The following is a 52,246-nucleotide window of genomic DNA, read 5'->3' on the forward strand; positions in this document are numbered from 1 at the left end:
AATTTTTAGTCAAGCAAGTTGAATACATCTATTATTTGGGCGATACCGTAAATTGTTCATTCTGAATTTATAATTCAACAGGTTAAAAATCTTCTCAGCAATTGACAATTAAATTTTTCGAGAGTGCCTTCAGGTACAAGCAACGTTTTTAGCTGTTTTTGTTCTCGTAAGACACACGCGAACAAATTATGATTTATTCCACTATCTATTTTCCCTTAACCGAGCAGTATTGGATCTAACGTCTCTTGCGCCCAGAATCCTTTGCGCTAAACCTTGCTTGCTACCAATAGGTCTAACCACGCAACCGGGGGGAATTATGACTGAAAGAACTCTCACGTCAGGACTTTTGGCAACACCTTCGCAGTATAAAATATTTACAGGCACAGCGACCCCCCAAGCAAACGGTAAGTATCGTCCTCACCGATTACGTCACTTACAGCCTCGGAATGGGTGGTAAAAATAAACTGACAAGTGGAACTCAGTTTGGGAAGTTGGCGCACCAATAACTGTGCAGCTGGGGGGTGAAGGTTGAGGTCTATTTCGTCAATCAGCACCACTGAGTAAGCAATCTGTTGTCGCACAAACTCGTAGAGAATGGGAAATACAGACTGTTCTCCTGCTGACATTTCTACAATGTCGTAGGTGCGGTGACTGTCGTTAATTAAAAAGTAGTAGTCTTCTGGTGTGGGCGAATCTACTCCGGGCATTGGTTCTACACCAGCAAAGGAGCGTCCGGGAAAGATTTTGGTGTAAAGGTTCTCCAGTTGCGTTAAGTAATCAACGGGATAGCTATGGGTAAGCTGGGCAAATTTCCAACCGTTTAAGTACTTACGCAGGCGAGCTACACCTACCTCAAAGGATACTCGACCGCTCTGTGACTGGACTGTACCCACTCGCCCAACAACAGCACCATTTTCTTCAGGAAGTGGGTTGGAACCCAGGTTGCGGAACTGGTCAAACCAGAAAATGCCAGGTAGCTTAGAGAACTCGGAACGAACGGATGGGTCTGTATCTAACAATTTTCTAGCATAGTAGCGCCCAGAAAACTGAAAGTATTCTGCATCAGTTCCAGCACGACAGCTTTCACCATCGAGAATTAGTCGGACGCGGTGGCGATCGCCAGGTTCGACAAATGGGCGCTCTGGCTGCGCCTGTGCCCATCTTCTTGCTACTGTACGGGTAGCTTCAATTTCCTCATCTGAAAATAATACTTCTAATTCGATGTGCGGTGAACCCCAACGTTGGTAGCGACCGGGGAGAAACCCCAACCAGTCAAAATCGGTGACTCTTTGAATTTGCCTGGTTGCCAGTGCTAGGGGGAGGGCGATGGCTTGCAGTAGAGTGGTCTTCCCTGTGCCGTTATCGCCCACCACCAAAAATCTATTGCTGACTGAGTTGAGGGTTTGATTTTTGAATGACACTTCAAGGTGGTCAAATCGCTTGAAGTTTTTTATGAGGATAGACTCGATTTTCATTTCTAGAGAATCCCCCGTGTAGGTGGAGCAATTTCAAATTTTAAATTAATGGGTTGTGGTTGGCTCTCCCTGGTATTTATGCCGAGGATTCAAACTAAATGGGGTAAAGGTCGTAAAAATAATTTATTTATCGCTCAATGCTTCACGAGTATAAGCTTGAGCATGTTGTCCCCAATAGCTTCGCAAGTCGCCGTACCTCTCGTCAGGGTCTAAATCCATATTTTCTGCCTTTGCATAAGCCATGAAGAGTATATCAAGTCCTATCTCTGCTTTTTTAGCAATTTCAATTGCTTCTTCAGCAGTGACAGTTGATGAGTCACGACTTGCTAGGTCTTTCAAAGGATCGTAAACTTGTTGAATAAAGGGGTGGCGATGATTAATACGAATAGTAGCCTTTCCATTAAGGTGAGTGATTTCAAATAATTCTTTTCCTGGCCACGCACCATCAACAATAGTAATAGGAAGCTCTTGAACTCTTTGTTTTACCTCCTCAGCTTGTTCTGGATTCTGTTTTGAGTCTATCCCCAAATCTAAAATTAAATCTTCAAGAATTTTTTCTTGTGTTTGTGTATCAATTTTCAAGCCTGCTTTACCAGCAGGAAGGGTTTTTTCGGCTCTTTTAACAGCTTCTTCAGCAAACTGATGTTGTCTGGCTTTATTCCGTTCGGCCGTTTCAGTATCCTTCCAAACTTTTCTAATCTCTTTACGTGCTACATTTATTGGTCGTTCTAGAAATTTTTTCAACTCCTCCCGTAATTTAGTAACAGGCTCGGCTCCTCTTTTTACATGACGCACTTGTAAGTATTCGTCCAAAGTCGCAGGAAAACTTACCTCGATACCAATAAAACGGTCTAGGTCTTGAACTCCATAAGGTAATAATTTTGGAACAATATCGTAGTATATTTCACGATTATTTCTAACAATACTTATCCGTCCCTCATTGTCTGGAATGTATAAACCTCTAAACCGAGGATCTTCTTCCTTAGTCACAGGATGTTTCTCTCTAGCACCCTTACCTTTTACCTGTCGAAACTCTTTTGGGGAAAGTGTGACTTTGACATGTACGTTGTGACCATCAATTTCGATATCTTTCTCATCGAGAATATCTGCTCGAAGGTCTTCTCCAAAGTTCTCTATAACTTTAGGATTTTCAAGTAAAAATAATGGGTCGTGCAGAGTTATATGCTTACCATTTAATTCAATGTAAAAACCATCATTAATAAAGATGCGATAAGCGCGAGCCAGAAACTTAGTAAGCTCCTGAAGACGTTCTTGAATAGCAGAACCATATCTGACACCATCAGTCAGGCGGTCTACCTTAGACCAAACAACCAGGGTTCCCGACTCGAATGGTTCACCTTTTTTAGGATGATTACTACCTTGAGGATATTGCATTAAATTCGAGTAATTTGAGGGGAAACCATCTACAACTTCAGCTTTGATAAGAGTTTGTGAACCTTTAGAAACCTCATCTAAATCAAGGTAAGCATGGTAGTAAACTTCACCACCGAGAGGTTTAGTATAAATGTCGATGCGTCTCGCTTGACTGATAGCAGCTAGTTTCATACCTACACCAAAACGTCCTAAACCGTTGCGTTGGTTATACCGAGTAGAAAATCCTAGCTTAAGCGCACTGGGTAGAATTTCGTAAGAAATCCCGTTGCCATTATCAGCAAATACAATAGATTCAATAGTTTTAGATTGTTTGGCTTTAGATTTTACCTTACTTTGAACAGGAGCAGTTTTTTCGACAGTATGAATCCGAACAACTGTTGCATTTGCTTCGTAAGAATTATCTACCACTTCGCCACTTGCAGTTGCAAGGTCAAAGCCAGAATCGCGCATACTTTCAAGCGTTTTATCGACCTCAATTAAATCAGAGCTAGGAGCAGAAGTTCTTTCTTCAATCTCAAGCATAATTTTCTACTTGTTTATTGTTGAATGTTGCGTTGTTTATATTGAAAAGCGGCATCTATTATTAAAAGGTGAGTGAAGCGAGTAATTATTTCAACTACTTATAAAATTTACCTTTTTTGAAATAGTGAGTCGATTATTTCTAATTCTGTCAAAAGTAGAACGGCAAAAAGGACACTTAATATCTAATCCCTTCGGTGGTGCTGGATGAATTAAGTTATCAGTTTTCCCTAACAATGCATGGTAAGCAGAACATTCAGCCATAAAACACTTTTCTAGTGTCCATTGGATGTCATAATCGAAATAATCTGCTCTTTTGGTATGTGCATGTCTTAAGAGGCGATTACGCAAACAAGTATCTGAACGACCTACATAAATTGGTTCTTTTTCCCTAAATTTGTATAGGCTATAAGTGCCTATGTAATCTACAGGAATAAGCACTCTTACTAGCCAAGGAGAAAGGCGATATAAACGTCTTTGAGGATGTTCAAACATTGATATCAGCCTCCCAACGAGCTTTAGCACGTTTCCGGGCGCGACTAATTTGAACGCGAGCTTGCTCAATTGTCATACCCAATTTCTCAGCAACTTCTTGGGCTTCACTTCCATGTAGAAGCAAATTGAGTATTATTTTGTCTTTATCACTTAAACAAGCTCGTTCTAACCAATCTTCATATTGAAAAACTGTTTCTAAATCCTCAAAACGAAAATCCGCGATTGTTTCAATGTCATGCCCAGAATCATCATCGCACGTCTTTATTTGTGTAAAAGAGCATATTTCATTGCGACGTTGAAGTATTTTCCTGGCATCACTTAACATATTCCTAACTAAGTGACGCGGGTTGCCAGACTTACTCGGATTACTAAGAATACTACTAATCGCTCTATCAGTCCGCTCAGTCCAGTAAGGACTTGAGTAAAAATGCTTACAAGAAAGTTGTTGCAGTTGTTGCACTGCTTGAAAAACATCTTCAGTCATTTAATCTCCTAGCTGTAGCCATTATCGGTTACGGCGTAAATGAACTAAGTCGATATTTGTTTAATTTGTTTGGTTTTTGGTGTAATCGCCAAGTGTCGATTACATCCTCGATCGATTATAAGCGACTAAGTAGTGTCCGCTAATAAACTAAGGGGTGTGTGTAATCAAAATATTTCACGGGAATGGTAAATTAAGCTTCACCGCTTCCCCTGGAGCGATGCTGATGTCTGCTTCCTTGAGAGCGAAGATTTTTTGAGGTGCTATCGCCATCGTTAGGTTGCCAATCCCCACCGACTTCATATTTGGTGGAGGAATTATTGCCCTTGGACAAATCCACCCCCTGTTTTTCGGTAGTATCCACCCCTCCCAATGGGGGTTCCCCTATACCATTATGGGGGGGGGTGGATACGGGGCTGTTTGGCGACGCAACACCATATCTAGCCTGCATTCCAGCCTGATATCGCTGTTGGTCAAGGGCTGCTTGTCTCGCCCGTTCTTCCTTTTGGGCACGTTTACTGGCACGGTGGGCAATTACCGCATGAGCAAAATCCAATTCCTCTTGAGATAGCGAGAAATGTTTAACCTGTTTACCCCGTGGCCCAACTTTACGGTCAACCAGTTTTAATCCCAGTTGTTCTAGCAAAACCCCCAACAGCCATATTGGTTGGCAGTTAGAGGGAACTGTGAAACCCAAAATCGCTTTAACATGAGGCGCACAATATTTGGCGATCTCGGTCATTCTCAATAAGTCGGGGTCATTAGCAGTAATCTCAACACCTGCTACTAAGCGTTTGAGAATATCATGCAGTCCCAAGTTAAACCTAGCCAACCACCGCGCCGAGTAATTGCCCCAGTCCATGCACAATGGGAGATGGAATCGCTCCTGGAGGTCTTTGTCTGCCACAATTCTTGGCGGAGAAGGGTATTGTCTTCCGGTACGTGCATCCAAAATTGTGCCCTCTGGCTCTTTAAGAATTGCTTCTAAATGGGCGATCGCCCTAGACAATCTGCCTGAGTTGTCTTTTTCCACCAGAAGAGGAGTTACGGGCATTCCATAAGCATCCAGTATGCGGAATTTCTCGCATTCAAACACTTCTGACGGTGTGAGGTAGTCTTTGCTAGTACGCTGGCGATATTCGCTCTTGGAGATATCTTTGGCTTTAGCAACAGCTGCGTAATAAGCAGTATCTAAAGCAGCAGCGGCATTTTTAAGACGCTCTTGGGCTAGTTTATCTTCCTCCGCACCCATAGGTATAATTTGATTGCCCATCTCGGTCAGCAGTTCCCGTAAATCAGCCCGCAGATTGTTGATTGATTGATGACGAGAAGCCATGATTTGGCAGTACGCATCTAATGCCCAATCTTTCTCAGCACCACGAGAGCCAGTTTCCCGGTCAATCCGCAGCAGGAAAGCTGTCATTTCATTAGTTTGCAGTAACCGTTCTTTGATTTTGGTGGCGTTGGTGTCAAGGTAGCCAAAGGGCGGTCGCGGTGCTACCCAGACGTGAATTGGTACTTTTGGGCGATAGCGGTACAGTTGTTGGGCGCATTCGGTAGCAGTTTGGGAAACCCCGTGAAAAACGCCAAAAACGGCATCAAAATGATAATTAGGTATATCCACCCCCGTACCAAGGCTAGGAGAGGTTAAAAGGGCATCTAGACCCTTTACAGCGTTAGTTATGTCTTTAATGAAGGCAACATTTTCTTCACTACCGGAGTTTTCGGAGTGAATCGCCCATACTTTTAGGGGTCTGGGGTTGCAAGTTTGGGGTGTAGTGCCATGAGTTGGTATGGGGGATAGGGACTCCCTCTGGGGTTGGGTTCTGTGGTTCGTGGAGTTATGTACTCTGGTTTCTCCCGTTATGGGTGAGACACTTTCCCCTAGACTGCCATCTGAAGTGTATGGGGTTTTTGGTGATGTTGTGCTTTCTTCCCCAACACCCAGCTCTTGCTCATCTGAGTCTTCCACTCGCACCGACATAGAAAGCGACTGTTCAAGTTTCTTAATAAAGCGCTTCGAGTCAGAAACCACCATGATTTTCTGTCCCATCATTAGCGCTGCCGAAATTTGGGCAACTAGGGCAGAAGAATCATCTCCCTCATACCAGTAGATTGGGCGAGCGCCATTTTTCCACTCGTTTTTGATAATAAAAGGCTTTTCGCCCACAGGACGCATTGCTCGGAAGAAATCCACTGTCACGTCGTCCATGTGCGCGTCGGCGATGACGACCAAGGGCGCATTATACACGATGTATTCCAGTACTTCTAAAATTTGTGCCCGATATTCTTTGCAGGTTTTGCTGTGCAGTAGGTGCGTGAGGTACTGGCAAGCTTCATCGATAAACACGCAGCCATAGGTGAGGGCTTGAGTGTTAAGTTTGTGCAAGCTGTCGATGGTGATGCTGAGGGCAGTAGCTTTGGCTAAACCTGTATAACCGAGGTCAGAATACATCTCGGTGTTGAGACGTTCTGCCAGGTTTTTGAGCAAATTAACCCGATGTCCGTTGTTGAGGAACCGCTTGTCAGGATGTGCAACGCGCCACTGTCGCATGAGTTCGGTTTTACCCGTGCCCATGTCACTCCACAAGACAACCAGTCCGGACTGGGGAAGTAGGAAACTCTGGGAGTGGTGGCTATGAGGCTTCGACTCACCTTTGGGAGTGATGGCTATGGGGCTTTCGGGGTTGGAACTCCCCTTTGGGTTTGGGGACTTTGCGACTGTGGGGGAATGGCTCATGAAGGAGAACCCCATATCCTCTTCCCCTACACCCTGGACTGAAAGGGCTTGAGTTAGATACTTGACATTTACTGTAATATGTGGTTTGTATTTGCTGCTTAGTCCCCGGTGTTTCTGGAAGTACGAGCGCTGGTAATCTTGAAGGCTTTTGGCATCATCGACGATCGCACTCAGTAACTCGTCGGCTTTTTCGCCACGGGCAACAACAAAATCATCTACGCCTTTTTCTGGCCCTGGTAGCAATGCTACCTCACAGTGACAACCAACGGCCTCAATTGTCTTGCCAGTACGCACGGTGGCTTGGAAGACTGACCAACGAGTTTTAAGTTTTGTTTCGTGGTCGAAGAGGATGATAAACTTGCGCCCCTTTTGTGCTAAAGGCATTAAATCGGGGTGCAGGCGTTCGTCAAAATCTTTTTTCCCAACCCGTCCGTTCCAGATACCGGGGAGGGCGATCGCCACAAACCCAAGACTTAACAAGCTAGCAGCTTTCTTTTCGCCTTCACACAAAATTATGGGGATTTCTGGGTGTCGCTGCACCCACTCCCAAAATAAGCGCGGATTAAGCCTGTCTTGCAAGCGCAGGGCTAGGGGGGAATGATACCGATTGATATTGTACCGTTGCGCTACTAAATCCCAAATGCAGTCGGGAATATCGAAGTAGGTGACACGGTTGGGCGTTTTGGGTGGCGATTCGTATTTGACGGGCTTGCCCTTTTCTTGGTCAATCCGGGGATTGGTGGGCTTAAAGCGCCCCCATTCCATCGATTGCCAATTATTAAGGGGGTCAAGTCCGCTAATCCATAATCCCCCTTTGAAGGCGTGCTGGTACTGCTTTAAGAAGCCATCTGTGACTCGACCGGCATTTTTACGGGGGATGGCGTTGGAGATGAACAGGTAGGAGAAAACTACTTCTCCTACGATGTGGATGAAATTGCGATCGATCAGCGCGGGGTGGATGGCGCTACCAAGGGCGAGTTCGTGGTACTCGGCAGGAGTTAGGTTATTTGGGTATTGAGAATGGGGATTGTCGTTCATCAGCCCTCACCCCCTGAAGCTGGCACACCGACTAGGTACGGCTATGGAACCCAAGAGAGGTCTTGGTAAAGGGGGGAACGATTCTAGTAATTGGCGAAATGTATATAGCATTGCCAGATAATGCCAGATCCGCAAAAACGGATTTGGCAAACTGATCTTATTGATCTTTTATCCGGGCTGTTCTAAACGCCTAAAACTCTTATGCAGTAAGAATTTTAAAAATGGATTATCGGGGGATGTGGAAGTTTTTATCGGGGGATGTGGAAGTTTTTATCGGGGGATGTGGATGCTTTTGTTCTAAAGCTCAAAGCTATACATAGTAAGCTTTTGAAGCCTATTTTTTGAATTATTTTTTTTAGAACAAGTCGAGAACAGAAAATCAGCCGACCATAGGTGAACATCGGCTGATAGTTGTGAAATCCTAAGTATTAATACTCAAGCTGATATATCCAGCTGCAAGGATTCAAAAAAAAAGGATTGTCGGGGGATGCGGATGCTTTTGTTCTAAAGCTCAAAGCTATACATGGCAAAGCTTTAAAGTCAATTTTTGAGGTGATTTGTTCTAAAACAAGACGAGATATTCTTCTGTTGAAGCCGCTAATTGTCAACAATTTGGTGAAAAATGCTCATTTTTGTCCATATTTGTTCATAATTACGGCAAAAATATTTAATACTCAATCTTGGATATCCATAAGTGTTCGGATTTGGGCGGCTATCTCTGGATTGACTGTGCGCTCACCCCGTTCAATCAGGGAAATGAGCTTTTGGGATACGCCAAGAAAACCAGCTAGTTTAGCCTGTGTCCACCCTTTGGCAATACGCGCTTCTCTGACTTGGCTGCTAGTTACACAGGTGTTTTGTGGCGGTGTAGCCTTGGCTTTAGACCGTAGTGGTTCTTTTTTGGCTTTTGGCTTTGCCTTGGATGCTATAAGTTCAGGTATAGGGGCTGGGGGTTTGATGGTTAACTTGGCAGAGAGCAGTTTCTCCAGGTAGCCTTTGGGCTTTTTATCCTTGCATTCTGGTCTTAGCCATTCCGGGTAGGTTTCTGGGTCAAACACAACCAGCCAGCCCAGTTCGAGCAACAAAATTATGGCATTATCCCAACGCTGCTTTAAGTCATAAGCTTTGCGGAAATCTAACCGGGCTTGATCTATTACCGTTTTTGAGAACGCAGTTTCTAATAGCTCAATGACCCTATACTTTCCATCAAGACGAACCCGACTATCCAATGTTAGATATATAGCCAGCCTTAGCGCAAGTTCATCATGATAGGGGTCAATTTTCAAAACTTGTTGGGCTAAATAGCCAAACTGATATAAAGCTTCCCTTGATTTGGCTCCAGCTCGATTTAAAAAATCTTGAGTCCACAATCCTGGCTGTATTGTGATGTAAACTTCATCAGGATTATCTATCTTTCCTTCCAAATTAAACTGACCGCTAACTTTAATTTGGATATTCCACATTCTCCCTATAGGAACACTACCTATAATTTCTCCTTTTTTGTTTCTTCCTTCCACCCAAACAGTTTTAACTAATAAACAATCAAGTGCAAAAGCTGTGCTAGCAATCTCTAGCAGCTTTTCTGATTTTAGTTTTTTGTGATTTTTATCCCAGCCAAATTCCTGAATGATATCGCTTGCTTTCAGGTTGAATATGCTTTGCCAAGGTTTCTCCTGGTTCATAGTATGAGCGGCGAAAATCAGGTGTAGCTTGGCAGTTGTAAAGCCAAATTTATCAATAATTTGTTGAGCTTCATTCCAGGGAAGCATGGTGATATCGCCTGGATTAGAAATGTAATGCTCAATGTAATTATTAGGGTTCCCTTTGGCTCTATGCTGTAAATAAGCTATTCCCTCAGTATCTTTTTGCCATAAGTCTTTCCGAGTATAAGCTTCCATGCTGGAAAACATTACGGCTGATGAGGGAATAGGAACTATGGTTTTCAGTTGTGGTTGTACAACTGGTACAGCTTCGGAAAGTGCATTGTCCGGTATGCTTTCCAATTCTGTGTTGTTTTTAAATTCCGTTGTAAAGCTCTCTACTATTTTGGCTGCAACTTCTTCAACATAGGCTTCATCTGAGGCACGTTCTGGCTGCTCACTTGTCTCTTTTATTATCTTGATAGCAGCATGGATTGCTATCTTCTTAATGCCATCTGAAAAGTCACTTCTTAACGCTGTCACTAGTTGTTTCTTATCAAGAAGCAAATTAGGGTCTGCTTTCGTCACTAGGTTGCTCAGATTAATTATACCAGAGTTTGTTGAGTCAGGGGCACTCTTGTTTTTTGAGCGTTTATTGTTGGGATTTGTATCCTCTAACATAATGTTAAAAAAGCGAAATTTGTGACAAATTTATATATAAATATCGATATGGCTCTGAAAAAATCAATAACTTATTCAATGAAAATCTACTAAGTTTCAGGTAGATTGATTTGAAATTATTTGGTGGGGCATAAATAGTATGGTAGATGACACCGTTCCATTCATTGGTAACGATGGCAGAGCAAGCGGATTAATGGAAGCAATATTTATTTATCCTCCTTACCTTTATTAGGTGCGGAAGCAGTCTGCTGCTGGGCTTGCTCGTCTTTCAACTCAAAATACTCGCACAGCAAATTTTCTAAACCCTGGCTGTTGTCCACGCCATTTTCTACACAATAAATTTTGAATTTTTTGAGTAAGTCTTGTGGCACAAATCCCCTTACCAAGCCGTAATTAGGATCTTTCTTTTTGTCGGTCACAGTAGCAATGTGCTGATGTCGCAACTCCTGCTCCATTATTTCATACCCTCTTTACTGAAATATTTTGTAGCGATGTCGCAACATCGCTACTTCTGTTATACTACCATCCATAGTCTAAAAACGCCCAAAAACCTTGTGCTGACTCAAAAGCAGCCGAATTTGGGCGACAGAATTGTCTTGTCAAAAATCACCTCAATTCTTGCTTTGGCAATGGATTGAGCGTATTTAACCCCAGTATTTGGAGAAATAAATCATGATTTTGACTCAGCCGAATTTGGCTGAAACACCCCAAACTACCCCAGCAATAGCTGTAGGAGACGATTCTGGGGCAGGGCTAAAAAAGCTTTGCTTAGGCAATGGCACAACCCAAACAAGAGTCCGTACTCCCTCAAAAGTCTTGGAAATCAAGGAAGAATTGCACGATGTCCTCACCTCCAATGAAGGTGGACACTTCTTCTACCACTCAGGCGACAGGCAGGATTTAGTTGGGCGGGAATTCCTCACTGGTACACTCGCAGCCTGGAAAGCCCCAACAACCCACATCAAACTCAGTGACGACCCGGCGCTAAAAGCTGAATATGGCTTGCACACATTACTTGGGGCGTTGGCGACCCTGCCCTACCGTCAAGAGTGGAACCTGCATTTAGTGCTATCTATACATAATGTGAAGATTTTCAAAAATTTGTTAACCGACAAAACCAGTGGCAGTCACACAGTCAGTTTCAACGGCAAAAATACGCCCACTTCACAGGTCAATTTGAACGTGAGTTTGGTTGTACCCGAAGGTGCTGGCTCCTACTCCTACTGTGTTTCCGCTAAACCTGAACCATTAATTGACCGCAGCGCCCATGCCATCGCCGTAGATTTTGGTACATCCACAGTTATCCCCACTGTTTTCGCCCCAGGCGGCAGCATTATCCATCGCCAAAATCAGGAAGCTCAATGCCGAATTTGATGCCGAAATGCAGAAGGTTGATGCCCAAGATAGGGCTGACTTGCTGCGGATTGAGCAAAAGCGGAAGAATGCCCTTACTGAGATTGCCACACAACTACACCAAGACTTGCAAGCGGAACTGTGGCGACATGAAAACAAGATGTCCTCCATCGAAAGTCGCCATCAAGTAAGCGAACAACGTCAAACTATCCAGTCAGGACTAAGGGCGAGAAGGCAGGAATTACTTGCCCGTGCCCGATACGGCTCCAGGGCGTTGAACCCCCACCAAGAGCAACCAGAAACGATACCAGTATCAGTTGCTGCCAGTACTACACCAGCCAGTTCCGTATCAGCCAGTGGCACAGTTCGCGGTTTTGGAAATTGGTGGACGAACTTCTGGGATGGACTAGGAAACCGCTAAAAGGGGAGTCGGTTGGATGTTAGCACGGAAAGAACCAGAAACTTCGACTAACGCCAGCCCCTTTCAATTTAAGGGGTTGGCACAACCACAACAGGTAAAATCCCAACAACCCAACACCCAACCCGTACCAGAAAACAACCGAGAACGGACATTTCGACGAGCAGGTAATCTCTGCGAGATTGTGGCTGGGGCATCCCTTAACTCCGCTGTGATTTTTACTTTCCACCTGCTCCAAGTTCACCCAGTGGGGTTGCTGCTGGCGTTGGGTGTAGCACATTTGTACTTCACCGCGACGGCAGCAGGGGAGAAGGGACGGCAACTCACCAATGTCATGACAGGCTGTAGTGCCTCCCTTGCCCTGCTGTGTTCTTTATCGGAACCTGTAGGTGAATGGTTGGAAGCAAGTACATCTAAATCTGTGGCACAAAGGGAAATCCAACAGATGTATGCACCACCTACCAACAAATCAAATTGGACAACGGGAGTAGGGATTGCAGTAGTTATCGCTGTTTTGGTTATTTACATTACCAGTGGTAGTAGGGGGAGAAGATGAGCTACTTGACCCCCCAACACGAGCAATTAGCTCGTCAGCAGCAGTCCAGTTTCATGCAGTGGTTTGGACAACTGCCTTTTGATAGGAAGATTGCAGCTATTGGGGTTTCTCTCACCATCGGCGTAACCTGTGCAGCTTCTTCGTGGACTCTTGAAGCGAGCGATCGCATTTACTTCTGCATCCGCACTCCCCAACAAGGACTACGGTGTGTTGATAAGAACAATCGCCCTTACCGCATGACCTTATGGCACTGGCAGCAGTGGCAGAAAGATGGAATGCCTACGGTTGTTGTACCCAATGAGGGTATTTTACCCAAGGGTTTGGTCAAAGCTACTAACCCTTACAAACCCCTGTGGGCGATGTGTGCATTCGTTGGGTTTGCCACTGCGGGGTGGATGCTCAGGCACTTGCAAGACACAGAACGCCAGCTAGCCAATTTCCAGACTGTAGCAGAGAAACGGGACTACGCACGGGCTGAACTCAAGGCACAGTCAGAATTACTAGATGATTATCGCGCTGTTGCGGTTAAACAGGTGGAATTGCAGGCTGAGCTAGAACTGGTTGCCAACGACCACACGGTAGACATCCAAAAAGCTGAAATCTTGGGCGAAACCGAAATCAAAATCACCCAGATGTCAGCTAACGACGCGGTGTTTGAAGCAGAAACTGCCGGGATGAGCGAAGAACAGAAGCAGGAGTACATCAACTTTCTACGCTCCTCAAAGACTCCATACCTGCAAGGAAGCCAAACTTTACAGGGAACAGTTGACCCCAGCGACAAAGTAGAAGGTTCGGAGGATAAAGAAGCACGCTTAGAAAGTGAGAATACAGGAGGTGAAATCTCTGAAACAACCCAAAATCAGACTTCTAGTAATGATGCAAGTCCCACCCTGGAGCCGCTTAATCGCATCTTGGGTGCCAAGCGCTCAACCCTAATTGTAGGTGGCACTGGTGCTGGTAAATCGGTGACTGAGAGCTATATGCTCAACAAGTTTAGTAAACGGTTTCCAATAGCTGATGTTTGGGCAATCGCTCAAAAGAATGATAGTTTTTGTGGGCTAGATAAAAAAGGACGGGTACTTTTATTTGACCCTTTAGAACCACAACTGGCGATGGCTGCCATTGACCAAGTTTACAGCATTTACGACCAACGCCGTCGAGTACCAGAACACCGCCGCTATGAATTTGATAATCAACCAGTCAGGTTAATCCTAGCCGATTGGCATTCAATCTACGAAACAGTAAAATTGGAAGCATGGTTTCAACCATACCTCAAGAAAATCAGCACCATTATTACAGTCGGTAGAGAACTAAATGTTTGCCTGATTATCGATACTCAATCGTTTAATTTAGCTGCCTTGGGTATAGGTGACAGCAACATTAGAAAAAACCTTTACATCATTGCCCAAGGCAATTACAACGTTGAAGCAGATGGCACAGTTAACGATAGCTATGGCGTGCTGTACAACCTAATAACTAATGCCAAGATTGTAGAAGATGCAGAAAAGCGTTCCTCATTAAAAGAAAGATTTACCGAGCTAAAATCACAATCCAAGCAACTAGGACAACCGCTAATATTTATCTCAGTTGACCCCATGCAGCTAGATATTCTGCCAGACATCACCAGTTATAAGCCAGGAATTAAACCAGCCATTCAACTTGATACAGTTAGTCCGGAATATCTTGATAATCTACTCAGGCTGGAATTCGATATTGATGTCCCTACGACTAGTATAAATAGTTCGCTTAATCAAACAACCAATCATCGGGTTGATGAAAATGCTAGTGATGCTAATCAAGTAAGCCCAGACATCAAACTAACCGAGATTCAAACCAAACTGGTTGATTATCTCAAGGGGAAAGGTGCAAAGACTCCACGTCAAATTAAACAGAATGCAGGTAGTAAATTCAAGGGCATATCGGAAGCACAAATCCGCGACGAACTCAACCTACTTGTACAAAAAGAGAAAGTCATTTTTACAGGCGAAGATAGTTACAGATTAATCGATTAGGTTGGACTGTTGGTTGGGTTGGATAAATAGCACTTTTTGGGGAATATATGCACTTTTACCCAACACATCCAAAACCAACCTACATACCCAAAAGTATTAATATATCGAGATTACAGTATCCAACACCAATCCAACACTTCACTCTCTTCCCCAACAAAAATCCCACTTATAAGTAGTAGATAATCCAACCCCAAAATATTCGACTGATATCTCCATAATCAAGCAAATTTAAATTACCAGTAATAGCTAAATCAGGTTTAAATAGTTATTTAATTATCATCCGATGTATAATACAATTATTAATCATCATCCATAAATATCCCGAAATTAAATTTTAATGACGCGCTTTATACATGACAAGTTCGCCAAGGACTATCTGGAAGAATTGTTAAAAGATTACGGAGAAGTCAAGGCATCAGAAAAAGTTTCAGGAGAGATTAAAGAAATAGATGTTTTATTCACTCCTAATAAACAGCAAAGCTCTAATTTACAAGTGCTAGGATTGCTAGGAAGATTTGCTGAACATCCTGCAATAATAGAACCCTTCCGCAATCCAGCTTCTACCGATGAAATATGCGACTGTATTCTAAAATTATTAGAAGTAAAGGCTTTATTGCGACGAGAAGCTAAAGCAAATAAAACTAAACTTCAGGACTCAGAAATTCCCAAATTGTGGGTTCTTACACCTACCGTATCTGAAACTAGATTATCTAGCTTTGGCACTGTGCAAAAAGCCGATTGGTTATCAGGAGTACATTTTCTGCCAGATGCCTTGCGGACAGCAATTGTGGCGATACATCAACTACCGCAAACACCGGAGACTTTGTGGTTGAGGCTTTTGGGTAGGGGAAGCGTGCAGTCACAAGCGATTGTCGAGTTGCAAGCGTTACCATTAAATCATCCATACCAGAAAGCAACACTCGAATTAGTTTACAACTTGCGCGAAAATTTGAGAGTAAATCAAGAATTAGAAACAGATGATAGGGAGTTAGTTATGCGACTAGAACCACTTTATCAAAGAGACAGAGAACAAGCCAAGCAAGAGGGAAGGCTTGAAGTTGGACAAGATTTAATACTGCGTCAACTCAATCGCCGTCTTGGTGAAATTGATGCATCATTAATCGAGCGAATTAAAGGATTATCGATTGAACAATTAGAGAATTTAGGAGAAGCATTATTAGACTTTTCTACTGTTGCTGATTTAGAAACTTGGTTCAACCAACAATAAGAATAACTCATCATCAGTAGATTAATTAATTTATAACCAAGTCGGGGATAACCTCTCCGACTTGTTTCAACATAATTTGAGAATATTTAAAACTCTAATTATATGATTACAGGGAGTTAATTGTGCGACTAGAACCACTTTATCAAAGAGACAGAGAACAAGCTATACAGTTCGGAAATCAACAAGGAGAACAACGTCTAGTTCTACGCTTACTCAATCGCCGTATTGGGGAAATTAATGCATCATTAATCGAGCGAGTTCAAGGATTATCTATTGAACAATTAGAAAATCTAGGAGAAGCATTACTAGACTTTTCTACTGTTGCTGATTTAGAAACTTGGTTAAACCTCGGCGGCCACCCATCAACGACTGTAAGTCTTGCAGTAAGGCAAAACTAAGTGGCAGTCTGAAAATACAATCAGAAATGCTGAAGTGAAATAACTTTTTAAAAGTCCAGAAATTTATGCCAAACCGTCGTTTTTGGGGTGTAGCGGCTTTGGTTGCGCTTGTGATTGGGTGTTCGCCAGCGCAATCCCAAGTGCCACCTAACACCGAACTTTCCCCATCAATAAGCGTGCATTTACTCCTGGGAAATCCCAGCAGCGCAACTCCAACAAAGCTTACGCCTGATAATTACCTTATGGTCAAAAATCAGTATGCACTCTCTTACAACCGAAGCCAAGGAACTGCCAATTGGGCAAGCTGGCAGCTTAACTCCTCATGGCTAGGAAACAACAATTTCTGAATTGGTGCTAGTCATAGAAAAGCGATTACTTGTCGAATTTCGTACTTCCATTGCGGTGTGGTAGCACTCCGGAGCAGGCAGGGTTAGCGCAATGGCAAGCAGCGGTACAAGTGTTCATGTTACTTATGTTAACTAAATCACTTGACAGAAAGTAAGTTAAGACTAACCGTGAGTAATAATTTCAACATTTTCTTTTTTACTTTCTTGTCTTGCCATTTGATCAAAATCATCTCCATCTAAACTCTTGTCCCGTTTTTTAAACTCAGAGAGCAGTTGAAAGAACTTCTCAAACCCTGCTTTCTCGTCGTGACAGTAAAGCATAATTATCTTAGCCCAAGAATTTGAGGTATGCAGTTTATATTTTCTTTCTACAAAATTATGAAACTCCTCATAAAATTCAGCTTCTGATTGAGTTAATTCAATACTCAATTCTCTTCTGGCAGTTTTATAACCAACTAAAAACATAAATAAATCACTTATAGAAGCCGTACCGATATACATCCCAGGTCTCGCTTTAATTTTATCTAAAATCTCAAACAATCCGCCGCTCATATTTATCTCCTATTTGTTTATGAAAAAGCCTGAATTTATTAAAAATCAAACTCTTTAATTTCAAATTGTTCGCTTGGACAGTGGAAATCTTTTATCCAATCCTCTCTAAACATTCCCTCAAATGAGAGATTATCAAAGACTTTGCCTCTAACGAACACACCGTAATGCTTACCATTAATTGTAATCGAATCATCTATTCCCTGACGCAGTAGTCTGTCACTGAGAATATAATCTTCATCCCGGTATCTAGTTTTCAGTCTGAGAATCTTTCCCTGAATGCCATTTTCAACCAACCATTGCATTACAGCATTAGCGCACTCGTAACATTCAAGAATGTCAAAACTTGCAACTATCTTACCGACTTCTTGATAAATCTCCTCATCAGATAACTGATACACCCATGCACCCCAATATCAAATAAATACATCCATTAATTAATAATGCATAATTTCTTAACTAGAAAATCGAAAATTAATACAATTAAATAATCCGAAAAATTACACATTATTCATAACCAAAATCAACATAAATACTAATATCTATGTCAAACATACATCCCTTTATTTGCATCCTGTTTGGAGATGAGTTTACAAAGATAAGAAAGGGAATTATGGTGTAGTCTTCTTCTCCCACTTTATTAAGATAAAGTTGTTCAAAGAGCGTTTAACTTACCGGATGATATAATCCCGTATTTTCGTTAAATTCCCACCCCATACCCGATTTATCCTTGCCCTTGCACCATGCCACAAAAAGCGGTGGGTGCAGCTTAATTCGCTGTTCGCGTACAGTTTCTATCGCTAAACCAAGTCTTGAAGCTAAACCTTCTTCCGTCAACGGTTGGATTCGGGGAGTATGCCCTTTGAAGGATGAATTATTGTACGATTTATTGCCCCGCCTCGGTTGGTTATTGAGATGATTTTGAATTTTAATAATCGCCTCGGCAAACTGTGTCATTCGGGCTGTCATCCCCTCAATTTTTTGTTCTAAATCGGCGAGATTATGGATTGAGGGTGTTTCTTTGCTATTAGATTCGCCTGACAACTGTGACTCTAGGTTATCAAGTCGTGAGCAAATAGCTAATATCGTTTGATTCATAGAGTTGGCGCTTCTACTGTTACTGTCCAACGCCAGTATTAATTCATCCAAAGAGTGAAGCAACTCGCTTGTTCGTCCTTGTCGGTGCAGCCGGGATAACTCCCTAACTGCTGGAATCAGGGGAGTGGGTACGCGGATCATCTCGCTGGGTTTGTTCTCATCAGACATAGTGATATCACAATTGATAGCAAAAGCTATCGATATCAAGTAGATAGCAATGCTATCAACATATCAGGAATTGGTGATTCAAGCACAAACTCGTTCAGGAATCGCCCGCCGTGTTTTGGGCTTTCACCCCGTTCGGGAGCTTGCTACGTTGTGCAGGCTCTTGGAATTATTGACGCAGAGCGCGAGCAGTATATTCACGGCGCTGTCGTAGAATATAAAAGCTTCCTGAAACAGCACTTCCAGGAAGCTATATTTTTATGGTCGCGTAACCCTAAAGACCAGATGGATGTTACTAATATTGAGATTGGCTCTGTAGAAATTCTGCCTGCTACTCCCCAACCAAGTGTAATTAAAAACACTAATGCTCAAGTAACTCCAGAATTGGTAGAGGAGGTAATTCGGCAATATTATTACCGCACGCCTGCGGTGGGTAATGATGAGGAGTTAATTTTGGCTTGGGCTGGAAGCCAAAACCGCGAACAAACTAAACGAAAATACTACCGATTTGGTCAAAAATTGCTTGATTGGGTACGGAATCAAGGTATACCTGATTTAAGATTGCTACAGCAACCATTGTTACTAGAATTTATTGCTTCCTGGGGTGAGGTTTCCCCTTATACTAAAAGTAACCGAGTGCTGATATTGCGATCGCTCTGGAGTTATGGGAGTGGGGAGAGTATTGGCTATTTTTTGCGGAATATTGGAAGTAGTATAAATTACGACAATTTCAGTAATTTACCGAAGGCAGAGCGATATCTAGAAGATTTCGAGATGAAGAAGCTAGCTGATGCAGCCAAGCAGTTGGGGGGTAAGTATTGGCTAGTTTTTAGTTTGATTTTTTACAGTGGGATGCGGGTTGGTGAAGTGGGTCGCGTGACGGTTCCGGGTGATGAACCGGGCCAACCCAAGGAAGATTATCCGGGGTTATATTGGCATAATTTCCAGTGGTATCCCGACCCGACACCAGAGGATAGAAACCGGGGATACTATACGATTAAGTTCCGAGGCAAAGGTGGCAAGTACCGCGAGATTGGCTTAGACCATCAGACTTCGCTCGTTTTCAAAAAGTACCGGGGGATGGCTAGTGATAAGATGCCCGTGTTTGCGAATATGTCACCTGACCCAGCAAAAAAGGGGTTGCCGTTGAGCGATCGGGCAATAAAAAGGTTGATTCAGGATATCTCCGAGGTGGCAAAGGTGAAGTTTTCATGTCACTGGTTACGCCATTCTCACGCGACAAGAGCAGTCGAGCATAAAAATGTTTTTGAGGTGCAAAACCAGTTGGGGCACAGTAAAACCGATACAACAAAGGCTTATGTCCGCACGAAGAAAGACGCGGGCACGGGTACAGTGCTGCCGAGGTTTTGATTGGATAATTAAGTGTAGCGAACTGCAAACATAAACGCTTCAAACTGCAAACAAGGCAATTGTCGGTGGAAGGATAATATTGCCAAAATTGTTACCATAATATTGCCACGACGAAGCTCAAAACATTTATTCTGTCGTTAATCACTGATGCCAAAAATTCGGCAATTGGAATGATAATACTGCCGAAAACTAAAAATGGAACAATAAACGTGCCAAAATTGTTAAATTAGATGACTCGTTCAAAACGCTTTTGTAGCTAGAGTTACAATTAATAACACATCAGATCCCATGCAATGGCTTGAGTAATAATCGGCTACTGTTTCTCGCAATTAATTAGTGTTTGCTACTTCTGAAGTGCCATTGTTATAGACTGCATGTCTAACTCAAGTTTCAGGGAGTAAGAAAAATGCTCACCGATTACGAGTTTAAAAAATGGTGTAGCGACCAAAGATTATCAAAATTATCAATCTCAACTCTTACGGATATTCGGTCTAGTGAGCCAGCGCGACGAGTTGGGGGTGGAAGAAAGAATGTTTCAGGTTTTTATCCCAGCAAAAAGAATCAAAAAAGCATTCAATTTGAGTCTCATAAAGTTGAGCTTCCCTTTATATATGAACTAGAGCATGATGAGGAGGTTCTGGAATATTACGACCAACCTCCGGCATTTAAAATAAATTACCAGTCCAAGTCGGGACGAAATCTTGGATTTTTCTACACCCCGGACTTTTTCGTTATCAGAGCTTCGAGTGCTGGGTGGGTAGAGTGTAAAACAGAAAAAGAATTACAAAAGTTGCTTGTCAAACAGCCTCATCGTTACAGCTTTAATAGTGATGGTGATTGGTTATCACCACCTGCTTTATCGTATGCCGCACAATTTGGATTTGATTTTCAAATTTTTTCAGATGCTAAAATTAATTGGATTTTATACCGCAATCTAACCTTTTTAGAAGATTATTATCGTGCTATTGATGAATCCAAAAATCTGAGGAATAGGTCAGAGGAGTTAATTGAAAATATTGTTCGCGCCCAACCAGGAATAACTCTGAATCAATTGCTTGACAATAAGTTAGGAATTAGCGCAGATTCGATTTATTTTTTAATTGCTAGCGAGCAGATTTATATAGATTTAGAGACGTGCTTACTAGTTGAGCCAGAACAATGCCAAGTTTTTTGCAACCGAGAGTATGCTTCTTCCCATAAATCGATATTTTTGTCATTGCGAAGTGCAGATACAATAACTCTTCCAGTCATAAATTTAGTGACAAAAGAACAAATAAACTGGGATGGTCAAATCTATACATTGATAAAAGTTGGTCATACACAAATTACTCTGCGCTCTGAATTAGGGGAGTTGATTGACCTACCAGTTACTGAACTAGAGAGTAAAATTCGGCTGGGTCAAATAACAGTTAATAGACAGATGTATGCTGGCAGTAACCCCGACGAATTAAATTCAATATTAAGGAGTGCAAGCCAAAAAGATTTAGAAGATGCTAACCGACGTTACAGAAGTATTGAACCAATATTGTTAGGTCAAAAAATAGAAAATCCAACAGTCCCAGAACGCACTTTAAGGGATTGGCTAGCCAAATATAAACAGGCTCAACAAAAGTACGGCTACGGCTATATTGGGCTTTTAAATCACTCCAATAAAAAAGGGAACCGCAACCGGAAGTTACCCCAACAAATCTTAGAATTAATCAATGAATTTATTACGCAAAGCTACGAAACCCACAAACAAAAACGCAAGTACGAGGTATATGGAGCTTTTTGTAATGCTTGCGTCAATGCAGACATTCCAGACGACCAAATTCCTAGCTATAAAACATTTATTAGCGAGATAAAAAAGCGTAGTGGTTGGCAGCAAACTTGTAGCAGAGAAGGACATAGAGCTGCTTATCCACAACAATCGTTTTACTGGGAATTAGAGCTAACAACACCAAAACACGGAGATAGGTCTTTAGAGGTTTGTCATATTGACCACACAAAATTGGACATAGAGCTACGATGTTCACATACAAACCAAGTACTCATTGTTTGAATCAACAACTTGTACTTTCTGGTGATTCTCAGACCGGACACTGTAATAAATGCGGTAAATGGCTGGGGAGTTACCGATACAAAAATGGTGGAGTCAACAAAATTAAAAAAGTGGATGAAATTGCTTGGCAACTTTATGTGAATCACGAATTGGGAGAATTAATCGCAGCTGCACCCACTATCATATCTCCGATTGATTCAAATCGGATTAGTCAGACAATTTCTACTTTTATTAATCAAGCATTTCAATCAAATCAAGCTGCTTTATCTCGCGCTATTTTAGTAAATCAAGCAACAATTGGTTCATGGTGTAAAGGAAAAGTAATACCTCAAATAGATAAACTTTTGCTACTAAGTCAGCAGATGAGAATCAAATTGCTTGATTTTTTAACAACAGATATTTTATTTTTTGATAATATTGCTTGTGGCTCATCAACAAATCAAGCTGAACAACCAAGAAAGTCCTATAAAAGAATCAATTCCGAGAGAAAGCAAGTTTTAAATATAGTTCTTCAAGAAGTAATTAATGAGTACCCACCACCTTCTTTAGAAGATGTCGCGTTTCGTCTAAAACATTATCCGCTTTGTTTACAGAATCATTTTCCCGAATTATGTCAAATAATTAAAGTTAGACATGCTGATTATAAAAGCGTGAGTAGACAGCAAAAAATTGAACCTATTCTCGAATTAGCACTTCAGGAATTTCCACCTCCTTCATTCCTAGAAATTTCTCGACGACTAGGTTACAAAAATAACAGCTATTTATACAGATATTTTCCTGAACTTTCTCGTTCTATCTCCAAGCGTTACCAAGAATACAATAATGCAATTGGTAAGGAAAAAAGAGAGCTTGTATGCCAAGAAATACAAAATGTTGCTCAATTGCTTCATTCACAAGGACAAAAACCTACACAACGTCGGGTTACTCAACTTCTTACCAAGCCGGGAGTGATGCGTAACCTTTGGGTGAGGTCTTACTTGCGTGAAATTCAACAGTCTCTTGGCTATATTTAACACATTTGCCAACTTAGTATAACCTATGCTGAGGATTAGAAGTATAATTTTGCCGAAGTTAATTGGAAGCATAAGCAAGCCATTCCGGCAATATTATCCTTCCACCGACAGAAAGTTCCAGAAAATTAGAACTTTTTCTTAGAGGATGAAGGGCGATCGCTGCTGCACTCAACTAACTATTTTTTTGGAGGATAAAGGCGATCGCAGTTGTTTTTGGCTAAATCTCTTCCATCACCTCATAGGAGGGAAATGAACACTCAAGTATTCATGTACAAATAAAAGCTTGAGTAGCGTCATAACTAGTAGCTGTACGCTAACTTCTCCTGTGATAGTAAAACTGTATGAATCATCAGGATTAGAGAAAATCACTACTTTTGTTAACTTGAACGTCTTGAAGGCATATTCCGCTTTCCAATAATCGACCATTTAAGCCATTGTCATTAAACTCATGCTGTGCCTGTGCTACACCGCGTAATATTTCTTGAGCCAAAGTATAGTTATTTGCGGGAACAGCGGCTGCCAAGGTTATCAGATTTACCTTGTCCAGGCAGGGAAAGGGATCAGTTTCTTAGAAGAAAAGGCGATCCAGTGCGATCGCCTTTTTGATGAGTTTTTTTGAGCGATGCCTACGGCGGCAAGCTACGCATCCATTGAGGTATCTGGCGGAATCCGCCAGATAAGACGATCGCCTGTTAGTGAAACAGCAACTTCATTAGAGAAGCGATCGCTATGACAGCCCCTAAGATGGGATGCCAAAACCTACATAGCTGTCGAAGCCTCCAAAGAAAACCTCTCCGGTGCTTTGACTTATCATTAAGTTGTAAGTTTCTAGTGTTTCTATTCATTGCAGTAACCTTTTGCTTTAGTTTTTGTTGAATTGCTGGCTTGGTGGCCTTGGAAACTGCCAAGCCAGCTTTAGTAACAGGTGTAATTAACACTCTGTTTACAATGTTTAAGTGTGGAATTTTTGCGGTTGAAGAAACTGGGCATCTTCTACCAAGAAGTAGTGTCACCACTACTCACCACACTTAGTAACTCTGTCAACTTGACAGATGTAGCTGTTATTCCCAGAGTTAAAAAATTAGAGTTCCCTGAGAGTCCATCCATAAACTCTCAAAAACATTACCCAACTCTTCTACATCCAAGTACGCATCTGAACAAAGGCGATCGCAACCATAGACTGGATCGCCTTTGCTTTTGAGTCTAGAAAAAGTGATCCTTTCAGGAAAAATGCACCAAAACCACAGGCTGGATCAGAGGGCAGTAGACAATCGCATACTACAACTGTATTATTGATATAAGTCCCAATTACAAATACTACAAACCTTCAATGATAAGCAGATTCTCCTCAACCATTAGCAGCGTGATACATTGCCGACCCAACAAGGGTTTAGGCAGAGTATTCGCGCTGTTTGCGTTTGAGGAAATGTATTGTTTTGTCGGCAGTAAATTGCAGCGTGAAAGTATTTTTGAAGCGATTACCGGATGGCTGAATCTAGATCAACTTATCCAAAGCGGGAGGTGCAAGTGTTTTCTAGCACCGATATAGGTCAAAAAGTATCAACTACGTGACCCCCGCACCTGATAACCAGAGGCGGGGGTTATTTTTTTAGGAGTGAATTAACTTATGGAAGTTCAACCACCTTTTGGGCAACCACACATATTACAAAATTCAGTTGTGGTTTTCTCCAAGAACTACTTACCACTAGCACGCATCAACATCAAACGAGCAATCGTGCTGTTAGTCACAGGTCAAGCAGAATCAGTGAATTTTGGTACTACAAAGCAGTGGGAAGTGCGATCGCCCAGCGTCGTACTACAAGTACCTGAACACATTCGCTTGACTGTTGGTAATCCGGAACGGAAGAGAGAAAGTCCCGCCTGTCAACCGTCGTGAGGTTTTGAGACGCGATAATCACGCCTGTCAATACTGTGGTAACACCAAGCATCTAACGCTTGACCATGTAATTCCCCGTTCAAAAGGTGGACAACATACCTGGGACAACGTTGTGACAGCTTGTGAGCGTTGTAACTCTACAAAGAGCGATCGCTTACCGTATGAAGCTGGAATGGTACTCAAAAGCAAGCCTAAAGCCCCAATTCACCCAGCAATTGCGTTTGCCGAACAGTTTTGGAACGCACAACGCCTGAGTGAGAACGAGTAATTACCTTCAAACCTAGTCAGAGAGGGCAATAAGCTCGATTACGTAACACTGCCCTCTCAGTTCTTTCAAAAAGTTTGTAGTATGCCCTTGACATTTTATAATACATTATGTAGTATAAATGTAGTAAAGCACTACAGCCTCTCAAAAAGGCATAGCGCAAACACTTCTGAACCTTGAAAATTAAATAATTGCCATCCAACGTGGGGGTGTAGCTTAGTCCGGTTTAAAGCAGTCGCCTGTCGAGCGAAAGATCGTGAGTTCAAATCTCATCATCCCCGTGTAGCCTTGTGGACAAATAGACAAGTCGCTTTGATTCTCAGTCAAGGAGAAGCGGGTGCAACTCCCGTCAAGGCTTCCAAATTGTCCAGGTCGCCAAGTGTTTAAGGCATCGGCTTGCAACACCGACAATCGTGGGTTGAAATCCCACCCTGGACTCCAAATATTGCAGTGTAGCTTAATAGCAAAGCTCCAAGCTCATAACTTGGTCGATGTGGGTTCAACTCCCACCACTGCGACCAAATGCACAGATGGTGTAACGGCAACACCACAGTCTCCAAAACTGTTGTTCTGGGTTCAAATCCTAGTCTGTGCGTTGCCGTGTCCTGACCGAAAAAGCTTACATACTCGCCTAATGGTAAGGCAACTGTCTCTAAAACAGTCTATGCAGGTTCAATTCCTGTGTGTGAATCAACAGCTTTTTTAACTTACATGGCATACATGGTGCAGAAGCGAAGTGGCCGAGCGGCACGTCTTTCAAGCGTGTAATTAGCGGGTTCAAGTCCCGTCTGCACTACCTTTTGGGTCGGCTCACCTATTGGTGTAGGTAACGGTCTGTAAAACCGCCGCGTTCAGTGTTGCTGGTTCAATTCCAGCCCGGCCCATTATGGAGAGATTGCTATTGGCAGGGCAAGCTGTTTGCTAAACAGTTGTGAGATTCATCATCTCACTGTGGGTTCAACTCCCTCTCTCTCCGCCTTATGAGAACGTGGTGTAACTGGATAACATCTCAGATTACGAAACTGAAGATTGAGAGTTCAAGTCTCTCCGTTCTCGCCTTATCCCCCGGTAGCTCAGTTGGTAGTAGCGCCTGTCTGAAGAACAGGAGGTCATCCGTTCGATTCCGACCTGGGGGACTGGCACATTGCCCCATAGCTCAATGGCAGAGCAAGCGGCTGTTAACCGCGAGGTTGCAAGTTCGACTCTTGCTGAGGCAGCCATTTATTGGGAAGTAGGCAAACAGGCAAAGCCGTCGCACTTTGAATGCGAAGTTTGAGGGTTCGATTCCTTCCTTCCCAGCCTATGTATACTCCTGTAGCCCAATTGGAAGAGGCGGTTGTTTCAAAAACAGTCTGTGTACGGGTTCAACTCCCGTCAGGAGTACCAATATCGGGATGTAATTCAGTGGTCTAGAAGCCTTGTTTTGGGGACAAGGAGCCGTAGGTTCAAATCCTACCATCCCGACCATTTGCCCTTGTGACGAAACTGGCAAACGTGCTGGTCTTAGAAACCAGATTTTGTGGGTTCAACTCCCACCAAGGGTACTGGGCATTTGCCCAACCATACTCCTGTGGCGAAATTGGTAAACGCTTCCGTTTGAGGGACGGAATTTTTGCAGGTTCAATTCCTGTCGGGAGTACCAAATTGGGTCGTTGGCAGAGCGGGTATGCAGCCGCCTTTTAAGCGGATTCATCCAGGTTCAACCCCTGGGCGACCCATCCAATCTTGGGCGTTTGGCAGAACGGTTATGCTCCTGACTCTTAATCAGGCTGACACAGGTTCGACCCCTGTAGCGCCCACCAAAACTTACCCCTGTAACCCAAGTGGAAGAGGTGCCAAACTTAAAATTTGGAAGTTGCTGGTTCAAATCCAGTCAGGGGTATTGGTGAATATGCGGGGATGGAGCAACGGTGGCTCGTGGGGCTGCATAACCTGAACATCGGCAGGTTCAACTCCTGCCCCCGTCACCAAATTAGTGCTGGTGTAGCTCAATTGGCAGAGCAACTGATTTGTAATCAGTAGGTTGCAGGTTCAACTCCTGTCACCAGCTTCAATGCGATTGTGGTGTAATGGCAGCATTTGAGTCTTCCAAACTCTAGGTACGAGTTCAAATCTCGTCGATCGCTTTCTTAGCCCTGTAACTCAGTTGGGAGAGTGCCTCTCTTACAAAGAGGAAGTCGCGGGTTCAATCCCTGCCGGGGCTACCAATTTATGGGAGTGTCGCCTAATGGATGAGGGCATCGATCTTCTAAATCGACCAATGTAGGTTCGACCCCTACCACTCCTGCTCATGGGTCTGTAGCTTAACTGGGAAAGCGTCTGCCTTGCAAGCAGAAAGATGTCGGTTCAAATCCGACCAGTATCCACTCTTGGTATCTGAAGCCAAAGCGGTCGCGGCGCTGGTTTGTGGAACCAGTCATTAGGGAGTTCAAGTCTCCTCAGATACCCCTTGTTTATATGGAAGATGCTGCTCAAGGGAGGGCAACTAGTCTTGAAAACTAGAGCAGGGCAACACCTGGGGGTTCAATTCCTCCATCTTCCGCCTTCCACCTGAAGCCGAAAAGTGAGGCGCTGTGCTGATAACACAGATATAGGAGGGGCAGTACCTCCTTGGTGGATTTTTCATAAGGATTTTGAGAAGCAGTGCAAGCCATACATAGACGCGCAGTGGCTTGCTTGCCAACAAGCATCGCCACATTCAGCTTTTACTGGACTGCGTAGTTTACCGCCGTAGGCATCGCCTTGAAGTCAGATAGTCAAAAACTCAAATATCTAAAAATTTAACTTTTCAAGTTTTTGAATATCTGAAATTTCAGGTACGCAAATTTAGCCATTGCTCTAGCAAATCTTGAACAAGTTCGCTAAACTCCCGCTTTTCGCCATTCTGACTGGACTTTAACAGTTCAATTTTGACTGCTGTGTGAGTATTTCTTTTAATGTAAGCAGTTACCTGCTCATAGTCAGGGTCAGAGCGTTTGGCTTTGGGTCGTCCCCGTTTTGGCGGTTCGGTTTGCAATTGGGCAACTGGCTTTCGTTCTACCTTTTCAGGTTGTTGAACTTCTAGCAATTGAATTTCTGTTTCCTGGCTTTGATTTTCTGGCTCCGGTTCAGGTTCACGACCCTTTGCTGCATCCAAAATACCTTTGAATTTGCTCACTTCATCACCTCCTGACCGATGCTTTGATAATCTCGCCAAGCAATTTTGGCGCGTGGGTCAGAAATTTTGTTAACTGGTACACCAGCTAACGCGGCTTTTTGAAAGGCAACTGCATCACGGACACTACCCTTAAATAGAGGTAATCCAGCCTCAGTTAACATTGCCCTTGCTTCTTCTCCATCTCGCCGGGGTTTAGGTGGAACGCGAGTAATAAGGATGCGAAATTTATCAGCACCTAACGAATTGAGAGTAGTAACAGTCTGCATCAGGGCATCAAGTGATAAAGCATCCGGGGTAGTGGGAAGCACAAGTAAATCACATCCTTCCACAAGTGCTTCTAAATCTTCCTGTTCCGGTCTTGCTTGGGTGTCAATGATAATGTGCTGGTAATTCTTCGCATACTTTGCAGCTTGCCGCTCATCAATCACTTTGAAAGTTAAATTGCCACGTTTTGCCCAGCCGCTAGCAGAACGATTGGGGTCGCCATCAATGAGCAGTGTCTCCCCCTTGGTCTGGAGATAAGCAGCGAGGTGAACGGCAGTCGTCGTTTTGCCCACCCCCCCCTTGAATGATGCAACTGTAATAATCATGGTGTCATGCTAAATATTGAGTTTTTAAATTACTGAAAACTTGCGTTTTTGAATACTTGAAATTTCAGGTACGCAAAAATTTGAAAACTTGATGCTCATAATTTACCAACTCATTTAAAAAACATCAAGTATTTGAGTTTTTAGATACTTGATGTTTTTAAATACGCAAAAATTAAAAATGACGGCGATCGCCGTCATTTTTATGTACTGTTTGAATATTTTTATTTTTGAGTATGTGAGTACGCAAATATCTAAAATTCTATTCTTCACTCAAAGGATGTCCGGAAAAATCGGTCTCCTAATCCGGGTGCCTCAGAGTCAAGGCGGGGATGTAGCAGCTACACAAGTTGTACGGAGAGCGCAGGCTAGTCGCTACACCTAGACGTTCTATTTCACTGACATCAATCTTGATTGATGATGCTATCTCATCTAACATCGACTGAATTTCTGACTCACTTAAATCATGCCTTTGTGCAACACTCCGAATATTACTGTTCAATACTTCTTCGACTATAGCTTGAGCAAATCTTTTCGTATATCCTCTTTGTCTTTTTACAAAATCCAAGTCCTCACTAAATGGCTTTTGGCAATTTTTACATCTAAATTGCCGCCGATTAATTCTTAATATCACTGCCTGATTACTCCAAGGTAAGTCTTGAATATTGCGCCAGTGATTTTGATGTATACTATGACTAGGTTTACCACATTTTGGACAAGTACAAGATTTTGATGCAGCCTGTATTTCTATAATTAACCCCAAGCCTTCAATCTCTTGACAACTTAATACTTTTATCCCTGGTAAATTAAGAATTTGCTCTACGGAAAACTTCATAGTGATCGCCTGAAAGCGCCTTTTGGTCAAAATAGGTGTAGAGAAGTGAATGTCTTTTAAGTCGGGGATGAAAACTAAAGACATTCTCGACTTAGCACAAGCTGTCCATTCGGGAGTTGATACACGCCAGATGGTTCGACAATGGGGTCGCCCTTCTGCCACAGGCGTGATGCGCCATTACTTGGTACACTCCGCACAGTACCAGTGGGATAGGGTGAAACGGAAGCATCGCCAGGACGATTAGGCAAGCCACCAGAACCAGTGATGGTGAAAGTACCTTGTTGCTTGCTACTGCGGGCGATGCAACTGTTGGCTATAAGGACGTTGGTGTCAATGGCGTTTTGGGGTAACTCCGTCAGGCTGTTTTGGATAGCGCTGGTGTCGGGTGTCATGAGATTTACATTCCCTGCAATGCCTAACTCAGAACTAGCTGTAATATCACTTTTCTTAGTTGGCAGTGGACGGCGCTCAATACCAAAGATACCTTTAGAAATTATTTGGACATTACCACCTCTACCTGTGAAAGCATTGGCTGTAATATTGCTGTCTTCTTGGGGGATAGCAATGATAAATTTCGAGTTGATGTTGATGTTACCGCCATCGCCACCTTTTTGGTTTGTGCCAGCATTTGTGGAAATTTGACTTGTGCGGCGTAGCAGCAATAAATCTCTCACTAGGAGATTAATGTTGCCACCGTTACCTGATACAGAGTCAGCATTTAAGCTTCCTTGGTTATCTAAAATAACTTTAGATGAGTTAATTTTTATATCGCCTGCACGCGCTCTACTTTCAGAGCTAAGGTTAGCAACACCAATTTGAGCGCCATTAGTCACAGAGAGTAACTGTGTATTGATAATATTTATATCACCTGCTTTTCCAATACCTCCCTGTCTCACATTGTTAGAGATACCACTACCATGATTAGCCTGCCTACCATCAAAAGAGATTGTGCGAGCATTGACAATGATATTGCCTCCATCTCCCTGTCCGAAGATGGCAGCACCAATTGCAGCGGCATTGGTAAGTGAAAGTGAGTGAGTGGAGATGTTTATGTCACCTGCTTTTCCAAAACCTCCCTTTTCCACATTGGTCAAGATACCACTAGGATACTTACCTTGCCTACCATCAAAAGAGATTGTGCGAGCATTGACAATGACATTGCCTCCATTTCCCTCTCCGAAGGTGGCAGCAGCAATTTGAGCAGCATTAGTGAGTGAGAGTGAGTCAGTGGAGATATTTATATCACCTGCTTTTCCTATATCACCTGCTTTTCCAACACCTCCCTGTTCCACATTAGTGTAAATACCACTACCATAGTTATCCTGCCTACCATCAAAAGAGATTGTGCGAGCATTGACAATGACATTGCCTCCATTTCCCTCTCCGAAGGTGGCAGCTCGAATTTGAGCAGCATTAGTGAGTGAGAGTGAGTCAGTGGAGATGTTTATGTCACCTGCTTTTCCAATACCTCTCTCGTCCAAGTTGCTAGAGATAGCACTATCAGAGCCATCAAGAGAGATTGTGCGAGCATTGACAATGACATTACCTCCATTTCCCTGTCCAGAGGTGTCGATAAGTAGTCGAGCGCCATTGGTTAAAGACAGTGATTCAGCCCTGACATTGATGTTGCCACCTTTACCTACAGATCCAGGCTCCAACCTGCTATAGGCTCCACTAGCATTTCCATTGCTATTCACGCCATCAAAAGAAATGGGTCCACTAGTAGTAATATTGACATCGCCTACCTTTCCCCGCCCAAAGACAGTATTGGAAAATTGGCTACCATCAGTAAGTCTTATTTCCCCTGTTGCATTAATTTCGATATCTCCTGCCTTACTATCAAGTGACCCTAACCCTAATGCTATCCCTGCCCGAACTAAGCTATCTCCTGCCATATTCAAATTTCGGGCATTAATAGCAATACTACCGCCACCTCCAGCACGTACATTCACTTCTGCCCTATTAGTAATAGAGACATCTGCTCTCTCTAAATTGCTAGGGAACTTCAAATGCAATTCCTTACCATTCACGTTTAGTCCTACGGTTCCTGTTTTTGCTAATCCTCCCAACTCAACTCGTCCACCAAATGCTTTCAGCCCCCCACGATTTGCCCGATGGATTTCGCCAGTCACATTATTAGAAATAAATTCTAAGCCATCGACCCTGATATCCCCACCTACTAAGAGTAGACTACGACCATCAGGAACTCTTAGACCAAAGGTAGCGTTTCCAGATGGATCTAATCCAGCTGGCGCTATTGACTGGGTTTGGATAGGTGCAGCTGCTATTTGGTTGAATAGAAAAGCCGAAGGGTTAACTGTTAATAACGCTGAAGGAACATTTGATGTAGTTGCACTGAAAAAGCCGTTTTCACCAAATCCAATCGCATTCGCCGTCGTTGCCACAAACGAACCTCCGACATCTAACTTGGCATTCCGGCCAAAGATAATGCCATTGGGGTTAATTAGAAACAAGTTGGCAGTGCCTAATACACCGGGTTTTCCCACACCTAGTGTTCCCAGAATGTCAGAAGGGTCTTTCCCTGTCACCCTGTTCAGAATATTAGTGACTCCAACTGGATTCTCAAAATAGACACTTCTACCTTCAAGAATGTTGAATTCAAAGAAGCTGTGGAAGAGATTGCCTCCTCGCTGAGTCCCACCCCGAATCTGTTCTGTTAACGCATCTATTGCTTCTACTCTAGTTCCCAAATTGCGATCGCCAGCAGTGTCAGGCGTGAGATTCAGCTGAGCTAAGGTGCTTTCTTCAACTCCAACTACCACCCCAACTATAGCTAGACACCCCAATATCCCCAAACGCCAATATCGACGCAGCCAGCTTTGAGTAAAGATTGTAGTATTTTTTTTCAGCACTATTATTGATTGCACTTTTGTATAAAATACAAACAAAAAATGAGAATATAAAGTAGTTGTTAACAGCCATTTAGTTGTCAACAGCCATTTATTATTAAGTATAGATATATATTTGATTGTGAAGACAATATAAAACTAATAGTTTTGTTGTAAAAATAGGGAGGGATGGTAAAGTAGTCACTCACCCATAACGATAGCTTGTTTTAATATCTAAATCCTAACCGTACCCTACGGTAAGCAAGCTACAAGTGGCATAATTTCCAACTTAAAATCATCCTAATGTGTGTGCAATGATACTTGCATTATCTCCTTATTCACCGCAATTTTAAAGAGACGATGTTTGAGTAAAGACTAACAGTAAACCACATAACAATGTACGGTATTGAGCCGAGATCCAAGTAATTTTCTGCAAGATGGACTGAAAACCCCTGTGCTGTATGGGTTTGAAAAATTGCTACATCAAAGTCAAAAAAGCCGTAATTTACAACGTAAAATCAAGCCTTTCCAGGTCATCTTGCAGAATTTTGGTCAGATCTCGGCTCGATACCTGTAAAGGGATAGCCATTGTGTTCGCGAGACATAGAAGCCTCCTTGGTATTAGCAATACAGCGTCACATCTTCACCAAGCTCATCTGCTAAATAAGTTAAAGCTTTAAAACGTAGTTCGACTAACTGTTCGTAGAAAGGATTGAGTTTACATAGAGGTGGAATGTAAAGAAGAGTACGGTTGTGGAATTTAATTTCTCGTTCAAAAGGACAACTGGCAGGAATAATTGTGCAGAGCAACCGTGCCAATTGGTAATCTTCTATTTTTAATGATTCAAGCCATTGACGGACTGGTTGCAGTAGAACACTGTTAGTAATGCCAATTGCTGCTAATGTTAGTCTGAATAAAACCTTTGTCCAAAAATAGCGTTTCATGATTTTTACCTCATTTATATAATTTGTTTAACTGCTTCCTTAATTAACACGATAGAAAAATCCTTTTGGAGATTCATTCACCATTCCTGCTCATTGAAATGCCACATTTTAATGGATTAGTTATACGATGAGGCATCCACCTTTGCATAAAACTGCACATACTGTATAAGCTGTTTTACATCTAGTTGGCATACAGTCAGCAGCTAGGATATGTGCCAACCCTTGGTTTTTGATTTTGAATTTTGCGGAAAGTGTGCGGTGTCAGTTTCTGTCCCCAAAGGAAAACCCTCCTTGCAACTTCTCTCCGTTAAACTTTTCAAGACGAATTTTGAATTGCTTAAGTTATTTGGTCTCTGCTTATGGGAACTTTTGATACTGTTAAAAATAAGAGCTAAGGTTCAATAGCTGGGTTAATAGTTTTTTCCTCAGTTTTCAGAAAAAGCATCTGAGTGATACCACGCTGCTGCCGGAGTTAGCCTGTGTTAAATCGATTTCACAAATTAGCTTGGCGTCGTTTTCTGGGATTTCTCTTCTTAGTCAGCCTGACATTTTGTTTATGGCTGGGTTATGTCCCATTAACAGCTAAACAAATGACAATAGCGGAATTAGTAAACGCTCAGACTCCCGATGCGGCTCAACTGGTAAACCAAGGTATTGAACGCTACTCTAAGGGAGAGTTTCGCGGCGCGATCTCACGCTGGAAAACAGCTTTAGATATCTACCAAAAAAGTAATAACCGTGCTAATGCAGTAATTGTCAGTGAAAATTTAGCAAGGGCGTATCAGCAGCTAGGAGAGAGTGAGGCAGCGCTTAGCTATTGGGAGCGTGTGATTAACTACTATCGCTCCTCTGGTGACTGGCAGCAGTTGGGGCGAATGCTCACCGAACAGGCGCAAGCTTATAGTAGTTTAGGACAACCAGGAAAAGCGATACAGCTCTTATGCGGTGCATCGGCAAAAAAACTGGAATCTAACAAAAAATCTCAAGAAAAACGAGAGTGTTTGCAAGGGAGTGCTTTACAAATTGCCCGCGAACAAAGAGATACACTAGGAGAAGTCGCAGCGCTAGGTAGTTTAGGAGAAGCTTATCGCCTCAGAGGAGATTACGACGAAGCAATTGAATACCTAGAACATGCGAAAAATCTTAAAAATCCAGCTTATGACTTTTTAGTACTGAATAGTTTGGGTAATGCCCATGTTAGTCGGGCGCAACTTTGGAATCTGCGTGCTAAGTCTGCCCAGCAACGCGGTGTCCCGAAGGCTAATGAATTTCAGCAAAAGGCTACCAATAATTACAAGCAAGCTTTGGAGTATTTTCAGTCCAGTCTCAAAGAAGCTCGCCAGCAAGACAATAAACCCGGTGAAATGCGAAGCCTGCTGAATTTAATTCAGCTATATTACCGTACCCAAGCCATAAATTTAGTTGATCCCGCTCAGATTAACGCAGATATCGAACAAGCTTTAGCTCTGTTGGGTAGATTACCCGATTCTATTAATAAAGTATATGCAGCTATAGATTTAGCGAATCTACCTGCTGCTGATGTTGAAGTCACTTCATCCTTAACTCAATGTCCGCAGCGAAAACTACTAAATACACAGATACAAGAATTACTCAAAGGGGCGATCTCAATTGCTCAAACACTGCAAGACTCTCGTGCTGAGTCTTTTGCTATGGGGGCGCTTGGTCATTTTTATGAATGTCGCCAGGAATATAAACAAGCCCTAGAATTAACCCAGAAAGCACTGTGGGTAGCTGACCAAAAATTGAAGGCTAAAGATAGCTTATATTTGTGGGAGTGGCAAGCAGGAAGAATTTTACAAGTACAGGGGAAAAAGTTAGATGCACTCCCTTTTTATCAAAGAGCGTATAATACCCTAGAAAAAATCCGCAGCGATATTTTAATTGCAGACCGCGATTTACAATTTGACTTTCGAGATATTATTGAGCCTATCTATCGTCAGTTAGCACATTTTCAACTTGAGTTAGCTTCGCTAGTATCAATGGACAGCGAAAACCGTAATAAAGAATTAAATAGCGCCCTCGAAACAATTAATTCTTTGAAACTAGCAGAACTACAAAATTATTTTGGTAATGATTGTATATTGACTGCACTCAATGACCAAAAAGTTGATGAACTACTCAAAGAAGATACTGCGGTTTTTAGCTCAATTATTCTAGAAGATGGTACTGCGATTCTTCTTAGTCTACCAAATCAGGTAAAACGGCTATATTGGATTAATCAGAATCGGGGAGATTTTAGAGATAAAATCGAAAAGTTTCGTGCAGGTTTGACCCAAGGACTAGTGTCAATTAACTATGATACTACATTGGCAGAAAATTTATATGATTTGATAATTCGTCCTTTGGAAGGTGATTTAAAATCACACAAAATAAAAACCATCGTTTTTATCCAAGATGGTTTCTTACGTAACGTGCCAATGGCGGCACTTTATGACAAAAATGAAAAGAGATATTTAATAGAAAAGTATGCCATTGCTATCAGCCCTAGCTTACGGTTGACAGCGCCTAAAAAACTCAATACTCAAGCAAGTCGAGCTTTAATTTTAGGTGTGAGTAAAGAAGCCACGGTTGATGAGCAAAAATTTCCGGCTTTGACAAGCGTTTCCACAGAAATCAAATCAGTACAAAAACTATTTCCGGAGAGTAAACAGCTTTTGAATGAAAAATTTGATTCTAAAAACTTAGAAGAAGAAATTGAAAAAACAGCTTATCCCATTATTCACATGGCAACTCATGCTCAGTTTGGCACAATTCCAGAAGATACTTTTCTTGTCGCAGGAAATAATAGTAAATTAACTATCAATCAACTAGAAACTATCCTGCGACAAGTCAGCGGCGGTTCTAATTCAATTGAACTTTTAGCGTTAACAGCTTGTCAAACAGCTGCGGGCGATGACCGCGCAACTTTAGGTTTAGCTGGTGTCGCCTTACAAGTTGGAACGAGAAGTGCTATGGCTTCACTGTGGTCTGTAGGAGATGAATCTACAGCAGATTTAGTGACAGAGTTTTATAATAAGTTACGCGAACCGGGAATGAGTAAAGCACAAGCTTTACAAGCTGCTCAAATCAAACTAATTGAGGCAAAAAAAAGACCAGAAATTAACGACCAATATGATAATCCCTATTATTGGGCACCGTTTATTATTATTGGTAATTGGTTGTAATTTAACATACGCTAATGACTACTAGATTTTCTCCAAAATTTACAACTGTTAGTCATCAGTAATGCTCATGTAAGATAATTTTTTGAAGAGCATAAGTTGGAAGTTATGAAGTTGGCGTAAAGCTGAGGAAGATCCCGTAGCCAAGTTTCTAATAGCGTTTCTCTGTGAAGCTGCACCTTTTCTCATGACTTGAAGGCGATTTGTTGAACATAATTGATTGTGCTGAAGATTTACTCCAAGGTGGAAGCTTACCAAAGTTCAGCCTTTCTACATATTTGATGGCACGATGCTCCTGTAACGAGGTTTGAATCAAAGTTTTGATTAGCTCCCTCAATCTATTGTTGACATTGCTTTTATTGTTATCTCCCTGTGTGCTAACCTGTAGCTGGGGAAGTAATATTTTGGAGAACTGAACCCACTGCCAGGTATTACCGATGTTAGGTTGATCTAGCTGACGAATCTGATAATTTTTTTCTATAAGATACTCAGAGCCTACATGGCAATACTCAGAAAGCGTTTGTAAAAGATGTGGGTTTTGGTTAGCGATCGCCCCATGTAAGCGAGGTATTCGGTTAACTAGGATAGTAATTATTTTTGGTAAGTGTGGAATGAAATCGCCAGCATTGCGGAATCTGTATAGTGGTGTATCTAGCATTAATTCCACTGTACTAACTGGCGGTGCACCAAAGGTATAAGTTTCTAGAACATGAGGTTCTATTGGCTTTAAACCAGGCTCTTGCAGCCGTTTTGCAATTAATGTAGCTGCTGCACCTCCTAAACTGTGTCCAGTAATGAAAATATCTTTCCTACCGTTGTCTTCTCGTAACAGAAAGTCTTGCAATTGTTCCCAGAAACTTTCTACATAAGTGTTAAAACCAGAATGAATGGCTTCAGAGTTGGTTTGTACCAGTAAGTTAAGGAAATAATCATCTAGGTTTTCTGTTCCTCTGATCGCAATTACAATGTTACTCGGTGTGGACAAAATTAAACCACAGCAAGCTAATTCACTTGTGGAATTAAAGAGGCGCGGACTATGAAGAAATTCAATTGTTTGATACTGCGGTACAAATGGTAAACACCCTGACTTCAGGATGTTGCAAACAACTTCTACTCCCTGGTTTTGAGCGATGTAAGCTAGTTGGGAGAGACTAGCCATTTCGAGCGATCGTGCACGGCTAAAACTATTGTTCATTTGTTATATCTTCAAGTTTTTGTTTGTATTCCACTCAGAGATTTCCTCTAATTATCAATTACTAAATTAGACGATGATTCTGAGAAATATAGAGCAAGGCGGACTATACAGCCCGCCCTACACGGGATGTCTGCAACAGTTAGACGCTCATAATCTCCACAAGCTGGTCAGATAGCCGCTGGGCATTACCAAGAATCTTTTCAGTTTCAGTACGAATTTCATTGAGTTCTTGGCGTTCGTTTTCATTCAAAACTTCGTTTCGTCCCCGCTTGTCATTGAGATCATTTAGAGTCTTTTGGGTGTTGTCGAGAAATGTCTCTACTTCCTGACGCAGCGTTAGTTTCAGCACTTCAAAAGGCTCTGCAATCTGCTCATCAATTTTTTGGTCAAGGCGCTCTTGTCGGACTCGATTTTCAATTGCCTGTAGCACTTTCTCCTTGTAGTCTTTTCTGAAATTTTCCACCCTGTCCCGAGCAAATAGCATTTTGGCAAACTGATCGCCTGTGAAAACAGACAAAAGTCCGGTAGCGATTACAACAGGCCAAAAAGCAGCTGCCGTTAATCCTATAGCTCCGGCAATTACTCCAGCTAGGAAAAACGTGCCAATGCTAGCACCAGCACCAGCAAAAGCACCTTTTACCCCCGCTACACGATATCCTGACCAGATACCACCAAATCCTGTAAATGCTGACAGAGCGCCAGTGATTGCGTCCGCAGCACCACTTGTTTTGCGATCTGAACTCGCTACGATATCGTCACCAAATTGCATTTGAACGTTTGTGAGAGCCTGATCGACTGATTCAGCAAAATCTTTCAGGCGCTCAACCTCCTGATCGATTCCTTTCTGAATTTCATTTTGGATCTTCTCTGATAATTTATCTGTGGCACGTTGCAGAGCTTTAGAGACTTGATCACCCAGCTTTTTAGCTAGAGCCTTTTTGTTATTCACTTCTTTTGGCTCAATAGCTGTGTTTTGAATCGCCTCTTCCGCTGCTTGTTTTAATTCAGCAGGAAGATTATAAATTAAAGGTCGCACTAGCAACTTAACGTTGGCAGCAGCACCATCAATAAGACTAAGTTCTTTTGTCTGTCTCTCTCGGATAGCAGCAATCTCAGCCACGCTTTTTCCATAAGCAGCTTGGAACTCTTGTTGCTTCATTTGCAGGGCGCTTTCTTGGATGTGGAGGGTGGAGAGGATTTCTTTAGCTGAAGCGATCGCTCGGTTAGCAGGCACTTGTAAGAGAATCACCGCCCGCTCTTTTGTCAGAAACTTGTCTAAAGCTCCCTCAAATGTCCGAAAGCCACTTTGAGTATTTAGTGCCTCATCGCCTTTTTTCTTGGCTTCTAATGCTTTTTTGATATAAATACCAAATACTTTGGGTTCGCCAATCTTTTGCACGTAGGCTTTGTACTCCTCAGACTTGTCGCCAAACTGATCTGCGGCTCGCTCCAACACATTTTGCTGAATTTTAGCTTTAATGTGCTGAACTAGGCGATCGGCTTCTTCAGGAGTGTAGGTATCCCAAATATTCACGACAAAAATAACACGTCCCAAATCGCTAGTCAGTAATTTGTTTTCCAGGAAATCCTTCTCATATTCACCGAAAGGATTTTGAGCCAAAATAATCATAATGGCTGCATCAACCTGGGGTAAAACTGACAGGGTAACATTAGTCATGTTTTGATCGTCATCCAGTCCTGGCGTATCGATAACTTCGATATTATTTTGGCAATAGGGAACTGGATAATAGACAACTGCTTCTTTAATTGACTCGGCAGTAATCTTAGATTCTGGTGTCAGTTTAGTGACATAATCAGTCAAATTTTCAATTGGAACAATCTCCTTTTTTGGGTTGCCATGTTCATCTTTTTCTTTAAATAGAACTTCCACCGAGGGGGTTATTCCATACTTAACGCGATTTAGTGTGGCAGTTGTAGGCAAAACATCTGATGGCAGAATTTTATCACCTAGCAGAGCATTAATGAAAGTGCTTTTACCACGTCTGAAACAACCAACAATGGCAACGGAAAAAGTTCTTTCTGCAACCCGCTTCAAAACTTCATCAATTAAATCAACTGATTTTGTGAGCTTGAGCTTTTGGGAAAAGTCTCGCAATTTATTCAAGTCAGTCAGTAGGGTACGCTCAACTTTAATTACATCGATCACGGTATCAACAGACATGGTTTGGTTGATTGTAGATGTCATTGCTAAGTTCTCCTTAGTAAGTGTTGATTTTTTGTTGTAGATGGAAATGAAACTTTATGCACTTAGTTGGCTGAGTTGTTCAGAAAGTTTTTGAGCATTGCCCATAATTTTCTGTACCTCTAATCGAATTTGATTGAGTTCTCTGTGTTTAGCTACAAACGTGGCTTCACGTTGTCCACATATTTGAGCAAGCTGATTTTGGGTCGTATCTAAAATTGAGATCACCTCCTTTATGAATAAAGTTTGTAGTTCTTCTAGCTGGGAAAAAGCCTTAGAGATATAGTTATCAACAGTTTGATTGACATTCATTAATCCCAGTTGCTTTTCAATCTCTGTCATAACTTGGGGTTGGTACTTTTCCTTAAATTTGTTGGCTTTCATATTGGCACCAACACCAGCACCAATTGCACCTCCAATCGCAGCCCCAATAGGAGTTCCCGCAGTTAATACAAAACCAAGAACAGCCCCGATAGCAGTTCCCGCACCATTCGACTCCTCGGTAAATACAAAAACTTCTGAATTGTTAGGAAATGAAAGAGATAAGGTGCTTGGCTGTTGTTGATTAAAGGAATCACAAACTTTTTTAACCGATCGCACAATGTTCATTGCTCTGGTGTAAATTGTTGTGTCTAATCCTAGCTGAGTCATTTTCGGGCTAATTCGCTGTATAACTTGCTCGAATAACTCAGCAAATTCCCTGATTTTTTTCCATCCTATAGTCAATGCTTCCTGCGTTTCTGTCTGAATTTCTTTAGCTACCTTTCTGCTAGCTTTTTGCACAGCATCCAATACCTTATTAGGTAGTTCAGTCTGATTATCAGTGTTTGCAGTAATTGATTGAATAACTTCTTCAACAGCAGCTTTAAGTTTGTTTTCTAGGCGATAGTATGATGCGTGCGATTGTGTCTTAACACTTGTTGCTATAGTATCAATTGATTGAGTAGCTTCTATTTTTGTACGATGAATTGTGGAAAGCTCATTGGCGATAACTTGGCTATATTTCCTCAAATTAGCTTGTTCTAGTTCCAAAAAATTCTGTTGAATTTCGACACTTTTGATAATTTCTGTAGCTGAGTTAATGATTTGATTAACAGTTAATTCTAAGCGAATTAATCCTCGCTCTCGACTGATAATGTTTTTCAAAGCATATTCAAAATTAACTAAGCAGCTTTGAGCTAGTAATGCCATATTATTAGCTTGCTTGGCTTGCAATGCTTGTAAAGCTGAAACTCCAAAAACTCTGATTATGCCAATCCGTTTCCGGGATTCTTCAGCATTAGGCTGGTTTTCTGCCCACTGCTGAATACAAGTTTCAATCCGAGTTATAATTAAATTTATGACTTTCTCTGTGTCTTCATTAGAGTTGAGGCTGTCAATACCATTTACTACAAATAAAATCCTAAAAATCCCATTATCTAGTAACTTATTTGTGAGAAACTCTCCCTCAGAAATACCAAAAGGTGACAGAGGCGAAATCAGCATGATAGCCATTTCACACTGACGCAAAACTGACAACGTTACGGCAGTCATATTAGCATCATCACATAATCCTGGCGTGTCGATAATTTCTACGTTATTTTTTTGACAAAAAGGCACTGGATAATAAATCGTCGCTTCTTTTAGCTTGGCGGCTGTGGTTTCTGATTTTGAAGTAATTTTGGTTATATAATCAGTCAATTCATGAAAGGCAATTTCTTGTTCACGACCATCTTTGAAACTGATTTTTGCCCCTGGTGTTGACTTATGAGTAATGCGGCTGAGAGTAGCAGTAGTAGCCAAGATATCTGAAGGCAGGATATCGTGACCAATAAGGGCATTAATGAATGTACTTTTACCGCGATTAAATTCTCCAACAACTGCAAGAGAAAAGGCATCTACTTCAATCCTTTGCAGAATGTCATTAATAAGTTCATTTTTGATCTGAAGTTTTTGGGAAAACTCTCGTAGTCGTTGTAAATTACTTACTAATGTGAGTATCGTTTTTTTGTAATCGACAATGGCGGTTGAAGTAAACGTTTGGTTCATTGTTAATAAGCCCTCTTGCTTCTATCTACTTCTGAGTAGATTTAACTTATGCAGAATTAGTTTGGGGCAACCGAGCGGGGGATTTCCCCTACAAAATCATCTTTTAAATGTGCCACACCTATTGTTGTAGTGCTGTGACGATTTCTGTTTTTAAAGCTGAGGCTGTGTCAATCATTCGCCGCCAGGCTGGTTCATCTGCTGCGACAAAAGAGTTGTTATTAACAGCAGTGTTTCTCGCAGATTGCCAAGTGGCTTGCTGATGTTTTGTATCGTCGCTTAATTCGCGATAGAAATGGTGCAGACGCTCATAAATTGCGCTACAGTATTCTTCGAGCGCTCGGTCAACGCTGGGTTCTAATGCCTGAGCCACCATTTGGCGCTGCTCTTCCAACTTTTCGTTCATCAGTCGCTCGCTCAAATATGTTGTGCCGAGGCTAGCCACAATGCCAGCAGGACCACCAAAAATATAGCTGCCAACCATAGCGGCACTACTACCAATTCTTGTTAGAAAGCGATATTGTTGAATGTCACTCATTTCTAATTGACTAGGTTTGTAACTGATATCCAACGGTTCGGAGGTCAGTGCTAAAGAGTTAGCGGCCTTACTTGTCATTTGAATAGAAAAGGAGTGTGAAACTTGATTTTGCAGCCACGCAAAATCACGAGCGATCGCCTTCATAAAAAAATCTTCTGATTTGCGACTGAGTGATGGAAATTCGCGCCGCAAACGAAAAGGTAATTCCCGCTCCCACCATAATTTGGGATTGGATGTTCGGCTCAATTCAAAAGAAAGAACATCGAGCAGTTCAGTTTTTGCACTGAGAATTTTCTCCTTTAATTGCTGGTAGCACTGCTGGCATCGCTTGTCGAGTTCGCGGCAAATTTTCTGCCAATGAAGTTCTGCTTTTTTAGCTTCTGATTGCGCCCGCTGCAAGGCTTTTTCGCGTTCTACTGGGTTCATTCTTGCAGCTGCAATCGCTGCCTCACCAATTTTGCTCATCTGGCTGAGATGATCTGCAAGTTGTCCCGCTACCTTTTGACTGCGCCACGCTCGGCGATCGCCCTTGGACACCATTGCGGCAATTTGAGTTCGCACCGCATTGAGTACCATAGCCTCTGTAGTATCATCGACTGGATGCAGTGGCAAAATTGTTATATTCTCAGAGACTTCCGCCACCCGTCCGCGAATGTGTGCAAGTACCCTGGCCCGCTGTTCTTGGGCAATGGTGTCGAGATGAGAGACAACAATGAGAATGCGATCAATGTGTCGCCCAATCATCTCTTGTTTAAGAAAAGCCCCTTCCCCCATGCCGAAAGGAGTGATAGCACTGACAACTAATATGGCAGCATCACATCGATTAAGCAAATCGAAGACGAGGGACGCATAATGTCCATTGAGGTCTCCTATTCCCGGAGCGTCAATTAATTCGACATCTAGCGATCGCAACCAAGGATCGTCTACAGTTAGCTGTACACGTGCAACCACTTGGCGATCACTGCCTGCTAAGTCGGTTGCCAGCAGATCGCTCCATGAAGATTCTTGCAATGATCGCACCTCGCTATGCTCTTTGGAAAAACGCACTTCCATGCATTCTTCTACCCCAGCAATAATTGAGGTGAGGATTGCCGTAGTCGAAAGCGTACCAACAGGGACGAGAGAACGACCTAACAAACGGTTAATCAGAGTGCTTTTGCCACGATTGAATTCACCAACCATAGCGAGTCGAAAACCCGGCAGGTGCGAACGGGCTTCCAGTGCTTGGAGTTCTGAAACCATATTCTCAAGCTCAGATGATTCTGCCAGCATCAGACATTTACGCAGCCAAGAGCCAATCCGCTCAGTCAGATCAGTGGGATGTTGAAAGCGGTTACCAGAAGACTTGTCTGTTTGCATGACTGCTTCCGGCGGCTTTACCTTTATCGAACTGTTGTCTGGTGTTAGAGCTTGTTCACTTGACCCCGAAGCTGTCAACGTGAAAGCTGCTACCTCTGAACGCAGCCATTTCCGACACTCCGGGATCAGAGCATGGTAATAAGGATAAACTCCAACAGGCAAAAGTCCAGCGTAGTGTGCGGCAAGGGAAGCTAAATCAACCTGATGAGCAGGTGGAGTTAAGAGAATGCGATCAAGGGCAGAAAACAAGGCGTTTTCTCTCTGGGTACGTAATCTTGGCTCTAGAACGATCCGACAGCCGGCAGGGCGTGCAGGAATCGTTTTGGAATTGCGAAGCGATGCTGTGTCTTCGCGACTACGCAGGTCGATTTTTTGCACAACCTTTTCCTCTGGCCAAGACCATTCTACAGCCCCCCACGGCGCGAGCCATCCTTTTGAGCCATCTTCAAGCTGCTTAGAGACAGTAAGCAGGGAAATCAGCCTCCAATGTCCCTCTTGGTTAAACAGTACTGGCGGCAGGGCAACTGATTCCAAAGTTACCCACTCGCGCAGTTCTGGTGTTTTATGGATACCACGAGGTAAAGCCCCAACCCCAGTCTGCTTTACTGCTGGTTTAGCTTTAAGTTGTCGAAGTAAGCCGTGATCGATAGGCATGACAATTTCTCCTGAAATAGACATAGTAGATTGGATAGCGCGATTGCAAAACCCAACAAATATTCTTGAAACTTGATACTGTTAGTTATTACGTCTGCTGTTCAATATTTTTTTGTTCAGAAGCCAAATTATCAACAAGTTCTTCGGTAAATTTTGAGGCATCCATCTGTGCATAACTATTCATCTGACTCATCGCTTCAGCAGCCAAACTTTCGTATTGTTGTGCTTTTAATCTGCACATAGAAGCATTATGTTGTGCATCCATGCTTAAGAGCAACGAAGATGTCTGACTCACAGCGTCTATTCCGCTAGTCGTGTATGTATACTCATTGCCCGTAGCATCCGCAGTTTTCTCTAAACGCCTTTCAAAATTTATCCTTTCTTCTAACTCGTGATAGTTGCTCGCACTCCCATCAGCAAGATTTTGAGAAATGTCAGCTTGGGAACGCCAATATTGAGCCATCCGTTGATACTCAGCAGCATTTTCTCCAGCTATTTCAATGGCTTGCTGCTTAAGTTGATCCTGACCTGGGTGATATTGTGCGTCAATTTCCGCTCCTAATGTATGCTGATTATCGATATACGCTCCTGCTTCTAGATTGGCTTGTTCATTGGCAGCAGATGCACCAAGGTAGGTTTGTGCTAGTTGTTGATTGCTGTCATTGACAGGTACATCTGCAACCATCAAAAAGTTGCCATGATCCGCCCAAGCGCTGAGAAAGTCCTCGGCATCAACTACCTTCATCTGACCATCGGCTGTACCGCTATCATTAAGGATGATTTTTACGGAACCATCAGGTTCCCGGTCGATGCCTGTAACCCAAACAGCGTGACCCGCATTTGACTGTTCAATGGGAGAACCAGTCGCGGAATCTCTCATTGGCGTCCATATTTCGTTACCATCAAGCCCCACAATCACTTTGTCGCCTTGTTCTAAAGCTGTGGCAATATCATCAAGAGTGGCGTCGTAGCTTTGTTTTGTGGGTATACCCAATTCATTTAAGATTTTGCCTACGTCTTTTGGGTAAGTCCCGGTTTCCGGGTCAAACCAGCCGTTTGCTTCTGCTAGCTGGCAAGCTTCGGCTTCAGAAATATCAACTCCCGCGATGGACTCGTAGATACCAATTTGAGCTACTACCGCACAGGAATTCTGTCCCTCCTGCTGTTGCCAGCAATTAGCATCTGCAATTGGATTTCCCAAATCATAAAATTGTGAGGTATCCCCATAGGCATCTGTCGCAAACTCGCAGCTAAAGTTTGATAAGTTATCACTACCTAAATTAGTCAAATCTGTAGATAAATCAATATTGTTGCTATGTGAAGTATCAAAATCAGTATTATCACTTTCTACTTCTAGAGCTATTTCATCATTTGTAGTATTGGTCATTTCTTCTTGCAAGAAATCAGATTCATAATCAAGCGAATTACCGAAAGTTGAAAAAAATCCTTCAAACATATTGCCTCTTCACTTCACTTCAATATGCATACATAAGTTTAGAAACTACAAATACTACATATCTTAAAGCAGTGTTTTGAAATTATTTTTTATGTGTTGTGGATATGAGTTGTAATGGGTGGTATCTTTTTCAGGGTGAGTGTCTTAGCTGATAATTAATTCACTTTTGCCATCATTAGTAATTAACAAAGACTAAGCCCAGACTTAATAGGAAATTTAGTAGTCTACAGTAGTAACTGACTCAAATACCTGAAGACTATATTTAGTATAGGCTTTAGCTATTCATAACACTTCTTGTAAACGCTCTCTTAATCAATTTATCCAGGAAGCTGTGGCAATAAAAAAATAACAGCTAGAGCAATAATTCCAAACAACACACCTAGAACGCTCCATAGCTCTTTATTCCTATTTTTGGACTTTGCAATACTGTAACAAGCCCAACCACATAAAACCCATAATATAACTATAATTCCTTCCATGACTTACCACCGTTTTTATCTACTAAAAAGCAATTTCGACGAACAATTTTTTTGACTACTATGCTAATCATAAATCCAATGTATGTTTGTAGTTAATGTTGAGTTTGCTGTTGAATATACTACTGAAATTGCTGTTAAAAACTTTGTCTCTCATCAATTTATTGATATGTTCCTCTGTAAATTGTGAAGCATCTATTAGTTCGTAGAACTTCATTTTACCTATGGCTTCAGCCGCAAAACATGAATTTAATTCCCGATACCACTTCCACCACATCTAATACAGGTGACATTCTCTCCACAGCTCCAGTAAAAACCTTTTCCGTGGCAGTAACTGCACGTGTTTGACCCACATCCAAATCTTTCATTATTATTTGGATTAGATGTCAACTTCTTATGGAACTCATCCTCATCTAATGTGAACTCATCCGTACCGTAATCGCAATCGTAATCGTAATCGCAGACTGTATCAAAGGGAAGTTCGTTACTTTCCAGATCATCGGGTAAATCGAGTCCAAAGTTCGGCATATTGTCCATGTTGATTTCTCCTTTGTTATTTTTCCAGATATGATTGGCTAATAATTAATTCATCTATGCCATCATTATTAATAAAGCCAATCGATAAGACTAAATATTCAGTTGATAATAAATACGATAAAGACAATCCCAAAAATATACAGCCAAGATTTCTGCTTACCTGATTGCTCAAGATGGCAGCTAAAAATACACTTTTCTGTATCTACTTATTTTATCTCCAATAAAATAAGTAGATACATCAGTAAGTATGAGTAAGCTAGTAGTTTGTAAGTTTGTATTAAGATTTGCAATAACGACAGCCAGCATTCTTAACATTTCGTGTAATCAGCACTGAATATAGGAGTCAAAATAAAATTATTTAGTTAGGATGAACGCATATATGCAGTTATTTAGCGTTTAGCAAAAGCAATAGCAGTACAGAGAGAGAGGTCAGCGATCGCAAATTGAATATACCAAACCCTAGCTACTACGACAGAAGCGATCGCCGCTTGAAAAAACTTTTAATATAGACGGAGAAGCGGATATGGTCAAAGTAAACTTTGACAAGTTGACAATAAGTCAAGATTTACCAAAATCAAGACAACTGAAGATATTGGTGGTAGATGACCACCAATTAATCTTGACTGGAACCCTTGAGGTGCTACGGCAACAATACCCAGATGCAGAAATCATTAAGGCTCAAACTGCACAAGATGCTACTGAGCAGATTGCTTGTTCTCAGTTTGACCTTGTAGTGATGGATTTATCTATACCAGAAAAACCTGGGATGACTGCCCAAGTTGATACGGGTATTAACTTACTTCAAGAGTTACTCAAGAACTATCCAAATATGAATTTCCTAGTGCAAAGTAGTTATGTCAAAGCGCTGGTGCGGATCAAACATGAAATTGACAACCATCAGGGTGGCTTTGCGATCGCAGATAAAGGACTTTCTGAAAAGGAAATGTTAACCAGGGTAAACTTAGCACTACAAGGAGCAACTCATACAAAAGATATCAAAACAGGATTAGAACTGAAACCAGAATGGTTAGAGGTGCTACGACTGGCATTTGAGGAAGGATTGACAGATAAGCTCATTTCCGAGCGAATGTATAAATCTGAACGGGCAGTGCGTACATACTGGACGAAAATCCAAGATGTTCTCAATGTTTATCCGGAAGACTGTAAGAAAGAGGGTAAGAATATCCGCATTCAAACTGAGATTCGTGCCAAAGAAGAAGGATTAATTGATTAGTCGTTAGTCAATGATCATTAGTGATAGCAGCAGTAAGGGTGAATGAGGGAATTCAAAATATATGCCTGCTGACACATGAATTAATTTTTTAACTTTTAACTGGAGCAAAGCGACGCTCCTATCAGAAATTTATGGGATGGAGTATTGGGAGAAAAATAAAGAATGAAATTGCTATTTGGCGGCAAGCAGCGCTTCCTGGAATAGCAGTCCTGGTAATTGTCATTATTGCACGTTTAACAGGGTCCCTACAAGTCCTGGAGTGGATGACTCTTGATACCTTTATCCGTTTACGTTCTCCGGAACCAACAGATGACAAGGTTGTGATTATCGGTATTAATGAAGCGGATATCCGGAGTGTAAGACGCTATCCTATACCAGACGGGGAAATTGCTGCATTGCTCAAAACAGTGGAAAAGTATAAGCCAAGAGCTATTGGTCTTGATATTGTTAGGGATATACCCATTGAGCCTGGCAATGATCAACTGGTAAAGGTATTTCAGCAGAAGAAAAATCTCATCGGTATTGAAAAAGTATTACCACCAGATCAAATTCCGCCGCCACCGCAATTATCTCAACAGCAAGTCGGTTTTTCTGATTTGATTCCAGATCAGGACGGCAAATATAGGCGTTACCTGCTTTGGACAACTAATCCCCAAAATCCCATGCAGGACAAGTTTTCCCTATCTCTGCGGTTAGCAGCAGCGTATTTATCTGCTCAAGGCATTCAGCTTGAAACTGGTATACGCGACCCTGATACTATACGATTTGACACAGTTGAAATCCCTCGCTTTTTACCCAATTCTGGGGGATATGTAGGGGCAAATGCAGATGGTGTGAAGATACTGCTGAATTTTCGCAGTGGTAGAGAACCCTTTCGGATTTTATCTCTAAAAGATATAAAAACAGGGAATTTTCAACCAAGTTGGCTACGAGATCGCATAGTTTTAATTGGGATAAGTGCCTCCAGCGTACCTGACTTTTTTAATACTTCGGCAATTGCAGGGTTGAAAATTCCTGGGCAAGTTTCAGGGGTAGAATTTCATGCTCATGCTTGTTCTCAAATAATTCATGCAGTTTTAGAACAACGGCCACTTTTAAAAGTTTGGTCTGATAAGTGGGAATATTTGTGGATTATCATTTGGGGTTTTGTACCCATTATTATCGGTAGAATGACTCAATCTGTATGGAAGAACTTATTAGCTGTTGGCGCTGTTAGCTTTTGCTTAGTTGGAGTAGGTTATTTACTAATTGTATGGGGATGGTGGATTCCTGTAACCCCAAGTTTGTTAATTTTAGTAATTAATAGTTTAGGACTTAGTGCATTTGCTTTCTATCAACATGACCAGGCTTTGAAGTCTCAAATTCATGAACGTCAACGCACGATTGAACATACATTTGATGTTATTCATAATGGACCACTGCAAACTCTAGCCAATGCCTTAAGGCATATGCGTTCACAGGATGTACCACACGAACAATTACTCTGGCAATTTGAAAAACTCAATCATGAAATTCGGGAAATTGGCGAATATCTGAAACTAAAAGCCCTTTCTCCAGAAGAAAGTTTGCGTTTAGGAAGTGGTTTAAAACTTGATTTAAAACGCTCAATTCACGAACTTCTTTATGAAGTATACACCAGCACACTTGAACGAGATGACCTGGAATATTTAAAAACTCTTAAAGTGAAAACCCGTACATTTGAGCCAATTGATGATAAATATTTGAGTTTTGAACAAAAACGAGAACTATGTCTATTTCTCGAAGAAGCTTTATGTAATATAGGAAAACATGCCAAAGGAGCCAAACGCATCGAAGCAACTGGTAAAGAAAACCAAGGCTGGTACACTCTCAGGATTAAAGATAATGGTCCTGGTATCAGCTCATCCTCTGAAAGTAAAGGTACAAGACAACTCAAAAATATAGCGAGAAATTTGGGAGGTTATTTTAAGCGAGAGTCCCTTTCTCCCAAAGGAACTGTGTGTGAAATAAGCTGGCAGCTAGCAAGTAGTAAAAATCACGACAAAAGCATCAGAAATTGGCTGAAACCTATTTTCCTAAGAGGTAAGTAATTTTAATAAACGTTTAAACAAGCAACGATTATGAACACTCAATTTTGCTGGTCGCTCATCAAACGTATTAATCGCAGATTAGTAACTGGCTATATCCTCAGCTTATTACTTTTTTTTGCACCAGCAGCTATAGCTGATTTTGCACCACGTAATCGAAAACCTGCAAGTGACTATTCGCGGACTGGAGGCCCCAGGGGGTGTCCAGGTGAAGCAATACCCCTGACACTCCTTGCACCTAAAACATATATTGGGTATACAGCAGCTTCACATCCTACTTTCGGCGGGTTTGTATCCAGTGCTCATAAAATAGAGTTTAGACTTTTTGAGTTTGAGTCAACTGGTCAACTCAAACAATGGGGTAATCCAATAGAAAAACAGGTAACAGGAGGAATTTTTAAGATATCTCTGTCTGAAAACCAGCCTGGACTAACTATAGGTAAAAAATATCTTTGGCAGGTAGCAATTCGTTGTCCAGATACTGCTTTAATAGCAAGATCTGAATTTACGGTTATAGAGATGCCATTGGCTGTTAAAAGTAAGCTGCTTAGCACAATGAATGATTCTCAGAGAGCTAATATTTACGCTGAAGCAGATTTATGGTATGAAGCACTAGCTGAAGCTCTCAAATTAGCTGAACCTGGTCAACTGGGACAGGTAGGTTCTACTCTAATACAAGACCTTGGCAAGTCGGAGTTACCAGGGGAAAAGGAACAAGAAAGAATTCAACACTTGCAAAAGATCGCTATTCAGGAAAAGTGATATTAAACTTCGAGTTTTGGTCAAGAAATCTTTGATTATAAACTTACTGTTTGTCTATTGATAAAATGGATAAATTCGAGATGATAGCTTATGCACAAAAGTGCATTTTTATCTGTTTCATTTAACAATAGATTAAGCAGAAAAATAAGCTGTGCGTTTTTCTATTTTTATTTATCATATTGATGATTACTCGAATGTTTATCTTCTCCATTATGAATATAATAACTGGGTATTAATAAACAAAGCAAGCTTTTACTGCGAGGCTAGAGATATGAATTTGAATTTCACAGATAAACCAAAGCTAACGACTCGTTTTGAAGTTCCATATTCAGTAGCTAAGCGATCGCCAAAACCCAACAAGTTATCATGGACAAGAAACACCCCTGCTTGCATTGAACCAATACTGGGAGATTGATTGTTGGCTGTAAAGACTCCGCCATGAAATGCAGGTGCTTCGGTAATTTTCACTTGTAAGATATTGCGGCCAGATGTGCTACCTGCGCTCAACTCAGCGTTTACCCGTTGAATTAAAGGGTCGAGTTGTAATAGTTGCAGTGCTTCTTCCAAGCGTTTTTGATTTAAGGGTGTAGACGCGGCTTTTTTGAGGCGAGAGCGCACATACCCTGGTTGCAATCTCGTTAATCCAGCTAATTCAATTTTCTCTATTTCACCCTCTACTACTTGGATTAGTACCACACCATCAGTGAGATTTTGATTGTTAGGCAAAAATGCTCCACTGGTGACATATCCATTTTTAATGTAGAGTTCGGTGATATCCAATACTGCTCGGTTAAGGAGAAATAGAGGTAAAACAAAGAAAATTTTGTTCGCGAATGTTTTACGCGAACAAGATGATTGGACTTACTTTTTCTCTTTGAGGCTATCGTACAAGTCCACCCAATTTTGACGAAGAGAGTCGATGCAGGAAGTTAAGTGATCGATTTGAGTTCTTCTAGCCACAGAGAGGACAGCATCAATATGAGCAGGGCTTCCAGCCTTACCCAAATGCTT

General features: G+C 41.9%; 33 protein-coding genes, 25 tRNA genes and 5 pseudogenes. 40 read left to right on the top strand and 23 right to left on the bottom strand.

Annotated features, from left to right (window positions below):
• Positions 1-374: 374 nt before the first annotated feature.
• The 7 genes from VF06_RS30735 to VF06_RS30765 all read right to left on the bottom strand — a co-directional run bounded on the left by VF06_RS30735 (position 375) and on the right by VF06_RS30765 (position 10,919).
• Entirely contained in the window at positions 375-1,475 is a 1,101-nt protein-coding gene (locus VF06_RS30735) for an AAA family ATPase (RefSeq protein WP_099069943.1), read from the bottom strand.
• A 123-nt stretch (positions 1,476-1,598) separates the two neighbouring features.
• Positions 1,599-3,392 (bottom strand): ATP-binding protein, encoded by a 1,794-nt coding sequence (locus VF06_RS30740; protein ID WP_099069942.1) that lies wholly within the window; start codon positions 3,390-3,392, stop codon positions 1,599-1,601.
• A gap of 90 nt (positions 3,393-3,482) precedes the next feature.
• Positions 3,483-3,884, bottom strand: a complete 402-nt coding sequence (locus VF06_RS30745; protein WP_099069941.1) for a hypothetical protein — start codon at positions 3,882-3,884, stop codon at positions 3,483-3,485.
• The gene (locus VF06_RS30750) at positions 3,877-4,368 is read right to left on the bottom strand and encodes an RNA polymerase sigma factor (protein ID WP_099069940.1); all 492 of its coding nucleotides are present in this window, start codon (positions 4,366-4,368) and stop codon (positions 3,877-3,879) included. The genes VF06_RS30745 and VF06_RS30750 overlap by 8 nt, the downstream gene beginning before the upstream one ends.
• 190 nt (positions 4,369-4,558) lie before the next feature.
• The gene (locus tag VF06_RS43055; protein WP_244918177.1) at positions 4,559-8,143 is read right to left on the bottom strand and encodes a DUF3854 domain-containing protein; all 3,585 of its coding nucleotides are present in this window, start codon (positions 8,141-8,143) and stop codon (positions 4,559-4,561) included.
• A gap of 674 nt (positions 8,144-8,817) precedes the next feature.
• Positions 8,818-10,371: a helix-turn-helix domain-containing protein gene (locus VF06_RS30760; RefSeq protein ID WP_257207611.1), complete on the bottom strand. Its 1,554-nt coding sequence runs from the start codon at positions 10,369-10,371 to the stop codon at positions 8,818-8,820.
• 299 nt (positions 10,372-10,670) lie between these two features.
• Entirely contained in the window at positions 10,671-10,919 is a 249-nt protein-coding gene (locus VF06_RS30765; protein WP_099069938.1) for a hypothetical protein, read from the bottom strand.
• Positions 10,920-11,136: 217 nt separating this feature from the next.
• Between VF06_RS30765 and VF06_RS30770 the strand changes: the two genes are divergently transcribed.
• From VF06_RS30770 to VF06_RS30800, 7 genes and pseudogenes are all read left to right on the top strand, one after another.
• Positions 11,137-11,838, top strand: a complete 702-nt coding sequence (locus tag VF06_RS30770; RefSeq protein ID WP_099069937.1) for a ParM/StbA family protein — start codon at positions 11,137-11,139, stop codon at positions 11,836-11,838.
• Between the two features lie 7 nt (positions 11,839-11,845).
• Entirely contained in the window at positions 11,846-12,238 is a 393-nt protein-coding gene (locus VF06_RS30775; RefSeq protein ID WP_180267438.1) for a hypothetical protein, read from the top strand.
• A 16-nt stretch (positions 12,239-12,254) separates the two neighbouring features.
• Positions 12,255-12,791, top strand: a complete 537-nt coding sequence (locus tag VF06_RS30780; protein WP_099069936.1) for a hypothetical protein — start codon at positions 12,255-12,257, stop codon at positions 12,789-12,791.
• Positions 12,788-14,803, top strand: coding sequence for a type IV secretory system conjugative DNA transfer family protein (locus tag VF06_RS30785; RefSeq protein WP_099069935.1), 2,016 nt, complete (start codon positions 12,788-12,790; stop codon positions 14,801-14,803). Before VF06_RS30780 ends, VF06_RS30785 begins: the two co-directional genes overlap by 4 nt.
• 337 nt (positions 14,804-15,140) lie before the next feature.
• Positions 15,141-16,031: a DUF4351 domain-containing protein gene (locus VF06_RS30790; RefSeq protein WP_099069934.1), complete on the top strand. Its 891-nt coding sequence runs from the start codon at positions 15,141-15,143 to the stop codon at positions 16,029-16,031.
• A 104-nt stretch (positions 16,032-16,135) separates the two neighbouring features.
• A pseudogene (locus VF06_RS30795) lies at positions 16,136-16,429 on the top strand (DUF4351 domain-containing protein); the annotation flags it as partial.
• Positions 16,430-16,494: 65 nt separating this feature from the next.
• A pseudogene (locus VF06_RS30800) lies at positions 16,495-16,764 on the top strand (DNA/RNA non-specific endonuclease); the annotation flags it as partial.
• A gap of 174 nt (positions 16,765-16,938) precedes the next feature.
• Here VF06_RS30800 and VF06_RS30805 read toward each other — a convergent pair.
• The 3 genes from VF06_RS30805 to VF06_RS30815 form a co-directional block, all read right to left on the bottom strand.
• The gene (locus VF06_RS30805; protein ID WP_099069932.1) at positions 16,939-17,328 is read right to left on the bottom strand and encodes a hypothetical protein; all 390 of its coding nucleotides are present in this window, start codon (positions 17,326-17,328) and stop codon (positions 16,939-16,941) included.
• A 38-nt stretch (positions 17,329-17,366) separates the two neighbouring features.
• Positions 17,367-17,726, bottom strand: a complete 360-nt coding sequence (locus tag VF06_RS30810; protein ID WP_099069931.1) for a papain fold toxin domain-containing protein — start codon at positions 17,724-17,726, stop codon at positions 17,367-17,369.
• A 265-nt stretch (positions 17,727-17,991) separates the two neighbouring features.
• A complete protein-coding gene (locus tag VF06_RS30815; RefSeq protein ID WP_099069930.1) occupies positions 17,992-18,591 on the bottom strand; it encodes a hypothetical protein in 600 nt (199 codons plus the stop codon).
• A gap of 150 nt (positions 18,592-18,741) precedes the next feature.
• Between VF06_RS30815 and VF06_RS41505 the strand changes: the two genes are divergently transcribed.
• The 3 genes from VF06_RS41505 to VF06_RS30830 all read left to right on the top strand — a co-directional run bounded on the left by VF06_RS41505 (position 18,742) and on the right by VF06_RS30830 (position 23,013).
• Positions 18,742-19,959 (top strand): tyrosine-type recombinase/integrase, encoded by a 1,218-nt coding sequence (locus VF06_RS41505; protein WP_244918179.1) that lies wholly within the window; start codon positions 18,742-18,744, stop codon positions 19,957-19,959.
• A gap of 406 nt (positions 19,960-20,365) precedes the next feature.
• On the top strand, positions 20,366-22,000 hold the full coding sequence (locus tag VF06_RS30825; RefSeq protein WP_099069929.1) for a TnsA endonuclease N-terminal domain-containing protein: 1,635 nt from the start codon (positions 20,366-20,368) through the stop codon (positions 21,998-22,000).
• Complete coding sequence (locus VF06_RS30830; protein ID WP_180267439.1) at positions 21,997-23,013, top strand: helix-turn-helix transcriptional regulator; 1,017 nt, start codon at positions 21,997-21,999, stop codon at positions 23,011-23,013. Before VF06_RS30825 ends, VF06_RS30830 begins: the two co-directional genes overlap by 4 nt.
• Before the next feature lie 355 nt (positions 23,014-23,368).
• Here VF06_RS30830 and VF06_RS41510 read toward each other — a convergent pair whose 3' ends face one another.
• Positions 23,369-23,536: a hypothetical protein gene (locus VF06_RS41510; protein WP_180267770.1), complete on the bottom strand. Its 168-nt coding sequence runs from the start codon at positions 23,534-23,536 to the stop codon at positions 23,369-23,371.
• Between the two features lie 1,104 nt (positions 23,537-24,640).
• Here VF06_RS41510 and VF06_RS30840 point away from each other — a divergent pair.
• The 26 genes and pseudogenes from VF06_RS30840 (at position 24,641) to VF06_RS41530 (ending at position 27,717) form a co-directional block, all read left to right on the top strand.
• Positions 24,641-25,178 (top strand): annotated as a pseudogene (locus VF06_RS30840) (HNH endonuclease).
• Between the two features lie 202 nt (positions 25,179-25,380).
• Positions 25,381-25,456, top strand: a tRNA-Asp gene (locus VF06_RS30845).
• 3 nt (positions 25,457-25,459) lie between these two features.
• Positions 25,460-25,536 (top strand) — tRNA-Glu (locus VF06_RS41515).
• 4 nt (positions 25,537-25,540) lie between these two features.
• Positions 25,541-25,616: transfer RNA gene (locus VF06_RS30850), tRNA-Cys, on the top strand.
• A 5-nt stretch (positions 25,617-25,621) separates the two neighbouring features.
• Positions 25,622-25,696, top strand: a tRNA-Ile gene (locus VF06_RS30855).
• A 3-nt stretch (positions 25,697-25,699) separates the two neighbouring features.
• Positions 25,700-25,770, top strand: a tRNA-Trp gene (locus VF06_RS30860).
• A gap of 127 nt (positions 25,771-25,897) precedes the next feature.
• Positions 25,898-25,971, top strand: a tRNA-Glu gene (locus VF06_RS30865).
• 6 nt (positions 25,972-25,977) lie between these two features.
• Positions 25,978-26,059 (top strand) — tRNA-Tyr (locus VF06_RS41520).
• A 4-nt stretch (positions 26,060-26,063) separates the two neighbouring features.
• Positions 26,064-26,151: transfer RNA gene (locus VF06_RS30870), tRNA-Ser, on the top strand.
• A gap of 6 nt (positions 26,152-26,157) precedes the next feature.
• A tRNA-Arg gene (locus tag VF06_RS30875) sits at positions 26,158-26,231 on the top strand.
• Between the two features lie 6 nt (positions 26,232-26,237).
• A tRNA-Phe gene (locus VF06_RS30880) sits at positions 26,238-26,311 on the top strand.
• Positions 26,312-26,320: 9 nt separating this feature from the next.
• Positions 26,321-26,395, top strand: a tRNA-Asn gene (locus VF06_RS30885).
• Positions 26,396-26,400: 5 nt separating this feature from the next.
• Positions 26,401-26,474, top strand: a tRNA-Gln gene (locus VF06_RS30890).
• A gap of 9 nt (positions 26,475-26,483) precedes the next feature.
• Positions 26,484-26,561 (top strand) — tRNA-Leu (locus VF06_RS30895).
• A gap of 4 nt (positions 26,562-26,565) precedes the next feature.
• Positions 26,566-26,642: transfer RNA gene (locus VF06_RS30900), tRNA-Pro, on the top strand.
• 3 nt (positions 26,643-26,645) lie between these two features.
• Positions 26,646-26,719: transfer RNA gene (locus tag VF06_RS30905), tRNA-Leu, on the top strand.
• Positions 26,720-26,739: 20 nt separating this feature from the next.
• Positions 26,740-26,817: transfer RNA gene (locus VF06_RS30910), tRNA-Leu, on the top strand.
• Between the two features lie 3 nt (positions 26,818-26,820).
• Positions 26,821-26,897 (top strand) — tRNA-Lys (locus VF06_RS30915).
• Between the two features lie 5 nt (positions 26,898-26,902).
• Positions 26,903-26,977: transfer RNA gene (locus VF06_RS30920), tRNA-Lys, on the top strand.
• A gap of 6 nt (positions 26,978-26,983) precedes the next feature.
• A tRNA-Leu gene (locus VF06_RS30925) sits at positions 26,984-27,057 on the top strand.
• Between the two features lie 95 nt (positions 27,058-27,152).
• Positions 27,153-27,225, top strand: a tRNA-Thr gene (locus VF06_RS30930).
• A 5-nt stretch (positions 27,226-27,230) separates the two neighbouring features.
• Positions 27,231-27,301 (top strand) — tRNA-Gly (locus VF06_RS30935).
• A 5-nt stretch (positions 27,302-27,306) separates the two neighbouring features.
• Positions 27,307-27,382 (top strand) — tRNA-Val (locus VF06_RS30940).
• Positions 27,383-27,388: 6 nt separating this feature from the next.
• Positions 27,389-27,462 (top strand) — tRNA-Arg (locus VF06_RS41525).
• Positions 27,463-27,467: 5 nt separating this feature from the next.
• Positions 27,468-27,541 (top strand) — tRNA-Ala (locus VF06_RS30945).
• Positions 27,542-27,634: 93 nt separating this feature from the next.
• Positions 27,635-27,717, top strand: a tRNA-Ser gene (locus tag VF06_RS41530).
• Positions 27,718-27,987: 270 nt separating this feature from the next.
• On the opposite strand, the gene VF06_RS30955 is transcribed toward VF06_RS41530, so the two are convergent.
• From VF06_RS30955 to VF06_RS30975, 5 genes and pseudogenes are all read right to left on the bottom strand, one after another.
• A complete protein-coding gene (locus tag VF06_RS30955) occupies positions 27,988-28,332 on the bottom strand; it encodes a hypothetical protein (protein ID WP_099069926.1) in 345 nt (114 codons plus the stop codon).
• Complete coding sequence (locus VF06_RS30960) at positions 28,329-28,922, bottom strand: ParA family protein (protein WP_099069925.1); 594 nt, start codon at positions 28,920-28,922, stop codon at positions 28,329-28,331. The genes VF06_RS30955 and VF06_RS30960 overlap by 4 nt, the downstream gene beginning before the upstream one ends.
• 373 nt (positions 28,923-29,295) lie before the next feature.
• Positions 29,296-29,754, bottom strand: a pseudogene (locus VF06_RS30965) (helix-turn-helix domain-containing protein); the annotation flags it as partial.
• A gap of 74 nt (positions 29,755-29,828) precedes the next feature.
• The gene (locus VF06_RS30970) at positions 29,829-32,627 is read right to left on the bottom strand and encodes a two-partner secretion domain-containing protein (RefSeq protein WP_244918181.1); all 2,799 of its coding nucleotides are present in this window, start codon (positions 32,625-32,627) and stop codon (positions 29,829-29,831) included.
• A gap of 597 nt (positions 32,628-33,224) precedes the next feature.
• A complete protein-coding gene (locus tag VF06_RS30975) occupies positions 33,225-33,548 on the bottom strand; it encodes a Mo-dependent nitrogenase C-terminal domain-containing protein (protein WP_099069924.1) in 324 nt (107 codons plus the stop codon).
• Between the two features lie 479 nt (positions 33,549-34,027).
• Here VF06_RS30975 and VF06_RS30980 point away from each other — a divergent pair, with 479 nt between their 5' ends.
• Positions 34,028-36,733: a CHAT domain-containing tetratricopeptide repeat protein gene (locus VF06_RS30980; RefSeq protein ID WP_099069923.1), complete on the top strand. Its 2,706-nt coding sequence runs from the start codon at positions 34,028-34,030 to the stop codon at positions 36,731-36,733.
• Positions 36,734-36,881: 148 nt separating this feature from the next.
• Here VF06_RS30980 and VF06_RS30985 read toward each other — a convergent pair whose 3' ends face one another.
• The 6 genes from VF06_RS30985 to VF06_RS43060 all read right to left on the bottom strand — a co-directional run bounded on the left by VF06_RS30985 (position 36,882) and on the right by VF06_RS43060 (position 46,989).
• Positions 36,882-37,925, bottom strand: coding sequence for a lipase family protein (locus tag VF06_RS30985; RefSeq protein ID WP_099069922.1), 1,044 nt, complete (start codon positions 37,923-37,925; stop codon positions 36,882-36,884).
• Positions 37,926-38,064: 139 nt separating this feature from the next.
• On the bottom strand, positions 38,065-40,131 hold the full coding sequence (locus VF06_RS30990) for a dynamin family protein (protein WP_099069921.1): 2,067 nt from the start codon (positions 40,129-40,131) through the stop codon (positions 38,065-38,067).
• 54 nt (positions 40,132-40,185) lie between these two features.
• Entirely contained in the window at positions 40,186-42,156 is a 1,971-nt protein-coding gene (locus VF06_RS30995; RefSeq protein ID WP_099069920.1) for a dynamin family protein, read from the bottom strand.
• Between the two features lie 118 nt (positions 42,157-42,274).
• Positions 42,275-44,704: a dynamin family protein gene (locus VF06_RS31000; RefSeq protein ID WP_099069919.1), complete on the bottom strand. Its 2,430-nt coding sequence runs from the start codon at positions 44,702-44,704 to the stop codon at positions 42,275-42,277.
• Positions 44,705-44,792: 88 nt separating this feature from the next.
• The gene (locus VF06_RS31005) at positions 44,793-46,160 is read right to left on the bottom strand and encodes a C39 family peptidase (protein ID WP_099069918.1); all 1,368 of its coding nucleotides are present in this window, start codon (positions 46,158-46,160) and stop codon (positions 44,793-44,795) included.
• A gap of 706 nt (positions 46,161-46,866) precedes the next feature.
• Positions 46,867-46,989: a hypothetical protein gene (locus VF06_RS43060; protein ID WP_257207613.1), complete on the bottom strand. Its 123-nt coding sequence runs from the start codon at positions 46,987-46,989 to the stop codon at positions 46,867-46,869.
• 707 nt (positions 46,990-47,696) lie between these two features.
• Between VF06_RS43060 and VF06_RS31015 the strand changes: the two genes are divergently transcribed.
• The 3 genes from VF06_RS31015 (at position 47,697) to VF06_RS31025 (ending at position 51,235) form a co-directional block, all read left to right on the top strand.
• Positions 47,697-48,407 (top strand): response regulator transcription factor, encoded by a 711-nt coding sequence (locus VF06_RS31015; protein ID WP_099069916.1) that lies wholly within the window; start codon positions 47,697-47,699, stop codon positions 48,405-48,407.
• Positions 48,408-48,538: 131 nt separating this feature from the next.
• The gene (locus tag VF06_RS31020; RefSeq protein ID WP_099069915.1) at positions 48,539-50,476 is read left to right on the top strand and encodes a sensor histidine kinase; all 1,938 of its coding nucleotides are present in this window, start codon (positions 48,539-48,541) and stop codon (positions 50,474-50,476) included.
• Between the two features lie 30 nt (positions 50,477-50,506).
• Positions 50,507-51,235, top strand: a complete 729-nt coding sequence (locus VF06_RS31025; protein ID WP_180267441.1) for a DUF928 domain-containing protein — start codon at positions 50,507-50,509, stop codon at positions 51,233-51,235.
• Positions 51,236-51,547: 312 nt separating this feature from the next.
• Here VF06_RS31025 and VF06_RS31030 read toward each other — a convergent pair.
• Positions 51,548-52,057, bottom strand: a pseudogene (locus VF06_RS31030) (POTRA domain-containing protein); the annotation flags it as partial.
• Between the last annotated feature and the right edge of the window lie 189 nt (positions 52,058-52,246).

The organism is Nostoc linckia z4 (genome assembly GCF_002608075.1).
GTDB lineage: Bacteria > Cyanobacteriota > Cyanobacteriia > Cyanobacteriales > Nostocaceae > Nostoc > Nostoc linckia.

Excerpts from the sequence above, each read along its gene's own strand:
- VF06_RS30735 (WP_099069943.1), bottom strand. The coding sequence starts at position 1,475 with ATGAAAATCGAGTCTATCCTCATAAAAAACTTCAAGCGATTTGACCAC.
- VF06_RS30740 (WP_099069942.1), bottom strand. The coding sequence starts at position 3,392 with ATGCTTGAGATTGAAGAAAGAACTTCTGCTCCTAGCTCTGATTTAATT.
- VF06_RS30745 (WP_099069941.1), bottom strand. The coding sequence starts at position 3,884 with ATGTTTGAACATCCTCAAAGACGTTTATATCGCCTTTCTCCTTGGCTA.
- VF06_RS30750 (WP_099069940.1), bottom strand. The coding sequence starts at position 4,368 with ATGACTGAAGATGTTTTTCAAGCAGTGCAACAACTGCAACAACTTTCT.
- VF06_RS43055 (WP_244918177.1), bottom strand. The coding sequence starts at position 8,143 with ATGAACGACAATCCCCATTCTCAATACCCAAATAACCTAACTCCTGCC.
- VF06_RS30765 (WP_099069938.1), bottom strand. The coding sequence starts at position 10,919 with ATGGAGCAGGAGTTGCGACATCAGCACATTGCTACTGTGACCGACAAA.
- VF06_RS30770 (WP_099069937.1), top strand. The coding sequence starts at position 11,137 with ATGATTTTGACTCAGCCGAATTTGGCTGAAACACCCCAAACTACCCCA.
- VF06_RS30775 (WP_180267438.1), top strand. The coding sequence starts at position 11,846 with ATGCAGAAGGTTGATGCCCAAGATAGGGCTGACTTGCTGCGGATTGAG.
- VF06_RS30780 (WP_099069936.1), top strand. The coding sequence starts at position 12,255 with ATGTTAGCACGGAAAGAACCAGAAACTTCGACTAACGCCAGCCCCTTT.
- VF06_RS30785 (WP_099069935.1), top strand. The coding sequence starts at position 12,788 with ATGAGCTACTTGACCCCCCAACACGAGCAATTAGCTCGTCAGCAGCAG.
- VF06_RS30790 (WP_099069934.1), top strand. The coding sequence starts at position 15,141 with ATGACGCGCTTTATACATGACAAGTTCGCCAAGGACTATCTGGAAGAA.
- VF06_RS30805 (WP_099069932.1), bottom strand. The coding sequence starts at position 17,328 with ATGAGCGGCGGATTGTTTGAGATTTTAGATAAAATTAAAGCGAGACCT.
- VF06_RS30815 (WP_099069930.1), bottom strand. The coding sequence starts at position 18,591 with ATGTCTGATGAGAACAAACCCAGCGAGATGATCCGCGTACCCACTCCC.
- VF06_RS30825 (WP_099069929.1), top strand. The coding sequence starts at position 20,366 with ATGCTCACCGATTACGAGTTTAAAAAATGGTGTAGCGACCAAAGATTA.
- VF06_RS30960 (WP_099069925.1), bottom strand. The coding sequence starts at position 28,922 with ATGATTATTACAGTTGCATCATTCAAGGGGGGGGTGGGCAAAACGACG.
- VF06_RS30975 (WP_099069924.1), bottom strand. The coding sequence starts at position 33,548 with ATGAAACGCTATTTTTGGACAAAGGTTTTATTCAGACTAACATTAGCA.
- VF06_RS30985 (WP_099069922.1), bottom strand. The coding sequence starts at position 37,925 with ATGAACAATAGTTTTAGCCGTGCACGATCGCTCGAAATGGCTAGTCTC.
- VF06_RS30990 (WP_099069921.1), bottom strand. The coding sequence starts at position 40,131 with ATGACATCTACAATCAACCAAACCATGTCTGTTGATACCGTGATCGAT.
- VF06_RS30995 (WP_099069920.1), bottom strand. The coding sequence starts at position 42,156 with ATGAACCAAACGTTTACTTCAACCGCCATTGTCGATTACAAAAAAACG.
- VF06_RS31000 (WP_099069919.1), bottom strand. The coding sequence starts at position 44,704 with ATGCCTATCGATCACGGCTTACTTCGACAACTTAAAGCTAAACCAGCA.
- VF06_RS31005 (WP_099069918.1), bottom strand. The coding sequence starts at position 46,160 with ATGTTTGAAGGATTTTTTTCAACTTTCGGTAATTCGCTTGATTATGAA.
- VF06_RS31015 (WP_099069916.1), top strand. The coding sequence starts at position 47,697 with ATGGTCAAAGTAAACTTTGACAAGTTGACAATAAGTCAAGATTTACCA.
- VF06_RS31020 (WP_099069915.1), top strand. The coding sequence starts at position 48,539 with ATGGGATGGAGTATTGGGAGAAAAATAAAGAATGAAATTGCTATTTGG.
- VF06_RS31025 (WP_180267441.1), top strand. The coding sequence starts at position 50,507 with ATGAACACTCAATTTTGCTGGTCGCTCATCAAACGTATTAATCGCAGA.